57 protein-coding genes (2 of these 57 running past the window's edge) are annotated in these 57,671 nt (G+C 38.2%); 21 read left to right on the forward strand and 36 right to left on the reverse strand.

What is annotated here, in order from left to right; translation table 11 throughout:
- From E4F24_RS04445 to E4F24_RS04475, 7 genes are all read right to left on the reverse strand, one after another.
- Window positions 1-19 carry the 5' end (the start) of an acyl-CoA thioesterase gene (locus E4F24_RS04445; protein WP_140937463.1) on the reverse strand. It extends 395 nt beyond the left edge of the window, so 19 of the gene's 414 nt are visible here — the first part of the coding sequence; the start codon lies at window positions 17-19; its stop codon lies off the left edge, out of view.
- A gap of 76 nt (window positions 20-95) precedes the next feature.
- Complete coding sequence (lpdA, locus tag E4F24_RS04450; RefSeq protein WP_140937464.1) at window positions 96-1,502, reverse strand: dihydrolipoyl dehydrogenase; 1,407 nt, start codon at window positions 1,500-1,502, stop codon at window positions 96-98.
- Between the two features lie 97 nt (window positions 1,503-1,599).
- Window positions 1,600-2,130, reverse strand: coding sequence for a plastocyanin/azurin family copper-binding protein (locus E4F24_RS04455; protein ID WP_140937465.1), 531 nt, complete (start codon window positions 2,128-2,130; stop codon window positions 1,600-1,602).
- Between the two features lie 65 nt (window positions 2,131-2,195).
- Complete coding sequence (locus E4F24_RS04460; RefSeq protein ID WP_140937466.1) at window positions 2,196-3,818, reverse strand: response regulator; 1,623 nt, start codon at window positions 3,816-3,818, stop codon at window positions 2,196-2,198.
- 6 nt (window positions 3,819-3,824) lie between these two features.
- The gene (locus E4F24_RS04465; protein ID WP_140937467.1) at window positions 3,825-4,391 is read right to left on the reverse strand and encodes a chemotaxis protein CheB; all 567 of its coding nucleotides are present in this window, start codon (window positions 4,389-4,391) and stop codon (window positions 3,825-3,827) included.
- The gene (locus tag E4F24_RS04470; RefSeq protein WP_140937468.1) at window positions 4,391-5,224 is read right to left on the reverse strand and encodes a CheR family methyltransferase; all 834 of its coding nucleotides are present in this window, start codon (window positions 5,222-5,224) and stop codon (window positions 4,391-4,393) included. The genes E4F24_RS04465 and E4F24_RS04470 overlap by 1 nt, the downstream gene beginning before the upstream one ends.
- Window positions 5,212-8,619 carry a response regulator gene (locus E4F24_RS04475; protein WP_140937469.1) on the reverse strand — a complete coding sequence of 1,136 codons (3,408 nt, stop codon included), beginning with the start codon at window positions 8,617-8,619 and terminating at the stop codon, window positions 5,212-5,214. The genes E4F24_RS04470 and E4F24_RS04475 overlap by 13 nt, the downstream gene beginning before the upstream one ends.
- 471 nt (window positions 8,620-9,090) lie before the next feature.
- Here E4F24_RS04475 and E4F24_RS13730 point away from each other — a divergent pair, with 471 nt between their 5' ends.
- The 4 genes from E4F24_RS13730 to E4F24_RS04490 all read left to right on the forward strand — a co-directional run bounded on the left by E4F24_RS13730 (window position 9,091) and on the right by E4F24_RS04490 (window position 11,822).
- The gene (locus E4F24_RS13730) at window positions 9,091-9,240 is read left to right on the forward strand and encodes a hypothetical protein (RefSeq protein ID WP_216629126.1); all 150 of its coding nucleotides are present in this window, start codon (window positions 9,091-9,093) and stop codon (window positions 9,238-9,240) included.
- Between the two features lie 102 nt (window positions 9,241-9,342).
- Window positions 9,343-10,323: a flotillin-like protein FloA gene (floA, locus tag E4F24_RS04480; RefSeq protein WP_140937470.1), complete on the forward strand. Its 981-nt coding sequence runs from the start codon at window positions 9,343-9,345 to the stop codon at window positions 10,321-10,323.
- A 386-nt stretch (window positions 10,324-10,709) separates the two neighbouring features.
- Window positions 10,710-11,228: a KdsC family phosphatase gene (locus tag E4F24_RS04485; protein WP_140937471.1), complete on the forward strand. Its 519-nt coding sequence runs from the start codon at window positions 10,710-10,712 to the stop codon at window positions 11,226-11,228.
- Window positions 11,229-11,255: 27 nt separating this feature from the next.
- Window positions 11,256-11,822 carry a Maf family nucleotide pyrophosphatase gene (locus E4F24_RS04490; RefSeq protein WP_235891146.1) on the forward strand — a complete coding sequence of 189 codons (567 nt, stop codon included), beginning with the start codon at window positions 11,256-11,258 and terminating at the stop codon, window positions 11,820-11,822.
- 26 nt (window positions 11,823-11,848) lie between these two features.
- Here the strand turns inward: E4F24_RS04490 and E4F24_RS04495 are convergent, their stop codons facing one another.
- The 10 genes from E4F24_RS04495 to E4F24_RS04540 form a co-directional block, all read right to left on the reverse strand.
- A complete protein-coding gene (locus tag E4F24_RS04495) occupies window positions 11,849-14,467 on the reverse strand; it encodes a carboxypeptidase-like regulatory domain-containing protein (RefSeq protein WP_140937473.1) in 2,619 nt (872 codons plus the stop codon).
- A 72-nt stretch (window positions 14,468-14,539) separates the two neighbouring features.
- A complete protein-coding gene (locus E4F24_RS04500) occupies window positions 14,540-14,863 on the reverse strand; it encodes a hypothetical protein (protein ID WP_140937474.1) in 324 nt (107 codons plus the stop codon).
- A 357-nt stretch (window positions 14,864-15,220) separates the two neighbouring features.
- Window positions 15,221-15,976 carry a tryptophan synthase subunit alpha gene (trpA, locus tag E4F24_RS04505; protein ID WP_140937475.1) on the reverse strand — a complete coding sequence of 252 codons (756 nt, stop codon included), beginning with the start codon at window positions 15,974-15,976 and terminating at the stop codon, window positions 15,221-15,223.
- Between the two features lie 17 nt (window positions 15,977-15,993).
- Window positions 15,994-17,178 (reverse strand): tryptophan synthase subunit beta, encoded by a 1,185-nt coding sequence (gene trpB / locus E4F24_RS04510; RefSeq protein WP_140937476.1) that lies wholly within the window; start codon window positions 17,176-17,178, stop codon window positions 15,994-15,996.
- Entirely contained in the window at window positions 17,171-17,800 is a 630-nt protein-coding gene (locus E4F24_RS04515) for a phosphoribosylanthranilate isomerase (RefSeq protein ID WP_140937477.1), read from the reverse strand. The genes trpB and E4F24_RS04515 overlap by 8 nt, the downstream gene beginning before the upstream one ends.
- Entirely contained in the window at window positions 17,793-18,782 is a 990-nt protein-coding gene (gene trpD, locus E4F24_RS04520; RefSeq protein ID WP_140937478.1) for an anthranilate phosphoribosyltransferase, read from the reverse strand. Before trpD ends, E4F24_RS04515 begins: the two co-directional genes overlap by 8 nt.
- Before the next feature lie 320 nt (window positions 18,783-19,102).
- On the reverse strand, window positions 19,103-19,555 hold the full coding sequence (locus tag E4F24_RS04525) for a hypothetical protein (RefSeq protein ID WP_140937479.1): 453 nt from the start codon (window positions 19,553-19,555) through the stop codon (window positions 19,103-19,105).
- Window positions 19,556-19,816: 261 nt separating this feature from the next.
- Window positions 19,817-20,038 carry a DUF2795 domain-containing protein gene (locus tag E4F24_RS04530; protein WP_017258669.1) on the reverse strand — a complete coding sequence of 74 codons (222 nt, stop codon included), beginning with the start codon at window positions 20,036-20,038 and terminating at the stop codon, window positions 19,817-19,819.
- Window positions 20,039-20,184: 146 nt separating this feature from the next.
- Window positions 20,185-20,928, reverse strand: coding sequence for a lysophospholipid acyltransferase family protein (locus E4F24_RS04535; protein ID WP_140937480.1), 744 nt, complete (start codon window positions 20,926-20,928; stop codon window positions 20,185-20,187).
- A gap of 225 nt (window positions 20,929-21,153) precedes the next feature.
- On the reverse strand, window positions 21,154-22,524 hold the full coding sequence (locus E4F24_RS04540; protein ID WP_140937481.1) for a dipeptidase: 1,371 nt from the start codon (window positions 22,522-22,524) through the stop codon (window positions 21,154-21,156).
- A gap of 208 nt (window positions 22,525-22,732) precedes the next feature.
- On the opposite strand from E4F24_RS04540, the gene E4F24_RS04545 reads away from it, so the two are divergent.
- Window positions 22,733-25,495, forward strand: coding sequence for an outer membrane beta-barrel protein (locus E4F24_RS04545; RefSeq protein ID WP_140937482.1), 2,763 nt, complete (start codon window positions 22,733-22,735; stop codon window positions 25,493-25,495).
- Between the two features lie 23 nt (window positions 25,496-25,518).
- Window positions 25,519-26,286: a GLPGLI family protein gene (locus E4F24_RS04550; RefSeq protein WP_216629127.1), complete on the forward strand. Its 768-nt coding sequence runs from the start codon at window positions 25,519-25,521 to the stop codon at window positions 26,284-26,286.
- A gap of 72 nt (window positions 26,287-26,358) precedes the next feature.
- Here the strand turns inward: E4F24_RS04550 and E4F24_RS04555 are convergent, their stop codons facing one another.
- Both E4F24_RS04555 and E4F24_RS04560 read right to left on the reverse strand, forming a co-directional pair.
- Window positions 26,359-26,538: a histone H1 gene (locus E4F24_RS04555; RefSeq protein WP_140937484.1), complete on the reverse strand. Its 180-nt coding sequence runs from the start codon at window positions 26,536-26,538 to the stop codon at window positions 26,359-26,361.
- A 122-nt stretch (window positions 26,539-26,660) separates the two neighbouring features.
- The gene (locus E4F24_RS04560; RefSeq protein WP_140937485.1) at window positions 26,661-28,799 is read right to left on the reverse strand and encodes a S46 family peptidase; all 2,139 of its coding nucleotides are present in this window, start codon (window positions 28,797-28,799) and stop codon (window positions 26,661-26,663) included.
- A 214-nt stretch (window positions 28,800-29,013) separates the two neighbouring features.
- Between E4F24_RS04560 and E4F24_RS04565 the strand changes: the two genes are divergently transcribed.
- The 4 genes from E4F24_RS04565 (at window position 29,014) to E4F24_RS04580 (ending at window position 31,477) form a co-directional block, all read left to right on the forward strand.
- Complete coding sequence (locus E4F24_RS04565; protein ID WP_140937486.1) at window positions 29,014-30,363, forward strand: DEAD/DEAH box helicase; 1,350 nt, start codon at window positions 29,014-29,016, stop codon at window positions 30,361-30,363.
- Between the two features lie 5 nt (window positions 30,364-30,368).
- A complete protein-coding gene (locus tag E4F24_RS04570; RefSeq protein WP_140937487.1) occupies window positions 30,369-30,608 on the forward strand; it encodes a hypothetical protein in 240 nt (79 codons plus the stop codon).
- A 47-nt stretch (window positions 30,609-30,655) separates the two neighbouring features.
- The gene (gldC, locus tag E4F24_RS04575; RefSeq protein WP_140937488.1) at window positions 30,656-31,006 is read left to right on the forward strand and encodes a gliding motility protein GldC; all 351 of its coding nucleotides are present in this window, start codon (window positions 30,656-30,658) and stop codon (window positions 31,004-31,006) included.
- Between the two features lie 63 nt (window positions 31,007-31,069).
- Entirely contained in the window at window positions 31,070-31,477 is a 408-nt protein-coding gene (locus E4F24_RS04580; RefSeq protein WP_140937489.1) for an EVE domain-containing protein, read from the forward strand.
- Between the two features lie 25 nt (window positions 31,478-31,502).
- On the opposite strand, the gene E4F24_RS04585 is transcribed toward E4F24_RS04580, so the two are convergent.
- The 6 genes from E4F24_RS04585 to ileS all read right to left on the reverse strand — a co-directional run bounded on the left by E4F24_RS04585 (window position 31,503) and on the right by ileS (window position 38,494).
- A complete protein-coding gene (locus E4F24_RS04585) occupies window positions 31,503-32,030 on the reverse strand; it encodes an acyl-CoA thioesterase (protein WP_140937490.1) in 528 nt (175 codons plus the stop codon).
- 6 nt (window positions 32,031-32,036) lie between these two features.
- Window positions 32,037-32,963 (reverse strand): SDR family oxidoreductase, encoded by a 927-nt coding sequence (locus E4F24_RS04590; RefSeq protein ID WP_140937491.1) that lies wholly within the window; start codon window positions 32,961-32,963, stop codon window positions 32,037-32,039.
- Window positions 32,951-33,904 carry a M20/M25/M40 family metallo-hydrolase gene (locus E4F24_RS04595; protein WP_140937492.1) on the reverse strand — a complete coding sequence of 318 codons (954 nt, stop codon included), beginning with the start codon at window positions 33,902-33,904 and terminating at the stop codon, window positions 32,951-32,953. The genes E4F24_RS04590 and E4F24_RS04595 overlap by 13 nt, the downstream gene beginning before the upstream one ends.
- Before the next feature lie 81 nt (window positions 33,905-33,985).
- Window positions 33,986-34,636, reverse strand: a complete 651-nt coding sequence (locus tag E4F24_RS04600) for a lipoprotein signal peptidase (protein ID WP_140937493.1) — start codon at window positions 34,634-34,636, stop codon at window positions 33,986-33,988.
- A 57-nt stretch (window positions 34,637-34,693) separates the two neighbouring features.
- A complete protein-coding gene (locus E4F24_RS04605; RefSeq protein ID WP_136900885.1) occupies window positions 34,694-35,077 on the reverse strand; it encodes a TraR/DksA family transcriptional regulator in 384 nt (127 codons plus the stop codon).
- A gap of 3 nt (window positions 35,078-35,080) precedes the next feature.
- Window positions 35,081-38,494: an isoleucine--tRNA ligase gene (gene ileS, locus E4F24_RS04610; protein ID WP_140937494.1), complete on the reverse strand. Its 3,414-nt coding sequence runs from the start codon at window positions 38,492-38,494 to the stop codon at window positions 35,081-35,083.
- Window positions 38,495-38,615: 121 nt separating this feature from the next.
- On the opposite strand from ileS, the gene E4F24_RS04615 reads away from it, so the two are divergent.
- Window positions 38,616-40,043: a DUF4419 domain-containing protein gene (locus E4F24_RS04615; RefSeq protein ID WP_140937495.1), complete on the forward strand. Its 1,428-nt coding sequence runs from the start codon at window positions 38,616-38,618 to the stop codon at window positions 40,041-40,043.
- A gap of 100 nt (window positions 40,044-40,143) precedes the next feature.
- On the opposite strand, the gene E4F24_RS04620 is transcribed toward E4F24_RS04615, so the two are convergent.
- Window positions 40,144-40,497 (reverse strand): HesB/IscA family protein, encoded by a 354-nt coding sequence (locus E4F24_RS04620; RefSeq protein ID WP_140937620.1) that lies wholly within the window; start codon window positions 40,495-40,497, stop codon window positions 40,144-40,146.
- A 123-nt stretch (window positions 40,498-40,620) separates the two neighbouring features.
- Between E4F24_RS04620 and E4F24_RS04625 the strand changes: the two genes are divergently transcribed.
- From E4F24_RS04625 to purE, 9 genes are all read left to right on the forward strand, one after another.
- Window positions 40,621-41,148, forward strand: a complete 528-nt coding sequence (locus E4F24_RS04625) for a DUF7935 family protein (RefSeq protein WP_140937496.1) — start codon at window positions 40,621-40,623, stop codon at window positions 41,146-41,148.
- Between the two features lie 140 nt (window positions 41,149-41,288).
- Window positions 41,289-42,560 (forward strand): serine hydroxymethyltransferase, encoded by a 1,272-nt coding sequence (locus E4F24_RS04630; protein WP_140937497.1) that lies wholly within the window; start codon window positions 41,289-41,291, stop codon window positions 42,558-42,560.
- Between the two features lie 226 nt (window positions 42,561-42,786).
- Complete coding sequence (locus tag E4F24_RS04635) at window positions 42,787-43,377, forward strand: RNA polymerase sigma factor (protein WP_140937498.1); 591 nt, start codon at window positions 42,787-42,789, stop codon at window positions 43,375-43,377.
- A 280-nt stretch (window positions 43,378-43,657) separates the two neighbouring features.
- On the forward strand, window positions 43,658-44,344 hold the full coding sequence (locus tag E4F24_RS04640; protein WP_140937499.1) for a zinc metallopeptidase: 687 nt from the start codon (window positions 43,658-43,660) through the stop codon (window positions 44,342-44,344).
- A gap of 123 nt (window positions 44,345-44,467) precedes the next feature.
- A complete protein-coding gene (ffh, locus tag E4F24_RS04645) occupies window positions 44,468-45,811 on the forward strand; it encodes a signal recognition particle protein (protein WP_140937500.1) in 1,344 nt (447 codons plus the stop codon).
- Between the two features lie 88 nt (window positions 45,812-45,899).
- Entirely contained in the window at window positions 45,900-46,490 is a 591-nt protein-coding gene (locus E4F24_RS04650; protein WP_140937501.1) for an NADH-quinone oxidoreductase subunit A, read from the forward strand.
- Window positions 46,491-46,493: 3 nt separating this feature from the next.
- A complete protein-coding gene (locus tag E4F24_RS04655) occupies window positions 46,494-46,994 on the forward strand; it encodes an NADH-quinone oxidoreductase subunit B (protein WP_140937502.1) in 501 nt (166 codons plus the stop codon).
- Between the two features lie 11 nt (window positions 46,995-47,005).
- A complete protein-coding gene (locus tag E4F24_RS04660; RefSeq protein WP_140937503.1) occupies window positions 47,006-48,148 on the forward strand; it encodes a 5-(carboxyamino)imidazole ribonucleotide synthase in 1,143 nt (380 codons plus the stop codon).
- Between the two features lies 1 nt (window position 48,149).
- On the forward strand, window positions 48,150-48,653 hold the full coding sequence (gene purE, locus E4F24_RS04665; protein ID WP_140937504.1) for a 5-(carboxyamino)imidazole ribonucleotide mutase: 504 nt from the start codon (window positions 48,150-48,152) through the stop codon (window positions 48,651-48,653).
- A gap of 30 nt (window positions 48,654-48,683) precedes the next feature.
- Here purE and E4F24_RS04670 read toward each other — a convergent pair whose 3' ends face one another.
- The 4 genes from E4F24_RS04670 to bshA form a co-directional block, all read right to left on the reverse strand.
- A complete protein-coding gene (locus tag E4F24_RS04670) occupies window positions 48,684-49,667 on the reverse strand; it encodes a sugar phosphate isomerase/epimerase family protein (RefSeq protein ID WP_140937505.1) in 984 nt (327 codons plus the stop codon).
- Window positions 49,668-49,811: 144 nt separating this feature from the next.
- The gene (frr, locus tag E4F24_RS04675) at window positions 49,812-50,375 is read right to left on the reverse strand and encodes a ribosome recycling factor (RefSeq protein WP_136900902.1); all 564 of its coding nucleotides are present in this window, start codon (window positions 50,373-50,375) and stop codon (window positions 49,812-49,814) included.
- Between the two features lie 19 nt (window positions 50,376-50,394).
- A complete protein-coding gene (pyrH, locus tag E4F24_RS04680; protein ID WP_140937506.1) occupies window positions 50,395-51,099 on the reverse strand; it encodes a UMP kinase in 705 nt (234 codons plus the stop codon).
- A 72-nt stretch (window positions 51,100-51,171) separates the two neighbouring features.
- On the reverse strand, window positions 51,172-52,314 hold the full coding sequence (gene bshA / locus E4F24_RS04685) for an N-acetyl-alpha-D-glucosaminyl L-malate synthase BshA (protein WP_140937507.1): 1,143 nt from the start codon (window positions 52,312-52,314) through the stop codon (window positions 51,172-51,174).
- A 403-nt stretch (window positions 52,315-52,717) separates the two neighbouring features.
- Between bshA and arfB the strand changes: the two genes are divergently transcribed.
- Window positions 52,718-53,122, forward strand: coding sequence for an alternative ribosome rescue aminoacyl-tRNA hydrolase ArfB (arfB, locus tag E4F24_RS04690; protein WP_140937508.1), 405 nt, complete (start codon window positions 52,718-52,720; stop codon window positions 53,120-53,122).
- 177 nt (window positions 53,123-53,299) lie between these two features.
- Here the strand turns inward: arfB and E4F24_RS04695 are convergent, their stop codons facing one another.
- The 6 genes from E4F24_RS04695 to accC all read right to left on the reverse strand — a co-directional run.
- A complete protein-coding gene (locus E4F24_RS04695) occupies window positions 53,300-53,578 on the reverse strand; it encodes a chaperone modulator CbpM (protein WP_140937509.1) in 279 nt (92 codons plus the stop codon).
- A 4-nt stretch (window positions 53,579-53,582) separates the two neighbouring features.
- Window positions 53,583-54,494 carry a DnaJ C-terminal domain-containing protein gene (locus tag E4F24_RS04700; protein WP_140937510.1) on the reverse strand — a complete coding sequence of 304 codons (912 nt, stop codon included), beginning with the start codon at window positions 54,492-54,494 and terminating at the stop codon, window positions 53,583-53,585.
- A gap of 125 nt (window positions 54,495-54,619) precedes the next feature.
- Complete coding sequence (locus tag E4F24_RS04705; protein ID WP_235891147.1) at window positions 54,620-56,209, reverse strand: M28 family peptidase; 1,590 nt, start codon at window positions 56,207-56,209, stop codon at window positions 54,620-54,622.
- Window positions 56,209-56,640, reverse strand: a complete 432-nt coding sequence (gene rpiB, locus E4F24_RS04710) for a ribose 5-phosphate isomerase B (RefSeq protein WP_140937511.1) — start codon at window positions 56,638-56,640, stop codon at window positions 56,209-56,211. The genes E4F24_RS04705 and rpiB overlap by 1 nt, the downstream gene beginning before the upstream one ends.
- Before the next feature lie 13 nt (window positions 56,641-56,653).
- Window positions 56,654-57,523, reverse strand: coding sequence for a twin-arginine translocase subunit TatC (gene tatC, locus E4F24_RS04715; RefSeq protein ID WP_140937512.1), 870 nt, complete (start codon window positions 57,521-57,523; stop codon window positions 56,654-56,656).
- 81 nt (window positions 57,524-57,604) lie between these two features.
- Window positions 57,605-57,671, reverse strand: partial view of an acetyl-CoA carboxylase biotin carboxylase subunit gene (gene accC / locus E4F24_RS04720; RefSeq protein WP_140937513.1) — the 3' end only. 1,289 nt of this gene lie beyond the right edge of the window; only the last 67 of its 1,356 coding nucleotides appear in the window; its start codon lies off the right edge, out of view; it ends in the stop codon at window positions 57,605-57,607.

Here is a 57,671-nt window from a genome sequence, read left to right on the forward strand (position 1 = left end):
TTCGTGTGTGAAAATTCATGTTTTAAATATTTAGATATTAGATTAAGGACCAAAGATTAAAGACTGTCCTTGTTCCTTAATCTTTGGTCTTTTACTTAAGCATGAATTGCTCGGTTTGCAGTAGCGGCTAAGGCTGCTTCTTTTAATGCTTCCGTATAGGTTGGATGCGCATGACAGATACGTCCAATATCTTCTGCAGATGCACGGTATTCCATGGCAACTACCGCTTCGGCAATCATGTCTGCGGCTCTAGGTCCTATGATATGAACTCCCAGAACTTCGTCTGTTTCTGCATCAGCCAATACCTTAACAAATCCATCCGTGTCTCCGGATGCTTTCGCCCTGCCGGATGCTTTAAATGAAAATGAACCGGCTTTATATTTTTTACCTGCCTCTTTCAGTTGTTCTTCTGTTTGACCTACAGAAGCTACTTCTGGCCAGGTGTAAACTACTCCGGGAATTAAGTTGTAATCGATATGTGGTTTTTGACCAACAATATGTTCGGCTACATAAGTTCCTTCATCTTCTGCTTTATGTGCTAGCATGGCACCTTTTACGACATCTCCAATTGCATAAACCCCTGCTACGGTAGTTTCTAAATGGTCGTTTACCGGGATTTTATTGCTTCTCTCTTCCGGAGTAATACCAATATTTTCTAAGCCTAGGTCTTTAGTATAGGCGACTCGGCCTACTGAAACGATACAATAATCACCTTCAAAAGACACGCTTGCTCCTTTGGAATCTTCTGCCGTAACAGTTACATTCTTGCCTTTCACAGATGCACCTGTTACTTTGTGACCTAAGAAGAATTCCATGCCCAGTGATTTTTTCAAGACGCGTTGTAATTCTTTTCCAAGTCCGCCGTCCATGGTGCTAATAATTGATTTTGCGTATTCTATAACAGAAACTTTAGCACCCAAACGTGCATATACCGATCCTAATTCCAATCCGATTACTCCTCCACCGATTACGATAAGGTGTTTAGGAACTTCATTGAGGTTTAAAGCTTCCGTCGATGTAATGATGCGTTTTTTGTCAATAGGTAAGAATGGTAATGCCGTAGGTTTTGAACCCGTTGCAATAATTACATTTTTTCCTTTTATTTCTTCTGTTTTACCATCATTTTTAGTGATTTTGATGGTGTTTTTGTCTACAAAAGAACCGATACCTTCAAAAGAATCAATTTTATTTTTCTTAAATAAGAAGCTGATTCCGGCTGTATTTTGAGCAATGACATTGTTTTTACGCGCTATCATCTTTTTAATATCAATTTTCAAATTACTCACGTTGATTCCATGATCTGCGAAATTGTGAGCGGCATTATGATAATGTTCTGAAGTGTCTAAAAGTGCCTTTGACGGGATGCATCCTACATTAAGACAAGTGCCGCCGAAGGTACTGTATTTTTCGATAACTGCTGTTTTAAGGCCTAACTGGGCACATCGGATAGCGGCTACGTAACCACCTGGACCACTACCAATTACTATAACATCGTATTGCATGTGTGCGAATTTTATTTTTTGCTGCTAAGTTACTAATAATTGAAGACAAAAAAAGGCACAATGCTGTGCCTTTTTTTACAAAATCGTTTTGGAAAGCTTATTCAGCTACGATTTTACCTTTCATTACACCATAATGACCAGGGAAACTACAAATAAAATCGTAAACCCCTTTTTCGACAGTGAATGTAATCTTATCTTCTTCACCCGGGCCTAATAATTTAGTGTGTGCCACGATCGAAGAAAGTGAAGATTTGGGAATGTATTCTGAATCTGCAGCACCCGTAGCCTCCGCTCCAAAAGTAGGTAAATCTACACCGGCTCTTAGCACAACAAAATTATGTCCCATGGCTTCTTTCGGCATAGTGCCTACATTTTTTAATGTTATTTCTACTGGTTCACCCGCTTTTACACGGATTAATTCAGTGTCAAATTTCATTTGATCATTGCCTTCTACCGTCCATGTATTAGACAAATTAACATTTTCAATACCAGGTACTGTTTCGGTTACTGCATCTGTAGATTCTTCTGTTACTGTATTTTCAGCAGTAGATTTTGTGTCATTACCACTTCCACATGAAGATAGTGAAATTGCAAATACAACGGCTGGAATAATAAAAAATTTTTTCATATATTTTTTTGTTAAATCAGCGACTAATTTACTAAAAATTTTATTGAATTGATGCCTTTACTCACCTAAAAAGTAATATTGTTTTCATCTTTCAATGAGCAGGTTTGTGTAATCTTATTGTACAGATCTAGAGGGTTGAAGGGCTTGCCAATTACGTTATCAGCACCGACTTCGAAAGCGGCTTGTTGCTCATGTTCGAGTACTGATGCTGAGATCGTGATAATAGGAATATTTTGTTTATCCGGGTCATGGTGATTGCGGATTTCTTTGATCGCCTCAAATCCCGACATAATCGGCATGTGTGTATCCATTAAAATCAAATCATAGGTGTTATTTTCAAATTCCTCTAGTGCCAACATTCCATTTTTTACCACTTTTACGTTGCAGCTCCATGTTTGAAGCATATGAGACAGCATGAAGCTATTGAGTTCATTATCTTCTGCTACCAATACGTTAAGCTTATTTAATTTGGGAAGTTGCGTATATTGCAATCGAACCTTTTCTTTTTCATGGGTACTCTTTTCTACTTTTTGAATAGTCGTCACAAACGAGAATTCGGATCCTTGACCGTATGTACTTTTTGCACTGACATGTCCTCCTAGTAATTCGGAGAGTCTTTTTACAATAGCTAAGCCCAATCCTGTTCCGCCAAATTTTTTGGTTATGCCATCGTCACCTTGTTCAAAAGCTTGAAATATCTTTTCAACTGCTTCTGGCTTAATGCCAATACCTGTATCTCTTACTACAAAACTAATGGTATATTGATCGCCAATATTTTCTACATTTGTTACTATTAATGATATCTTCCCTTTTTCGGTAAACTTCAAGCTGTTTGAGATGAAATTGCCGATAATCTGTTGAAGTCGTAAGGAGTCGAACCTAATATATTGTGGCAATGTTTCATCCAGAATAACTTCAAAATCCAAATTTTTGTTGGTTGTCTTAAGCTTAAAGATTTTATCAACTTCTAAGATCAGGGCTTTTAAGTCAAAATCTTCAAATTCGATTTTCATCATGCCCGAATCTATTTTTGAAATGTCTAAGATATCATTGATAATCAAAAGCAAAGAATTAGAGGCATTATCTAAACGTTTTATCCAGTCTATTTGTTCTGGGGTCAAATTCGAACTTTTGAGCATGTGGACAATACCCATGATGCCATTTATGGGCGTGCGAATCTCATGACTCATATTAGCTAAAAAAAATTCCTTTGATCGGCGGGCTTGTTCTGCATCCTTATTGGCCTGAATTAATGCTTTTTTGGATTGTTCTAACTCTATATTCTTTTGGATGATTTCTTCTTGGATATGAATCTGTTTTATAAAGGAGGTTACCTTTGCGATAGTAATCTCCGGATTAAGAGGTTTATATAGGTAGTCGACCGCTCCACTCTCAAGACCGCGAATGAGATACTTGTCTTCTTTCGATATTGCTGTAACCATGATCGCCATGATATGGCTCGTTCTTGAATTAGACTTCAGTAACGAAACAAATTCGAACCCATTTATTTCGGGCATCTGTACATCGACTAAGGCAATAGATATATCTTTCATCCAACAGATTTTTAAGGCTTCATTCGGATCTGTCGAACTGATGATGTTGACGTCTCCAATATCTGAAAGCAGAGCCGATAGGCTTATGATATTTTCCTCTTTATCATCCAGAATGAGAAGATTGATGGTACTCATAGTAATTTACTTAATAGAACAAAAATAGTTAATTATTTCTTTGTTGTTGAGCACTTTTGCTTTTGATGATGTCGTGATAGCACTGCTCGGCATCGTATCCATAAGTGCATCAAGTGGATCCTGTATTATTGAAGTTCCACCAAAATGCTCTACTCTTTTGATACCATATGCTCCATCGTTATTTGCTCCAGAGAGCAACACAGCTGTACATCGATCCGTATATACTTCCGCTGCACTTTCAAAAAGGACATCAATAGAAGGTCGTGAAAAGTTGACTGGATCAGAGATGTCTAAAGAAAACGTATGGTCGGGTTCTACAAGTAGATGGTAGCCCGGAGGTGCAAAATAAATATTATTATTTTCTATTGTTACCTTATCTTCTGCCGGGAGAACAGCTCTTTTGAGTTTCAAAGAAAGACTTTTTTCAATCTGAGTTGGATATTTAGCATTCCGATGAATGACTACAGTTACTGCTGAAGAGATTTTGACGGGAATACTTTCCAATAGATTTATGATCAAGCTGTATGAGCCAGCTGAGCCTCCTATCAAAATTATATTTTCAGCTGCCGTCATTATTTTATTTTTTGATAAATGTTTAAACTTTTGTTAATGACTTTAAAATTTGCATTGATTTCCTGTTGATAAAGCGACTCTTTAGTGCCCAGACATAAAAATCCGAATAAACTTAGCGATTCATAGAATAGCTTCAGTACACGCCGTTGTAATTCTTTGTCAAAATAAATAAGCACATTGCGACAACAGATCAGTTGAAATTCGTTAAATACATTGTCGGATACTAAATTGTGATTAGAAAATAAAACGCGGTTCCGATATTCATTGTTGATGATAGCGGCATCATACATTGCGGTATAATGATCAGAGAATTTACTGTTCAATCCGATACGGTTATAGTTCTCTGTGTACGATTTTATTTTTTCCATAGTATAAACTCCTTTTTTTGCAGTATTAATGGTTTGTTGACTGATATCGGTTCCGTAGATAAAGGAGCGGTTCAATAAATCTTCTTCATGCAATAGTATAGATAACGAATAAGCTTCCTCGCCGGTAGCGCATCCAGCGCTCCAAATACGCAATTGTGGATAAGTTTGTAAGTAAGGAAAAACAACGTTGTTTAGCTCTTGATAGAAGAACGGATCACGAAACATTTCAGTTACGTTAACTGTAATCTCTTGAATAAAATAGCCAAAAAAGCCTTCTACATTCAGAATTGCATTTTTCAGGTCCACCAGATCCATACTTTCTATGCCCATAAGACGTTGCACCCTTCTTTTTAAGGATGATTTAGCGTAACCGGATAGATCATAGTCTGCCACATTTTTAAGTAAATAGACTATCTCGTCCAACTCTTCGAATGTGATATGAACGGGTTCTTTTAACTTAGCCATACTTGCATTAATGACGTTAATTTGTCGATATCGATAGGTTTGCTGATATAGTCATTGGCCCCGATCTGCAATGACATTTCCCTGTCGCCCTTCATCGCTTTCGCAGTTACGGCAAGAATAGGAAGTTTTTTTAATTTTAGTTCTTCACGAATAATTCGAATCGCTTCATGGCCATCCATTTCCGGCATCATGATATCCATCAATACAATGTCAATCTGATCACCGAGGTTTTTCATCAGTTGTACTGCCTCCTTGCCATTATTTGCAATCTCGATTTCCATGTCAAGGCTTTGCAATGTCGTGGTTAGTGCAAATACATTCCGCATGTCATCATCGGCAATCAATACTCTCTTGCCTGCTAAATTATTCGTTTGGATCGTAGGGCCTATTTTATGCGTATTCTTGACAGGCTGGTAGTGTTCATTGTTGATTTTGTTCAAAAATAAATTCACTTCATCAATTAGCCTATCGCTCGATTTAGCCGATTTTAATACAGTTGCTTTTGCATAAGATAGTATTTTTTCGGCCTGATCTTTAGGTAACTCAAATGCGGTATTGATAATAATTGGGATGTTTTCAAGTGATTGAGAGTCTTTTATCCGTTCTAAAAGCTCTATCCCGGTACCGTCTGGAAGTTGCATGTCGAGAATAATGCAATCTATATTTGATTCTTGATTCAGTTTTTCCCAAGCAGAATTCAGAGAAAATGCCTGAATCACGTTTATGCCATGCTCTGCGAATGAGTTTTTTATAAAATCACTTTGTAATTCTTGATCTTCAATTAGCAAGATCTTTTTTACCGATTGGCTTAAATTTAAGTTAATATTATCAAATGTTTTTTGGATAGCTTCTTCATTTACGGGCTTGTGCATGAAACCTATCGCACCTTTTTCCAGAAAATCTTTTTTGTTAAATGAAGCTGCAGACATCATGTGAATCGGGATGTGTTTGGTGTCTGCATTTTCTTTCAGTACGCGAAGTACTTCCCACCCATCTGAAATAGGAAGCATCACGTCTAGGATAATAGCATCTGGTATAATCTCCTGTGCCAACTTGATACCCATTGATCCATCGTGTGCCAGCGTAACTTTGAAGTTATAGTTTTCAGCGAAAACTTTAAGAATATCGGCAAAGTTTATATCGTCCTCAATGATCAATATACTTCTATTTTTATTTTTTGAATGTACTATGGTGTTCGCCTCTTTCACCGCAATTTGTTCGGGAGATTTCTTAACAGCTGGGCTGGATAATGCTTGTGGTGTTCTATTTGGAATGATAAGTGTAAATGTACTTCCTTTTCCAAGATCACTTTCCAGCGTTATCTTCCCCCCTAAAATGGAAGCGATTTCCCTGCTTATGGAAAGGCCAAGTCCGGTTCCACCATATTTCCTGCTGGTCGATCCGTCTTCTTGTTTAAACGCTTCGAAAATTAACTCTTGTTTCTCTTTAGAAATGCCTTTTCCTGTGTCAGATACTTTAAAATGCAGGTTGTTGTCCAAATAAGAAATGTTGAAATCAACCTTTCCGTTTTTGTCGGTAAATTTAAAGGCGTTTGATAAGAAATTTTTTAGCACTTGCTCTAATCTGTATTCGTCAGATGAGAATTTATCAGGAACATTATCGGAAGAAGAGATACTAAATACAATCTGTTTATCTTCTGCCAATTCTTTAAACAGCTCTTTGATATTGTCCTTAAACTCTTTGGTACTGATGGTTTCAATATGCAATTCTATATTGCCGGATTCTATTTTTGCTAAATCTAACAACTCGTTGATAAGTTGTAATAAATCGCTCCCTGCACTGTGAATGACATTCGCATATTTCACTTGGTCTCCGGTTAGATTTTTACCTTTGTTGTCGCGCAGAAGTTTTGCTAAGATCAGAATACTATTTAACGGTGTGCGAAGTTCATGACTCATATTCGCCATGAATTCAGATTTATATTTGCTCGCAAGTTCTACCTCTGCTATTTTCTGTTCAACGGTTACTTGCGCAATATTCAGGTCTTTATTCCGTTTTTCAAGTTCGGAAGCCTTCTCATTTAGCTCTTGGTTGGTTTGTGTTAGTTCCTCTTGCTGTACGCGTAGCTCTTCTTCTGAAGACTCCAATAAATTCGTCTTATATACTAATTCTTCGTTCGTGATACGGAGCTCTTCTTGCTGTGCTTCTAATTCTTCCGTTTGTCGTTGAGTCTCCTCAAGTAGTTGTTCTACGAGGTGATAACTTTGGCCGAATTTTATCCGTGTAGCGATATTTCTTGATATTCTGATAAGAAAATCAACATATTTGGATGATTGATTTTCTTCAATGTTTAGAACAATTTCTAGAAGACCAAGGCTGTGTCCTTCGTGGGTTAGCGGACAAATAAATACTGTTGCAGGAATATCATGCGCGATGCTACTTTTTATATTTAAATGATCGATATCTTTGATCGAAAGTGTTTTGATCACGTTATCCTCTACAACCTTACCCAATAGGCCTTCACCGCTAATAAACTCTTTCGGACAGAGGTTCTTGTCTACACCGCTACTATTACTTAAACGGAATTCGTACGAATCAATCTTTCGGATATATATCGTAGCTCCATAAAGAGGAGTTACTTCGTTTAAGATATCTAATGTTATTTTACTTATTTTATCCTCATCATTGATGCCGCTTATCTCCTCAATAAGCCTATTATTTGTTTCCAGTACCCAATTCGTGTTCTCAATTTTTTCGCTTGCGACCACAAACTGATTGTTGATTTCTTTAAGATCCTTACGGGATGTCCGTAAATATTCGAGCAGCTGGAATACTTTAAAAAATGTATAAAGAATAACTATTAGTGATATACAGATTAAGGCAAGGACTATTTTTTTCGACTCGTCGAATCTTTCTTTGTTTTTTAGTAAAGCTTCTGTACGCTCTCCGATAACAAAACGCGTATAGTCATTAAGTGCATTTTTTGTTTCTTCTTGTTCAGTAACTAGCTGTAGGGCTACTGCATTACGATCTTTGTTTTTTAACCGTTGCTCAAAATAGGCTAAATCAGCAATTCGTTCAACGACTTCTCTGAGTTTATGTTGTGCCTGTCCAATGGAGTGGAAATAGTTGCTGCCTGTTTCTAATTTGATAAGACCATTTAACGCTGCATCTTTATCTTCTCTTACCTGTAGTACATCTGGTTGTAAGTTGTTAGTAGTATAATGAGCTTTATATTGAATAATATGATAAAGGTTGGATTCAATAGCTGTAGATGTCGTAAAACGTTCCTCCGCTAGCTTTATTATTAACTCGTTTTCATTTGTGAATTTATTCAACTTATTGAAAAAATATATAGCAGAGAATATAATTACGATATACGCAAGTCCTATGCTTATTAAGAGCTGTAATTGTAGTGTGTTTCTTTGAGTCATAATTTATTTAATCGCTTTAAATAAATGTACATCCTGTTTCACAAAAATCTGTTCATTATATCTTTGTTTACCAGCAATGTTTGTGTCAGACATAGTGGCCTGGTAATTTATGTGTCGAAACGAACTTTTTGTTTACGTTTCCATTCTGTCTAAACTTGATTTAATGTTCTGATAAATTGTTTGGGATAGATGTAAATTCTTCGATTATATCCTCGTTGGATAATTTATAATATATATTGTTTTTTACCGTAAATTATGTTAGATAACTTTTTATACAAACTTAGATAAAATGCTTTGCATTCACGAACTGAATGTCAGGAGTTCATTCATGCCATTGAAAATAAATAGAAAATAAATAATATTCAATGTAAAAATTCATTTATATACCGTGTAGTCGTGTCTAATATCTCGGAGGATCCAGTTCGAACTTCAAATACAACAACATACGTAAAAAAACAAATTATTCATGTGATGAATGAACTCGTGCTGCGTGGTTATTGGGGTATTGTCAGTGGATTTGCTTGCCCCCTTGAGATGGACAAATTCGGTTTTTCGCTGCCATTGAAGATTGAAGTTGGTATCGGAAATATAATAGTGTACTTTTTTGAAAGTTGGTTATAGAAAGTAATTCTTTTGAAGAAATAAAGGCAAAGCATGTTAAATTCGTCTAATTTTAATATCTTTAGGGAGAAAGTTAACCTTATAACATATAACTATAAAAAAATGAATTCAGAAATAACATTAATATTGACCATTGTAGGGGGGATAATAGCCTTCTTTCTTTTGTTTTATCTGCTACCTGTAAACCTATGGTTTACGGCTCAGCTTTCGAATGTGCGTATTAGCCTTTTGAATTTGGTTTTGATGCGTCTGCGTAAAGTCTCTCCGGCATTAGTTACGAACGCAATGATTACCTCTACAAAAGCGGGATTACGGATCACAACGAATGAGATAGAAACACATTATTTGGCAGGAGGAAATGTAAATAAAGTTATCAGGGCATTGATTTCAGCGGATAAAGCAAATATTCCACTCAATTTCAAGTTGGCTACTGCTATTGATTTAGCCGGGCGCGATGTGTTTGATGCAGTACAGCTTTCTGTAAATCCTCAAGTAATAAATACGCCTCCTGTGGCTGCCGTAGCAAAGGATGGTATTCAATTAATTGCTAAGGCTCGCGTCACGGTACGTGCTAATATTAACCAACTGGTTGGTGGAGCTGGTGAAGAAACTATTTTGGCACGTGTGGGTGAAGGTATTGTTACAACGATCGGTTCCGCAGAAAGCCATAAGCAGGTATTAGAAAACCCAGATAGAATATCAAAAACCGTACTCGCTAAAGGGTTAGATTCGGGAACTGCTTTTGAAATCTTATCTATTGATATTGCAGACATCGATATTGGTGAAAATGTGGGTGCTAAATTACAAACGGATCAAGCCGAAGCTGATCTAAAAGTTGCGAATGCCAGAGCAGAAGAGCGACGGGCAATGGCTGTTGCCAATGAGCAAGAAATGCGTGCCAAAGCTCAAGAAGCAAAAGCGAAGGTCATTGAGGCCGAGTCGCAAATTCCATTAGCTATCGCTGAAGCGTTCAGAAGCGGGAATCTAGGTATAATGGATTACTACAAGATGCAAAATATTCAGGCCGATACAGATATGCGCTCTTCAATTTCTAATCCTAAAGGAAACGATAAAAGTAAATAGATTTAGTGTTTTACAAAAGCCAATTGATTGCGATCAGCTGGCTTTTTTTGATACAAACAAAACCCTGACGATGGGCGTCAGGGTTTGCTACTAACCAATTATAAACCTAAATTATGAAAAGACAATCTCATTAACAATCCCACTTATCGGGAATTGTTAATGCAAACTTACGGCAAGATTTTTCATTTATCAAACATTCCGACAAGGAAAGTTGTTATTACAACTACATTGTGACAATTGAATGAATCACTTGGGTTTTTGAAATAAAAAGATGGCTTAAATGAATAAAGCCCTATTTTCAGACGGGTATTAAAAGCTATATTTTCCCTCATAAAAAGTTTTCAAGGAGGGGAGATCGATAAAATTGTCTAAGTTTGAAATCAGATATGATATTAGAACGTTTAAAATATGTGAAAGCCATCTTTTTGGATGTGGATGGCGTACTTACAGATGGATCAATTTTTGTAAATGAAGCTGGTGAGCAACTACGGACTTTCAACGTGAAAGATGGGTATGCGATTCAGCTGGCTATTAAGAAGGAAATTCTGATATGTATTATAACAGGAGGGAAGTCGGAAGGGGTATTAAGAAGATTTGAAGGACTGGGAGTGAAAGAAATACATATTGGGATTTCAGATAAGCTTGCCGTCATGGATGCTATCTTAAAGAAATATCAACTTAACAAAGAAGAGGTTCTCTTTATCGGTGACGACATGCCTGATTTAGCATGTATGCAATCTGTGGGGATTGCAGCAGCTCCCCAGGATGCTGTAGAAGAGATCAAGGCGATAAGTCATTATATTTCTTCAAGGGAAGGTGGGAAAGGAGTTGTTCGGGATGTTGTGGAGAAAGTTATGAAATTACAGAACAAATGGAATGCGGATTTTTCCGTAAAAAGTGTTTGACACATGGTGCTTGATAAAATAAAAGGTGTGAAGGTTGTCTTGGGGTCTCAATCACCACGCCGCAGTGAATTATTATCTGCGTTGGATATTTCATTCGAAGTAATCGTGAGAGAGATTGATGAACGTTTTGATGCCGATATTCAGACGCAGCATATTGCGCTGGAAATAGCACGTAAAAAGAGTGCTGCTTTTTCGGAAGAGCATTTTTTTGACGCATTGGTTATTACTGCCGATACCCTAGTGATAGATATGGAAGGAAACCCTATAGGTAAACCTAAAGATGAAGCTGAAGCTGTTCATGTATTACGTCAGTTGTCCGGGCAACAGCATGTCGTTCATACAGCCGTAGTTATGCAGTATCGGGGGCGACAGCATTATTTTACCGAGGAAACGAAAGTGTGGTTTGCAGCATTGAGCGATGACGAAATACAGTATTATGTTCATTTGTACCAGCCGTATGATAAAGCAGGAGCGTATGGTATTCAGGAATGGATAGGCCGTACTGCTGTCACTAAAATAGAAGGTTCTTATGAAAATGTTGTTGGGCTACCTACCGCTCGGTTGTTTCAGGAGTTGAAAGAAATATTAAAATAGAAAGATGGAGCGTGAGCTCCATCTTTCTATTTTATGTGATAGCGTATTCCGGCATAGAACATTCTTCCTGTCAATGGTCCCCAAAGTAAGTTGGTGTCGAAATGGTTTCCGAAAGGATCTTCAAAAGCTAGTATTGGATTTTTCTGATAGTAATTCGATAGATTTTCACCACCCACATACATGTCGAAATTTTTAGCTTTACCTAATGTTTTACTGATTTGTGCATTCATTGTTACGTAAGCTTCAGAAAAAGTAGACAACTGATATTCCTGTGGATTCGCTACAGTAGAAGGTAATCTCTTTTGCCCCACTACATTTAATGTATAATCAAAGCTCCACCCGCTATGTGTATTATATGCCAGGTTCATAAAGCCTCTATGTTTGGCAGTTAGTGGTTTTTGCAAACGCCCTATTTCATAATCTGTTTGTACATCGAGTAATCTATAAGCAAGTCTTGCCTCAAAATGTTGTGCCGGCATAAACCTGAACTCTGCTTGCAGGCTGTTTGAAAAAGACTTTCCGTCCAGATTATAGAATGAGATTGCTCTGGGATTTTCATAGTCTATAATGACTTGATTCTGGAAATTATTGTGGAACAATTCGACTGATATTCCGGATTCTCTACCAAACAACTGGAAATCCTGATCAAATGTAAATCCGGTGTTCCACGATACTTCTGGTTTCAGATTGTACGCAAGCTCTCCGTTGTTTAAGGCTGCATAGTTGATCGCGCGGCTTGAAGCGAGAATACTTATGTTTTCTGCAAATATATTGGCCGTACGTTGACCTCTTCCTGAACTCAAACGTATTGTAGTACCAGTAACCGGAGCATACCGCAATACTGCACGAGGCGTCGTAAATCCACCATATATATTATTGTAATCCTGTCTAATGCCTAATACAGCATCGAATTTTTCAGATGGGCTGAATGTATATTCCGCAAATATTCCGGATACGACCTCTTTCCGGTCAAAGTTATAATTATTTACGTCTTCGGCATAATCATCATATATTAGGGATGTACCTACTTTATATTTGTGATTTACGGTGCCTATTACATCATGGTAGATTAAGTTTGCATATCCGCTGTTTTGCTCACTTAGGTAGGTGTTTAGACCGAAATAACTGTCCTGTTTGTAGTTGGAAGCTGACAATTGTAATCCTATACTACGTAATCTATTCTGCGGAAAAACATAACCTATTTTTGCAAATCCTTCAATTCGTTGGTTGTCAAATCCCAATCCATAGCGGTTGGTGGTTAATTTATCTGTTGCTTTATTGAAATCGATTTCACCACCTGTTCTATCGTCTTTTAAGAATTTAACCCCAAATTGGGCAATTAGACCTTTTCCATTTTCATAGTGCCATCTATTTACACCAGAAAACAGGTTGCCTACCGGGGCATCACGAAATCCATTGTCACTGAAATTCATGTTTTTATTGTACATAAAGTTATCATGGAGCAGTAAGCCAACGGACCAGTCTTCATTTATCTTATGTGACAGGTTTAAATTGACATCCGTACGTCCCATATTATTGGCGTAGGTATTGAAGAATAGTCTCTCTGAAGTGTGTGGTTTTTTAAGTTCAACGTTGATTTGTCCGGCCATATTTTCAAATCCATTTACCACAGAACCGATCCCTTTACTTATTTCGATGGATTCAATCCATGTACCAGCGATACTATTTAATCCTAAGGGAGTAGCAAAGCCGCGCGGTCCGGGAAGATTTTCAACCGTTAGTTGCGTGTAGATGCCACTTAAACCCAACATTTGGATCTGTTTGCTACCTGTTACGGCATCATTACTCACTACATCTACCGAAACATTTGTCTCGAAACTTTCACTTAAATCACAACAAGCTGCTTTGAACAGTTCTCGTGTGGTCAGTACTTCTACACGATTAGGTTCCATCGACTTGATGTAAGCCGACTTGCGTCGACGAGATACGACTACTTCCGATAACACATTGTCTTGGGCATGGATAACTAATACCTCGTGTAGATCTTTTACTTCGACGGTGTCCGGTTCCATACCAGCAAAAGAGAATATGAGGTTTTTTAAACCTTCTTCGTGTCGGATCTTAAAGACCCCGTTTTCATTCGTTACCGTACTAGCATTATTTTTTTCTAGCCATTTGACATTTACGCCTATAATCGGACTTAAATCTCCCTTCGCATTTTCTTTTACAACAACACCTGTAATTTCATGGTCATGATCATGATGGTTGTCATCTTTCTGAGATTTGGTTTCCTGATCATGCTGATGATTATCATGTGAGGGGGCGTGGCTATGTCCTCGTTCTTCCGCACCTAGCCTGTTGTAATGACAGCACTCATGAAGCTTCTTGTAAACTTCGTTTGGGGCTTTATGTAAGGGGGTGTCATGCCCAACGGTTGCTATAGCCAGCTGTATCTGATTCAATTTAGTTTGTTGTGAATTGTATTTTACAGTCAATTCACCTGTTTTAATATCCCAGATTGCGCTTTCTACACCTTTGATATTTGCAGCTTTTTCTATTCGGTTTTTACACATTCCGCAGTTCCCGGCCACTTCAAAATGGGCTGTACTGTCTGATTGCGCAAAGCTTTTGTGTCCTATTGATAGGATCAGTATTAATAATGATAATCTTAATATAAAATTCATTGTAATTACTTTTTTAGTATAAAATTCTATTTCGTTTAGTTAACTAAACGGTCGAGTGATAGAATTAGAATACTAAATCCTGAAATTACGATTGAGGAGGTAGGTTGGTGGGGATGAGTGGGGATAAGCTACTCTTTCTTTGAATACATATTTACTGTTAACCGCGAAATCAATAAAGAGATTAGGCTGCATCCAGTATAATGTGATTATGGCAGGGCCAAATCCGAAGAAACTTTCAGCATAGTCCTTCGAAAACAATTTGTCAGACAATTGATCCAATTTTACTTGTATGTCTTTACACGAATGACTTTCTTGACAATTGTTCTTTTTTTTAGCGGTATGATCGTGATCTTTCGAACACATGGGGCAATTTTCATGTGTGTTTGTACCTTCCATAAGGCTTATTATGGTAGTACCGCTACATTGATGCAGGTATATAGTCGCTCCACTGGATGTGAAGGAATATAATATGAATAATGTAAGCGCCAAAAACTGTCTCATCCTCACAAAGGTACACGGATTAAGACGAATAAAAAAGTAAAAAATTTGATACATTGAAATAACTTCACTAAATTAGACTTCAATATAATATATAATACCTAAATGAAGATGGAAAGTATTCTCAGCACGGCACTTGGAGTTTATGCGAGTATAACAGGTTTGATTATTTTGGCCTGTTTACTGATCAAATTTTATGTTAAAGTTATTTCAAAAGTAAGTTAATACGATGTTGTAAAATCCAGGAGGCACTTTTTATTTTTTTAAACTGTTAATGAAGTCGGGAATATGTTTTAACGGGTTTTCCTGAGCGAGTATTTTGACAAACGCTGTACCGACAATGGCGCCGTTTGCGTAGGTTGTTGCTTTTTCAAAAGTTTCTTTATTGGAGATTCCGAAACCTATTACAAATGGATTAACAAGATTCATCTCTTTTATTCTGTTAAAATATTCCTCCGATTGATTTTTAACCTCAAGCTGTTGTCCTGTAGTTGCATTAGAGGATAGTAAGTAGATAAAGTTGGTCGTTAGGCTGTCTATTTTGCGGATACGCTCTTCTGAAGTCTGAGGCGTCACTAAAAAGATATTACTTATTCCATTTTCTTCGAAAATAGCTTTATAAAGTTCTTCGTATTCATACATTGGAAGATCGGGTAAGATGGTTCCGTTTACCCCCACTTCTTTGCACGCTTTGCAAAAGTTCTCTACACCAAATTGCAGGACAGGATTGAAGTATCCCATTAAGTAAACCGGAATGCTGACATGCTTTCGTAAATCTTTTAATTGATCAAAAAGCAGTTTTAACGTCATCCCATTTTTTAGAGCCACCTCTGAGCTATGTTGTATAGTTGGGCCATCCGCAACCGGATCGGAATAAGGGAAGCCGATTTCTAAAAAATCTACCCCTGATTGCTCCAGTGCTTTAGCGATTTCTATAGTACTATCCAAGGTGGGATAACCGGCCGTAAAATATATGGATAGTAAGCCGTTTGAGTTTTTGTTGATTTGCATTTTAAAAAGTAAGTTTGTTATAAATTAAAGTACTTCATATAATTATCTAAATCCTTATCACCACGGCCAGATAAACATATAACTACCGTTTCGTCCCCCTTGAAATTCATTTTTTTGAGATGAGCGAGTGCGTGAGAACTTTCTATTGCCGGAATAATTCCTTCTAATTTTGTGAGTTCCAAGCCGGCCTGCATAGCTTCATCGTCCGTAGCACTTACATATTCTCCTCGGCCGCTTTTAAACAACCAAGCATGTTGCGGGCCTATCCCGGGGTAATCAAGTCCGGCCGAAATAGAGTAGGGCTCTACCACCTGTCCATCCGTTGTCTGCATTAATATCGAACGACTGCCATGCAATACCCCCTCTTTGCCTAAGGCGGTAGTGGCTGCAGATTCGCCCGAGTGTATCCCGTGGCCGGCTGCTTCTACAGCTATAAGTTTGACATGCTCATCATCTAAAAAGTGATAAAACATCCCCGCGGCATTAGACCCCCCTCCTACACAGGCCATCACTATGTCAGGAGTAGATTTGCCCGTTTTTTTTAACAATTGTATTTTCGTTTCTTCTGATATAATAGATTGAAAGCGAGCTACTAAATCAGGATATGGATGTGGGCCTACAACAGATCCGATAATGTAATGTGTATCTACGGGATTGTTGATCCAATCTCTTAACGCCTCGTTTGTAGCATCTTTAAGCGTTTTACTGCCCGATTGAGCCGCCACTACAGTAGCTCCCATCATTTTCATACGGGCAACGTTTGGAGCTTGTCGTTGAATATCAATTTCTCCCATGTACACTACGCATTCCAGACCTTTTAATGCACATACGGTAGCTGTAGCAACGCCATGTTGGCCAGCTCCGGTTTCGGCGATGATTCTTTTTTTACCCAGACGTTCGGCAAGTAGGATCTGACCAATGGTATTGTTTATTTTATGAGCTCCTGTATGATTTAAGTCTTCCCGTTTTAAGAAGATCTTTGCATTATACTTTTTAGACAATCGTTGTGCATGGTAGAGTGGAGAAGGACGACCAACGTAATCAGTTAGCAGGTGTTCAAACTCTTCTTTAAAAGAAGGTTCTTCCATAATCTGAAGGTAACGGTTCTGTAATTCTTCAACATTTGGATATAACATCTCGGGGATATATGCTCCTCCGAACGGGCCATAGTATCCTTTGTCATTCACTTGATATTTACTCATCTCTTAATAGTTTCAATGCTTGCGTTAATGTACTTATATTTTTTAATCCCGGTTCTATTTCAAATTTAGAATTCAAATCCAGACCAAATAATCTATCATCTTCAAAATTTCCGGCTTCCTGAATATTGTCAAGGGATAATCCGCCACTCAAAAAATAAGGTTTGTCATAAGGATAATCTGTCAGTTTTTGCCAATTGAAGCTTCGTCCGGTTCCACCATATTCTGTGCTTTTCGTGTCAAATAAAAACAAATCTACATTGTCGAGAAAGGGCTCGATACTTTTCCAATCGAAATCATCATCAATTCCAAATGCTTTGATGAGTTGAATGCCCGGTTGGGCAATCTGTCTACAGAAATCCACATCTTCATTCCCATGTAGCTGTATGGCATGTAAGGAAAATTCCGCTGTTTTGGTTTTTATATGCGTTATATGGTCGTTTACGAATACACCGGTACGTTTTAACTTCGTGGTTGATGATTCAGACGTAATATGATCTACAAAACGTCTAGACTGCGGGTAAAATATAAATCCCATATAGTCAATATTTAGGGATGCCACATCAATAATGTTCTTGGGATCCCGCATCCCACATACTTTAATTTTTAGATTTGGATTAGCCATTCGTTAGCGTTTTAAAACTATATAAGGCTCGCTTACCCAATAGAGATGCTTCCGCTTCATAATAGCAGTCTCCAAATGATTTTTTTGGGTCAAACGTCTTGATTGCAAAAGCCGCATTTGTCAATACCACATTGTTCTGCTGATGAGTGCCTTCTCCAGTGATGATCTTGTGGAAAATTGTCGCTGCTTCTTCTATAGTATCACCTCCGGTCAGATCCTCTGCCTTTAAAGTCTCCAGCCCAAGTTCACTCACTTCGTAGTAGTTTTCGCCGGTATTACTGATGATTTTGAAGTCGCCCGTTAACGAAATTTCATCGTATCCGTCTAACGCGTGAATAATACTGTATTGTTTTTCCGAATTTTGATAGAGATAGCCATACAGTCTCGCTAGTTCCAGACTAAATACACCAACAGACTGAAACTTAGGATTCGCTGGATTGGTCAGCGGACCCAGCATGTTAAAAAAAGTCTTTACGCCCAATGCTCTGCGGATAGGAGCTACGGTTTTCATCGCCGGATGAAACAATGGAGCATGGAGGAAGCAGATATTAGCCTCATCCAATTGCTTACTAAGAATGTCGCTGTCATTTGTAAACGTGTAGCCAAGATATTCCATTACATTGGAAGATCCGCAGCCCGATGACACACCGACATTGCCGTGTTTGGCAACGTGATAACCTGCTCCTGCAACAACAAATGAAGCTAATGTTGAAATGTTGAAGGTGTTTTTTCCATCGCCTCCGGTTCCACACATATCAATTAAGTCATATCCGTCGAAATCGAGTTTCAGACATAGGTCGTACATGGCATCCCTAAATCCCCCCAATTCTTCTACCCGAATACTTCTCATACCGTATGTCGTCATAAAGGCTGCTATTTGATGAGGGTCGTATTTGCCGGTAGCTATCTTTGTCAAGATATCATAAGCTTCTTTTCTTGAGAAAGACTTATATTCAAATAAATGTGCTAATATTTTTTTCATCTTTTTTTTATTGATGTATTTATTGTTTTCAATGAGCGAGCTCCGTTGAATGGTGAACGCTCGATTTTATCACAATAATCAAAAACAAAAAAAGGCTCACCCGAAAAGGCAAGCCCGCTATTTTTTGATATGTATCAATTTATGCAATAGGTGTCTGCCATAACATTAACTGTTATGCCACCACCACGCCATATATGATACGATTGATTTCATGTATGTTTTCTTTGAAAAGAAATATGAATATTTCATATTCTTCATTATTACTACAAATATCTTGTAATTTTTTTAAAAAAGCAAAATATATTTTAATAAAATTAAATTTAATACGTTGCAAAATGGGCTAAGTTATTTCCTTTAGATACTAACGTAAACGAAGCGATTTTGTCGTTTTCAATATAGACTGCAAGTACTTGTCTTTTTTTATATTGTAAGAAATACATCCTATTCATATCCAATTCCTCTAGATCGATATCTCGTACCTCTTTGCGTGGCATATTGGCATACGGAATGCAGGTAATATCAGCAATTTGTTTGTATAGCACATTTATACGCACTTCTTCTAAGCTTACTTCTAAATAATCGTACGTTTCATTTGAGGGGCGATCTACTTTTATATATTGGCTTAAAATAACATCTACTGCAATATTTTCATTACCGAGATCTGCAATAAAATTCTTTATTAGCTGGATGTCTTTCTGACGTGTTGAATCTTGATTTTGTGCAAAAGTAAAAGGAGATAACACCGTGAAAATCGATATCAGTAGAATTCTCATATTTTTAATTACTTCGTGAGCTAGCAAGCTCGGTCTAAAGGTAAGACATCTTTTGGAAGAAAAGGATTAGTCTTAAAAGTTGGACATCCTATTTTCTTGTAATTTTTGATGTCTATTTGGCGCAATCTTGCGTGTTTGGCGGAATACGTTCTGATGACGGTGAAATATTTCAACCCTAACCGAAGTTTGGTAAAGATATTTTAGAAGCTGGGCAGTAAAAAATAAAAATCGCACTAGCAATAGTGCGATTTTTATGATGGATTAATACTCGTCTTCATTGAAAAAGAAATCATCCTTGGTAGGATAATCTGGCCAAATTTCCTCAATATTCTCGTAGGGTTCACCGTCATCTTCCAAAGCTTGGAGATTCTCTATTACTTCTACAGGAGCGCCAGAACGAATTCCATAATCGATTAATTCATCTTTTGTTGCAGGCCATGGCGCATCTTCCAAATGCGATGCTAATTCTAGTGTCCAATACATAGTCTTACAATTTGAGTTTTATCTTTTTCGCAAAAATAGTATTTAATTTGACTATATCAACTTTTTTTCGCAAAAGTGTGATGGTTTGTGTCTAATTTTTTGATATACAGATGTATAAAATTTTATTTTTTGCTATTTGTGACGTTTTAATGATCGTTATATATGTTCCAATATGATTTCATTTTATGATATACGCTTGTTTGTAGATGATTGCTTGCCTCTATAGATAAATTTTGTATATCTATAGGTGCTAAAACAGTAATGTGAATGGAGCCGGGGCGTGATCCTTTTTTTAATCCATCATCCCATAGGATCTTCCAGGCATCTTGTATAACCACAGGAATAATCTGAACTTGATTTTCGACGGCAATGCGAAATGAGCCAGATTTAAATTCATGGAGCTGAGGAGGGTATTCCTCATCAATTTTTCCTTCTGGGAAAATGACAACGGTTTTTCCTTCTTGTACCAGCTGCTGTGCTCGTTTAAATGACCGGAAGGCAGATATGTTACTTTTGCGATCTACGGGAATATCAATGCTCTTAAAGAATATTCCGGTAACCGGATTTTTGAGTAATTCTATTTTTCCCATAAAAGAAAACGGCTGCTTGCAAACGTAGTTAATAGCTGTGATATCTAATATGGAAGTATGGTTGGGACAAATAATATATGGTTTCGTCCAGTCGATTGTTGTTTCAAAGGTTACTTTAAATCGAATACCGACAAGCCAACAGGCTAGTAAGCTGATCCATTTGCGCATGAATACAATTTGATTGTAGTATTTGGAAGGACGTAAAGTAACGTAACGTAAGAAAGGGTAGGCAAGTACAAAGAAAAATAGCAGGGCACCGTAATATAGGATAGTGTGCGTTTTTCTCAATAGTTTTACCATAGTGCAAAGATAAAAAAATGTTGGAACCCTTGTAAAACAATAAGAGGCCGTCTAAAAGTATTGAAAAACGTTCATTATGTTATCCTGGCGCTAGGAAGAATCTAAAAACTACACAGATTATTCATTCATGAACTCACTATGTCCGGTTTACAAGTATTTAGATACTTCGGCAAGCCTTACGATGACAAGATAAAAGCTTCAGTATGCTTTAGACAGCCGCTTACTTTACTTGCTTAATTCCGCATAATACTTGTGGAATAAAGGAATGGTTTCGATTCCCTTTAGGTAATTTTCAATACCATATTTTTCATTGGGAGAATGTAAATTATCACTGTCCAATCCAAAACCCAGTAACACGGTTTTGAGCCCCAATTCTTTTTCAAATAGTGCTACAATAGGGATAGATCCACCACCACGAGTTGGTATTGGTTTTTTGTTGAATGTTTCAGTTAATGCTTTTTCAGCCGCTTGGTAAGCAATACTGTCTGTAGGTGTCACTACAGGCTCACCCCCATGATGCGGTGTTACTTTAACTTTTATATAATCTGGAGCTATTCCTTCAAAATGATCTTTGAAAAGTTTGGTGATTTTTTCGGAATTTTGATTCGGGACCAACCGCATCGAAATCTTAGCAAATGCTTTGGAAGGTAATACTGTTTTTGCACCTTCTCCAATATAACCGCCCCATATACCGTTCACTTCAAGGGTAGGACGGATACCGGTTCGTTCGATTGTTGTGAAATCTTTCTCCCCCCAAATATTAGTGATACCCAAATCCGATTTGTATTCTTCAATATCAAAAGGAGCTTCATTCAATGCCTTTCGTTCTTCGGGGGTCAATTCCAAAACATCATCATAAAATCCTGGGATGGCAATATGATTATTTTCGTCATGTAAAGATGCGATAAGTTTAGCCAAAATTGTTGCAGGATTTGCTACAGCGCCACCATATACGCCCGAGTGTAGGTCGCGGTTAGGCCCTGTTACTTCCACCTCTACGTAAGAAAGGCCGCGTAAACCCGTTTCTAAAGAAGGATTTTCGAGACTGATCATAGAGGTGTCCGATATAACAATGACATCTGCTTTCAAACGTTCTTTATTTTCTTTTACAAAAGAACCTAGGTTTGCGGAGCCAACTTCTTCTTCTCCTTCAATCATGAATTTGATATTACAGGACAGTTGGTTGTTTTTTATCATGTATTCAAATGCCTTTACATGCATGTAAAACTGACCTTTATCGTCTGCTGCACCACGTGCATAGATTTTACCATCACGAATAGTTGGTTCGAAAGGAGGGGTGTCCCACAGTTCTATTGGATCTGCAGGCTGTACATCGTAGTGGCCATACACCAGCACTGTAGGTAAGGATGGGTCGAAAACTTTTTCACCATATACAATGGGATAGCCTGCTGTAGGGCAAATTTCCACTTTATCAGCTCCGGCTTCTTTCAGTTTTTGGGCTACGAATTCAGCGGTATTTAATACGCCTTCCTTGTACTGTGGATCAGCACTTACTGAAGGAAAACGCAATAATTCAAATAGTTCGTTTAGGAAGCGCTGTTTATTCGCTTCCACATAATCTTTGATATTTTGCATTATAAACGGGTTTTTACAAAGGTAAAGAAATAAATTAGGAAAGTAGATGTAACATTTTTTGCATTTGATCTACAAATTATATGGAATTTGAATTTCGACATATCTTATATAGATAGCAATAGGAATTTAAATAGAATGTTAATTATAGTTAATGTTATTGTATAGCATAAATTGTTAAATTATTTTCGATTCAGATTATATCCCTTGTATGAAAAAACTATTCTTCATTTTTCTATTGTCCATATTCAGCAGTTCCGCTTTTTCGCAAACTTTCATAAAGGGTGAAATCGTAGATGAAGCAGATAAGACAAAATTATCAAATGCTACAATTATGCTTATCCAAGCCCAGGATTCTATTTTGGTAGATTTTACCCGATCAGGAGAAAATGGAAAATTCCAATTGGAAAAACCCGATACGGGTTCTTACGTATTAATCGTCTCCTATCCAAAATTCGGCGATTATTATACACCGATAGACGGCGACAAACAAGATTCAGAAATTGGTCAGATTGGCTTAACCAGTGTGACAAACCTTTTGGAGGAAGTGCTCGTGACCGGTCAAATTCCAGTAGTCATTAGAGGTGATACGATAGAATACGACGCATCGAGTTTTACGGTAGAAAAAAATGCAAAAGTTGAAGATTTGCTCAAAGTGTTGCCCGGAATATCCGTTGATGCGAATGGTAAAATCACAGCACAAGGCAAGACCGTAGAGAAAGTTTTGGTAGACGGTGAGGAATTTTTTGGTGATGATCCCACTTTAGTAACGCGCAATATACGTTCGGATATGGTGGATAAGGTACAGGTATATGAAAAAAAATCCGAAGAAACGGAACGAACAGGCGTTGATGATGGTCAGCGCATCCAGACAATTGATGTTAAGCTAAAAGAAGATGCAAAGAAAGGGATGTTTGGAAAGGTAGAGGCCGCAGGTGGAAACGATAACTATTATCTAGGTAAATTGGCTCTTAATAAATTTAAAGGATCCCAAAAAATTGGTGCGTTTGTTTTGGGAGCAAATGACGGAACGATCAACTTGAACTGGGAGGAGGAAGAGAAATTCGGGACGTCAAGCATGAACGTGGAAATGTCTGACGATGGAGGGATGTATTTTTATAGGAATTGGGATGAATTTAGCAACTGGGACGGAAGAGGAAGACCAGGCGCCTTGAATACCGGAATAAGCTTTAATGATGGCTGGAAAGAAGGTAAGCATAAGTTGAACTTTAACTATAAGTACGGACAAATTTCAAATAATGTGGAAGAGCAGACAATCTCTCAAAATAATTTATCTGCTTCAGGCCAACTAAATAGTGAAAATATTTCTAATCGGGAATCTGATGTTAGAAAACATCGTTTTAATTCCAAGTACGATTGGAAGTTGGATTCTTTAACGACATTGACGGTAAAGCTCTCGGGCTCTAAAGGTAAATTGCAAGTCGATAATAATATAAATGCGAGCACCACAGATGAAAATTTTGTTAGTTTGAATGACAACGAACGCTTACAGCGTACAGACTCGGAAAATAGTAACTTTACTTATGATGGGTATTTAACCCGAAGATTTAAAAAAGTCGGGAGGTCGCTGTCTTTACGTATCGCCGGCAATGTATCTGATGACGATGAAGATGTATTCTTAAACGCTACGACTAATTTTTACAAAGATGGTTTGTTGGATAGTACAAGTCGTATAGACCAATATAAGGATATTCAAAGTATGTCAAATAACTTGAGAACTTCGGTAGCTTATACCGAACCCATTACGAAAAAACTCAATTCATGGATTAGTTATGAATACAATAATTCAAAATCACATTCTTTAAACAATTCCTATAATAAAGATGCTTCAGAGAATTATACTGTTTTTGATGAGGAGTTTAGTAACGATTTTGATTATAATACCGTTAGAAATGCTGTTAATTTATCATTCACATATAAAGCCGAGAAGTTTGAGGTCAACCTTACAAACAGCTTAAGGAATGATGATATGTTTCAGCGTAATAATTATGAGAATTTAGCGGTCAGACGTGATTTTTTAACCTATAATCCGAATGCGAGATTAAGATATAATATAACCAAAAACAAGAGTATAGGGGCCAATTATAACCACTCCAATTCCTTACCTTCTTTATCGCAGATTCAACCCTTGCGTCAGAATACAGATCCGCTAAATATTATCGTAGGTAACGAATCACTAACACCAGCGCTTAATGACAGCTATAGCATGTATTTTTATAGCTATAATATGATGAAAGGAACTGATTTATACGCAAACGGAAGCTTTAGTCAGACGAGAAATTCCATTCAGCAAAATGTGGAAATTGACGGAGCTGGCGTACGAACAGTTTTTTATGATAATTTGGAAGACTACGTTGCTAACAACGCGAATGCCTGGATTGGTGGCGGGTTTGATTTGATTAAAAAATATAAGATAAAAGCAAGAGTTGGTGGAAATGGTAGCTATAGTAACTATTATAACTATATTAATGCTGCACTAAATGAGAATACAAATTATAGCTATTCGCTCGATTTTGGCGTTACGAAGAATACGACAAAAAATATAGATTTTAACGTGAGCTTTGTTCCGGGATGGCGTACCATTAATACATCGCTGAATCCGGAGCGAAATAGTTCCGGATTTACCTATAATTCCACCGTATGGTACAAATGGAACTTACCCATGAAATTCAGTCTGTATGGAGATCTTTCTTATAATTATGAAGCTCCCACAAAAGCATTTGATGAAAAATTTGAACGCATATTGTTTAAACCCGGTATCTCCCGGAAATTCCTAAAAGATGAAAGTCTGGTAGTCGATTTTTATGTCAATGATATCTTTAATCAAAATGTTGGGTTCAGAAGATTTCAATCCGGTAACTCAATTACTCAAAATACATACAATACCATTTCCAGATATTTTATGCTCAAGTTATCATGGGATTTTACAACAATGAAAGGAGGGAAAGAATAATGAAAAGATACTTATATATATTAATGGTTACAATTTTATGTGCCGGAGTCCAAATGGCGCATGCACAATATGCTTATTTTCCTCAGGAAGGAACGATTATATATGATAAGACCGTGCACGTAAAAAATCTTTTAAAACGACATATATCCGCTCTTAAAGACGACGATTGGTCAAAAAAATACTATGAAGAAATTTTAGGACGAGTAAATGAGACCGCAGTCTTGAAAAAAAAGTTATCGTTTAGGGGCAACGAAATCAGCTTGGAACCTATAAAGGGAACCTATGATCCAATGGTCACTAATTTATTAAATTCGGGATTGTTGGACTATCAATCTACTTTATATCAAGATTTGTCAAAATCTGTATCGAAAATGTCATTCGATTTAGGGGGATCTTCCATTTTAATCCAAGATTCGTTGTTGAATGTGAAATGGAAAATAACCAATGAATATCGGAATATAGCGGGATACGACTGCCGAAGGGCAAATGGTGTGACATTAGATTCGGTGTATGTGGTAGCGTTTTTCACGGATCAAATTCCTACGTCAGCCGGACCGGGTACCGTACATGGATTGCCAGGTATGATTTTAGGCCTAGTAGTACCCCAGCAACATTTTAACATATATGCTACTAAGGTAGAATTTGATATCCCCACATTAAAGACAGATATCGGAAAGAAAAAAGATACACCTATGACACGTAAAGACACGCAAGAAAAGCTGAAAGATGTTTTAGCACGTTGGATGGGTGAGAAGCAATTGAATCTATTGTTCACTGCGATGTTTCTGTAAAAAAAAATCCTGAACAAAAAAACCTGACTTACACACGTAAGTCAGGTTTTTTATTTATGATAAACAATAAAATTATTTACCAGAATTTTTCTTCTCAGTTACTTCATTACGAATGTCTTGAGCTAAAGTTTTGATTTCTTGTAAACCTTTACGAACACGTGTACCTGCTGCTGAGTTACCGTTGTTGAAGAATTTGTCCGCATCAGCTTCGATTGAAGCTACTAGTTCTTTTAATTTAGTGTAGTTTTCCATTTTTATTAATATAATTTTAGTATTCTCTAATTAATTGCTAAGAAGTAATAAATATACAAATTCAACAAATAAAAAAATAATAAAATGTTGTTTTTTTGTATAAAAAGTCATTTTATTAGAATTTATTCTACAATAGTCAATTCATCAATTATATTTTGAGCTCCCGCGAATTTATCGATCACGAAAAGAACATAACGTATATCTACTGAAATTGTGCGTTGCAACTTAGGATCAAAAATAACATCACCAGCCATTGCTTCTATATTTCCATCAAATGCCAATCCGATTAGTTCACCGTTTCCGTTCAACACCGGAGAGCCAGAATTACCGCCGGTAATATCTTGATCGCTCAAGAAATTAACAGGCATATACCCTTTCTTATCAGCGTAACGTCCAAAATCTTTCTTTTCGTATAAATCAATCAATTTTTGAGGAAGATCGAATTCTTCGTCTTGAGGTTTGTACTTTGCTATCGTACCTTTTAAGGTTGTATAATTATTGACTGTAGCGTCATTGCGTAGATCTTTGGGCAAGGCTCTGATGGTACCGTACGTCAAGCGCAAGGTGCTATTTGCATCCGGATAATATTTGGTTTTGGGATTCATCTCCAAGAAGCCTGCTATGTATTTTCTATAAGCCGTTTGGTAATCACTTGCTAACTGATTGTGTTCAGGGGATTGTTCGCGATATTTTACCATCAAAGCTTGGGAAATAGCATATAAGGGGTCGGCATCAATCTGTTGTACAGAAGGGTTTTCTAAGAAAGTAAGTATATTTGTTTTTGAACCAAATATACTATTTGCAAAATATTGGGCAATTAATCCATTAAAATTACCATTATTTTGTTGTGCCAGTTTTGTAATATAAGTTGAGATGTCGCCACCTTTTGTGCTATACAGATTTAATTCGGCAGCTAGTACATCGATTTCTAGTGGGATATGAACTTTCTCATAAGTACTGTGTATAGTACTTTCCAATCTTGGACGTATTTCTCGGCGTTTTTCTACATTTGCATTAGCATATTGTTTTAATGCATTTCCTAAGCTCATCGGTAATGCTGTAAATGTCGATGAACGGAGCATACCGATCAAATAATTGTCATGACGCACTTTTTCATTTGTCGCAGCGTAATACGTATTTATTGCTGTGATGACATCACCATATTGTGCTTTATTTGCTGTTTTGCTTGCCCATTTTTGAAACTTCTTCTCGGCTTTACGTTTCGAGTCTGACGTTTTGTGCTTTGAAAGTGCGTCGATCATGCCTTGGCGGTTTTTCCAGTAATTGGCAATTCCTGAATATTGTGAAGAATAGTTGATTTTAACAGCTTGATCTTGATCCATGTGTTTTTTCATGGCATCCATCCCTACTTTGGAAGCTTCTACCCAAGCAGGGTATGCATAGTTCACGTTTTGGTCAATGCCTGCAGCGGGCATCCAGCGATTTGTGCGCCCAGGATACCCTAATATCATTGAGAAATCACCCTCTTTGATTCCTTTGATGCTTATAGGTAAATGATATTTTGGTTTTAATGGAATATTTTGCAGTGAGTATTCAGCCGGATTCCCATCTTGGTCTGCATAAACACGGAATACGGAGAAGTCTCCGGTGTGGCGAGGCCATTCCCAGTTGTCGGTATCTCCGCCAAATTTTCCAATACTATTGGGCGGAGTGCCTACTAAACGTACATCGTTGAAGTCTTGGTACACAAAATAGTAGTACTCATTACCATTGTAGAATGATTTTACCGATACGACATACTTTCCGTTTTCACTATTTTCTTTTTCAATTTTAGCAATTTCCTGATTAATGATTTTTTCTCTTTCTTTTTCTGACATGGTATCATTTACCAATCCTAAAATACGTTTAGAAACATCATCCATACGTACAAAAAAGCGTACATACAGGGATTTCGGCTTTAGTTCTTCAGCATGGTTTTTTGCCCAAAAGCCATTTGTTAGATAGTCGTGCTCCGGAGTGGATAGTTCAGCGATAGCCCCATATCCGCAGTGGTGATTGGTAAAGATCAATCCTGTTGCCGAAACTATTTCTGCTGTACATCCACCGTTGAATTGGACTATTGCATCTTTTAAGCTGGAATTATTAATGCTATAGATTTCTTCGGTTGTTAATTTCAAGCCTTTTTTTTGCATATCAGCTTCATTCAGACGCTTCAAATGCATTAAAAACCACATGCCTTCGTCGGCCATACTCGTTACGCTTATCACGCATAACACTACTAATGATAGTATTTTTTTCATTTGTATATAAGTTGTTTTATTAATAAGTGTTCAATGTAAATAATAATTGATCTATGCATCCGTATTATTTACATCCCGATTTTATTATCAATTCCTTTATTTGCAAGCAAAATTGGCTTAAATACACCGTAAAACAAAATTTTGACAAAGAAAGTTGCCGTTGCAGCCCCTTTTTAACAAAATTTAAATGCGCGGATTTACCTATCTTTGTAAGATGCAAGTATCGTTTGAGGATTTTAAGTTTAATAGGCAGCTATTAAATGCAATAACCGAAGCAGGTTATTCAGTACCTACGGAAATACAAGAGAAGGGCATTCCCCCGATTTTAGCGGGACAGGATGTGATGGGTATAGCACAGACAGGTACAGGTAAAACCGCTGCTTTTGTATTACCGCTCCTAATGAATCTTAAATATGCTCAGGGAAATGATCCACGTGCACTCATATTAAGCCCCACACGTGAGCTTGCTATGCAGATTGAAGAACATATCCAGCTCTTTTCCACGTACCTTGATCTGCGTACGATCGTATTATATGGGGGGCTAGGTCCGAAAACGCAAAAAGAGCTACTTGCTAAAGGTTGCGATATAGTTGTCGCCACACCGGGAAGGTTTTTAGATTTATATCTCGCTGGGGATATTAATACTAAATCACTGAAAGTATTGGTGATGGATGAAGCCGACAAAATGGTGGACATGGGGTTTATTAGTAAATTACACCGTATTTTGGAAGTAATACCCCGTAAGCGACAGAATTTGCTTTTTTCGGCTACGATGAGCGAATTAGTGCGGAAGATAGCAGGAGATTTTTTGGCATTTCCAACTATCATTGAGGTGACGGAGCAAGCTACACCTGCTCAAACGGTGACACAATCGCTATATCATGTTCCTAACCTTAAGACTAAGATTAATCTTCTTCAGCATTTGTTTACAGATGATGAAGCGTACCATCGGGTGATTGTCTTTTGCAAAACAAAACAAGTGGCTGATAGTGTGTTCGCTTTTTTAGAACGCAAATATGGAGCAAAAAATGTTCGTGTGATCCATGCCAACAAAGGACAAAATACACGTATCAATTCTATAAATGCCTTCAAGACCGGAGAAATTCGTTTTCTGGTCGCTACAGATGTTGCAGCAAGGGGACTAGATGTATCTAATGTAAGCCATGTTATTAATTTTGATGTGCCTATTGTCATCGAGGATTATGTACACCGAATCGGACGTACCGGAAGGGCTTTTAGTACAGGAGATGCTATCACTTTCTGTAATCCGGCAGAAGAATATTATGTAGCGAAAATAGAAAAGCTAATTCGTCAATCAATAGAAGTGATTGAATTACCAGAGGATGTTTTTATCGAGAAAACACCTTTCGACGAACGACAAGCTATTGCCCGTGAAGTTGATAGTCAGAAGAAGAAGGAAAATCCTGATTTCAAAGGTGCATTTCATGAGAAGAAGTTTGCGCTTAAGCAAGGCGGTAAAAAAAGATCTGCACCTTCCGGAGTAAAGGGGGGCGGTAAAGGAAGAGCTTCTGGCGGAAAATCGAAATCGTTTAAAAAGAAGTAACATTCATGAAACTGACGCCCCTGAATATTACTTTAGCCTGTATCTTGGTCTGGTTTATCTCTGAAATGAATGCGGATACGGAAATGCTGTTTTCCTGGGGATGGTTAGTTGCGTTAATTGCGGTGCTCTTGTTGGTAGATGTATTTTTCAGAATAGTCATAAGGGATTTACAGCGCATTTGGGTTCTACAGATCGGCTTTATATTGGTAGTAGGTATCGTAATGGTCATATTAAAAATTCAATAATGATAGTTGCATGCAGTAGGTATGGTGTCATTGAAAAAAATAAATAGATGAAAAAAGCAGAAATAAAATTAGAAGTAGAGTTAGACGATAACAATGTACCTGATACCATTCAATGGTCATCTACTGATGGACAAAGTACAGAATCACTGCCTACGAAAGCAATGTTCTTAGCATTGTGGGACGGACAGTATAAAAATTCGTTACGCATAGACCTTTGGACTAAAGATATGCCATATGATGAAATGAAACGTTTTTTTTATGAAACATTGCAAACTTTAGGCGATTCTTTCTTGCGTTCATCTGGGGGTGATCCGATGGCAGAAAAGATAATTGGCGATTTGAGAGACTACTGTGCACACTTTGCCGAGAAAATGGAAGTTTTAGAGCAACAGAATTAAATATTTGACAGGAGATAATTTGTTGATTTGTCAATTTCAACTTATCACTTTTTACTTTTCAAGATGAACTACTTTTTGGTTAAATCAGAACCGTTTAAATATAGCTGGGAGCAGTTTAATAAAGACGGTCAAACTTTTTGGGATGGTGTCCGCAATTATCAGGCCCGCAACAATTTGAAGGCAATGAAAGAAGAGGATCTCGTCTTATTCTATCATAGCAATGAAGGAAAGGAAGTTGTAGGGGTAGCGAAGGTAATTAAAGAGTTTTACCAAGATCCTACTACCGAAGATCCAAAATGGGTAGTTGTCGATTTAGCTCCGGTAGAAAGCTTTAAGAAGCCAGTTACACTGGAGACTATTAAAGCAGATGAGTTTCTTCAGGATGTTGCATTGGTACGTCAGGGACGACTCTCTGTTATGCCTTTGAAGCCAGAAGAATTTGATCGTATTATCGCATTGGGGAATTCATAACGTTCTCCAATGCGATGTCGACTCTTTAGCCTTTATGATCGAACAGGTTAACCAGATTTTTTAATTCTGTTGCGTGTCCAGGTTCCAGTTTTCCGGCCAGAATCAGACGCAATTCTCGGCGTTGTAAGGCTTCATTGTATAGTTTTAGTTCATTTTCAGTTTCTGGTTTCAATAACGGAATGGCCTTAGGTTTACCCTGCTCGTCTAAGGCGACAAAAGTATAATAGGCTTCATTGGATTTCTCGTTTGTGCCTTTGGGAAGATTCTGGGCAAAAACTTCTAAACGCACCTCCAAAGAAGTATTAAATGCTCGGGTCACTTGGGCTTTAATGGTAACCACATCACCGAGCTTTACGGGTCTTTTGAAAGAAACATTATCTACTGATGCTGTAACCACGACATTATTGCAATGTTTTTGAGCCGCCATTGCCGAACAAATATCCATCCAGTACAGCAAGCGTCCACCCATTAGGTTACCAAATGTATTGGTGTCATTGGGGAGAACAAGTTCATTCATCTCGGTATACGACCCTTTCGCAAATTTTTCCTGCATATTATTCTATAATAATTCTAACTGTTTATCTATTTCTATCAAGCTTTTTGCTAATGACGTAGGGCTAAATCCTAATTCTTTTTTTGCTTTGTCCAGCACAAAGCCAGTCATTCGGGGACGATTATCCGCTTGACCGATCTCTTTTGCGGTGACAGGTATAATCAAATCTCTGTTTAAAGACCAATGATCAGCTACTTTATAGACAATATCAAGTATAGCATACATCTCATCGCTGGATATATGGTAAATACCGACTGCATTTTTCTGTATCGCAAGAAGGCAAGCATGCGCCAGATCATCGACCCAGGTAGGCATGCGCCATTGGTCTTGTACAACAGATATAACCTCGTTGTTCTGTAACTTATTTTTAGCCCAAAGGATCAAATTAGAGCGACTCTTATCGGCAGTAACACCGTAAACCGATATTGTGCGCAGGATAGCGGCCTTACAGCCTGATCGTATTATCGCTTGTTCTGCTCCGACTTTACTTTTTCCATATACATTGCATGGGTTCGTCGGCGCAGTTTCCGGATAAGGGCCTTCTTTTCCATCGAACACGAAATCTGTAGATAAAAAAGTAAGGTGGATATTCTTTTTTTTACAAATTTCGGCTAAAACCTGAACAGTATCAATATTAAGCTGTTTGCATTCTTCCCAATTCTCTTCACACGTTTCAACGCTTGTGATAGCAGCGGTATGAATGATGTGCGTTGGGTTATAGGTTTCAATTAATGTCGCTAACTCCTGTTGGTTTAGAAGTGATAGCTGAATATACTCGTAGCCCTTTATATTCGGATTCCTATTTGCGGATTTTGAGGTACACAGTAATGAATAATCTGTTTTTTGTACAATCAAATCCGTAAGCTTTTGACCCAAAAAACCATTGGATCCTGTTAGCAGGATACGTTTTTCACTGTTTATCAGTTCGTCCATTGAAAGTCCATTTTGCCTTGCTTCATAGAATTGTTCAATACCTCTATTTCCAGTTTTAAAATGGATTCCAATGCTTTATAATTTATTTTTTCGGGATCATCACCTGGCTTGTGGTAGTCATCATGACCTCCTGTGTGAAAAAATAAAACAGGAATATTTTTTTTATAGAAGGAGGTTTGATCGGATCCACCGTTGCCATCCCTACTTAAGTTAAATTTAATATCGCTCGTGATTCCGTCAAATATGGAGGGGAATTTAGAACTGGTGCCATAGCCAATTATGGCCAAACCGTTATCTGGATTATATCGGCCGATCATATCCATGTTGAGCATCCATTGAATATTCTCCAATGGTATGGTTGGATTCTCTGTGAAGTGTCGTGACCCCACTAAACCCAGCTCTTCTGCACCAAAACCGATAAATAGCATGTTGTATGCTTCTTTCTCTTTGTTGGTAGCGAAGTGTCTCGCTAATTCAAGTAATCCGGCCACACCTGATGCATTATCGTCTGCACCGTTATGTATTTGTCCAACACCTAATGAGTCTCGCGAACTTCCTTGATGCCCTGTTCCTAAGTGATCATAATGGGCTCCTATTATAATGGTGTACGGCGCATTATTATCTAAAAATCCAATGATATTGTCGGCTTGACGGATGCTGTCGGGGACGACTACACGACGGACTTTTGCCGTAAACGTTTGACGGTAGTTTCTTTCTCCTTTCGGCGATAAACCATATTTTTTAAAATGCTTTTCAATATACTTGGCGGCTTTATTTACTTCCTTAGATCCCGTTCCACGGCCTTTCATTTTGTCTGAAGCTAGGTAATAAATATGCTTCTTCAGATTTTCCTGTTTGATCTGAGCAACTATACAGGTTGGTAAGGCTAGCAAAGCAGCTAGTAAACTGCAGATAAAGCCGATTTTTAAATTGATTTTCATCCACATAGATCTAGAACTTATTTTTTGTATTCGAGCTGTCTTCGGTGATTCAATTACAATGAAGTTTCTGTATTTTTTACCTTAATCCTCTAACATCTCACTATTCACATTTTCTTTTACCTTTTGCTCTTCTTTAAAGTACCTTTTTTGAAAGAGTAAAATTAACGCTACGCCAATCGATATCGCGGAATCGGCTACATTAAAAACCGGGCGAAAAAATAAGAAGTGTTCATCCCCCCATATCGGAAACCAGGTAGGGAAATTTCCTTCTATTAATGGGAAGTAAAGCATATCCACTACTTTTCCATGTAGGAATGGGGCATATCCACCCCCTTCAGGAAAAAGAACTGCTTTCGTGTAAAAATCACTTTCACTGAAGATCATGCCATAAAACACGCAATCAATAATATTGCCTAATGCACCGGCAAATATCATGGCTACAGTCAGCGTAAAGCCTCTGTGATATTTATTCTTGATCATATAATGAAGCCCATAGCCAATACCAATAACTGCAATGATACGGAAGATACTCAAAAAGAGCTTGCCGTATTCGCCTCCAAATTCCATTCCATAAGCCATACCTGGGTTTTCAATGAAATGAATAAGAAATTTATTGCCGAGGATGTTGAAATCCTGACCTATCGTCATGTTGAGTTTTACCCAAAATTTTGATATTTGATCAATTAATAGAATAAGAAGGATAAGAGTTATGGGTCGTGTGTAGCCTTTCATGATATAGAATAAAATGGTCTTTGCCCTTTTGAGCAAAGACCATTCAGGTTTCAATTCTTAATATTGTTTGTTTTTTGCTTCGATACTTAGTGTTGTATGAGGAACCGCTTTCAAACGTTCTTTTTGAATTAATTTTCCAGTCTCACGGCAGATGCCGTATGTTTTGTTCTCGATGCGTACCAATGCAGCTTCAAGATTGTCTATGAATTTTTTTTGACGAGCAGCCAACTGATTTACTTGTTCTTTTTCAAGAGTAGCGGAACCATCTTCTAAAGTTTTATAGGTTCCAGCTGTATCGTCTGTGCCGTTTGCGTTACTGTTGCTTAAAGTTCTCGTTAATGCTAATAACTCCTCTTTAGCAATACGCAGCTTCTCTAAGATAATCGATTTGAATTCTTGTAATTCCGAATCGCTATATCGTGTTTTCTCCGTGTTTGCCATAACCTAAATTTTTTCGATTAATACCTTTAGTTCTATACCATTTATCTCTATTGTATCTGAAGACGTTAATGCGTCTACAAAAACAAATGAATCAGCTAATATTTCCGTGCAAATATAAGACAAATTATTTTGTGTAGCCTTTTCTATCTCAACATTTTGACTCACTAAAACTTTGATTCTATCTGTAACTTCAAAATCTTTTTCTTTTCGAAGATTTTGAACTCGATTTACCAGTTCTCTAGCAATACCCTCTTTCTTCAATTCTTCTGTAATCTGTACATCCAACGCTACTGTCAGGTTCCCTAGATTTGCAACTTGCCAACCTGCGACATCTTCTGCAATAATCTCCACATCTTCTAATGAAATGATATATGCTGTTCCTTCTAACACATAATTTCCATTTCTTTCAAGTTGGGTGATTTGGTCTGCATTCAATGCTTGAATGGCTGTCGTTACCAACTTCATATCCTTACCAACTTTCGCGCCAAGAGCTTTGAAATTCGGTTTTATTTTTTTCTTGATAATGCCTGTTGTGTCGGTGATAAACGAAATGGATTTGATGTTCGTCTCAGAAAGAATAAGGTCTTTTACCTTCTCCACTTTCGCTTGGAATGCGCTGTCTAAAACAGGTAATAATATCTTGCTAAGTGGTTGACGTACATTTATTCCGGTTTTTTTGCGCAACGACAAAACTAAGGATGAAATATCTTGTGCCACGGCCATTCTTTCTTCCAAATCTTTGTCCATAAGAAGGGTGTTGTAAGCTGGAAAATCCGCCAAATGTACGGATTCAAAATTCTCCTTTTTGGTCACAGCATTTAAATCCAAATACAATTGATCGGAAAAAAATGGGGAAACTGGAGACATCAATTTGGCAATAGTGTCTAGACAAGTATACAGTGTCTGATAAGCAGAAATCTTATCTTCCGTATAATCACCCTTCCAAAAACGGCGGCGACACAGACGTACATACCAATTGCTCAAATGTTCATCGACAAATGTTTGGATAGCCCGGGTTGCTTTGGTCGGTTCGTAATCCGCATAATAATCGTCCACTTCTTTGCTCAAGCTATTCAATAATGACAATATCCAACGATCAATTTCCGGACGATTTTCATTTACTACATCAGGTTCTGTGTAGTTGAAATTGTCGATATTCGCATATAAGGCAAAGAAAGCATACGTGTTATATAATGTTCCGAAGAATTTGCGTCGTACTTCATCCAGTCCTTCCTCATTAAACTTTAAGTTGTCCCAAGGTGCTGCATTACTAATCATGTACCAACGCGTGGCATCGGCACTGTATTTTTCAATTGTAGCAAATGGATCTACTCCATTACCCAGTCGCTTAGACATTTTGTTGCCATTCTTGTCTAACACAAGTCCGTTAGATACGACATTTTTAAAAGCTACAGAACCTCTAATCATGGTAGAGATCGCATGCAAGGTAAAGAACCATCCTCTGGTTTGATCTACACCTTCGGCAATGAAATCAGCCGGAAAAGCGTGGTTGTACTCTTCTTTGAAAGGTAATTTGTCTCCATTAGCTAATTTGTCGTGATCCAAGCCCCATTGCGCATAAGGCATCGCACCGGAATCAAACCAAACATCGATTAGATCTGGCTCGCGAAACATTTTTTGTCCCCCGGCAGACACTAACACCAGATGGTCTACATACGGTCGGTGTAGGTCTAAGTTAGCGGTGTCAAATTTTTCTAAATATGTTGTATTGACCGCTTTTTCTTCTTCCGAAAGTACATCAGATGCAATAGATGCTTCCAGATATTTTTTTAATTCCGGCATGGAGCCAATACAGATTTCTTCGTTTTCGTCTTCCGAACGCCAGATGGGCAATGGAGTACCCCAGTAGCGCGAACGTGATAAATTCCAGTCTACCAGATTTTCGAGCCAGTTTCCAAATCTACCAGACCCTGTAGCTTCGGGTTTCCAGTTGATGGTTTTATTTAGGGCCACCATTTCTTCTTTCATAGCCGTTGTACGGATAAACCAGCTATCCAGGGGATAATACAATACCGGTTTGTCTGTACGCCAACAGTGTGGATAGGTGTGCTCGTATTTTTTTACATCGAAGGCTTTGTTGTCTTCTTTCAATTTGATGGCAATCAAAACATCCGTCGGACGGAAATCTTTTTCAGCGCGCTCGGCATCTGAATAATATTCTTCTTTTACAAAACGTCCGGCAAAATCCGTGATTTCTTTCACAAAACGGCCTGTACGGTCTACCGTCGGTACATCTTTTCCATTTTCATCCTTAACAAAGATACCCGGAACGTCATTTTCCTTTGCAACTCTAAAGTCATCTCCACCATAAGTAGGGGCAGCATGCACAATACCTGTACCATCCTCTGTAGTTACGAAGTCACCCGGTATTACCCGGAATGCTTTCTCTAATAACTCTTCGTTTGTTATATAGGGTAGTAATTGTTCGTAACGTAATCCAAGAAGCTCTTCACCTACAAATTCTGCCGCTATTTCCCAAGGAATGGTTTTGTCTCCAAGATTGTAGTCCTGAAAAGAAATTTGTTGACCTTCAGCCTTAAAATGCTTGCTGATTAGGTTTTTTGCTAAAATTACGGAAACCGGAGATCCGGTGTATTGATTGAATGTTTTGATTTTGACGTATTCGATTTTCTTCCCTACCACTAAAGCTGTGTTGCTTGGTAATGTCCAGGGTGTAGTCGTCCAAGCAATAAAAGCAACATCTTCTTCTTCGGTTTCTACCAAAGTTGAGATCAGCGGATGGATTTGATCTTTTACCACGCGAAACTCGGCAACAATTGTGGTGTCTTTTACATCTTTATATGTACCCGGTTGGTTCAACTCATGCGAACTTAACCCTGTCCCGGCAGCAGGGGAATAGGGTTGGATAGTATATCCCTTGTACAGAAGGCCTTTGTTGTACAATTCCTTCAACAAATACCATAATGTCTCAATATATTCATTTTGATAGGTGATATATGGATTTTCGAGATCTACCCAGTAGCCCATTTTTTCTGTTAGGTCGTTCCATACATCCGTGTATTTCATGACCTCTTTGCGACAGGCAGCGTTATATTCTTCAACAGATATTTTTTTACCAATATCTTCTTTCGTGATACCTAGTGTTTTTTCAACAGCCAATTCAATGGGAAGACCATGTGTATCCCATCCGCCTTTACGTTTTACCTGAAAGCCTTTCAACGTTTTGTAACGACAAAAAATATCTTTGATACTACGTGCCATTACGTGGTGAATTCCGGGCATACCATTTGCTGAAGGCGGACCTTCGTAAAAAGTATACGGTTTACTTGCGGGACGGTTTGAAACACTTTTTGCGAAAATGTCCTGAACTTCCCAACGCTTCAATACTTCTTTCCCGATTTCCGGTAAATTTAACTGCTTATATTCCTTGTACATTACGTAAATTTAATGTCTGTTTTTAAGGTTGCAAAGTTAGTGATTATTAAGGAAAGGAAAAAGATTACATTTATGGAATCGAAGCTTTTGCTGCATCATGTGACAATATAGTACTTGAGTTATGATAAAAATTAAAAATTTGGTTGGCCTGATGCTACTCTTGTTTACGATGTCTTGTGTAAATAGTGCTGTAAAGTCTGATAAACCCTCCCGACCCTTTTTTGAGAAACAATCCCGAACTTCGGACACGTTGCGGCTGCATGGGTCGGCAACAGCATACCTGATAGATGAATCGTTGGAACCGCCAAAAGAATTGTTGGAGCGTGTTGCATCTTCGGATCTTTTTCTGAAGCTCGGATCAGGTGAAGTCGAAAAATATGCACCTATGCCGGATAGTGTCGTTTATTTTGGTAATCAGCCCTTTTTATTGGGGATGCTTAAAGCGTATCAGGATCATAGGCCTATGGTGATTTCTCCGGATATAATTTGGTTATTGATTGAGCAGGGGTTTGCCCGGCATATTGCCTTTCATGCCGAAAAATTTAGAGACAGGCTTGTCGGTTTCGATGGTAAAAGGGAGCTAACTGTTGTGGTGGATACTACTCAGGTAAAACTGGGTGATAAGAACAGTAATTGGGAGCAGGTTTTTCCGCAGTTTGTCGATCAAATACAAACGTATACGGGCGAAGAGTATGTTCGGAATTTAAGAGCAGATTTTTCGACATCAAATGAAATAAGTAAAATTGCCTCCGAAATAGTACTGATGGAGTCGGTAAAGATTTATTTTGATTACAGGGTGATGATAATGGGGTGCGGTATATCATCTGTTACGATAGAAGGAACAGTAGCCGATTGGAAAAAAATTCTGGACAAGCTGGATTATATGGAAACATTTGATTTGGCGTGGTGGACAAAAGAACTGAGACCTGTTATTCAGGAGATCGTGAAAACGAAGGAAGGTAAGCTGGATAAAGAGTTTTGGAAAAATATGGTGCAATTACAGAATAAAGCTGTTTATTCACCCCATGAAACAATCGATGGGTGGATTACTAAATTTTATCCGTTCAATGACAAAGGAGAACGCCGGGATCTTAATCCAATAACTCAAGCGAGTGCTATCGCTGCTGAATATGTAAAAGTACCTTTTATATTAGAAGATCGTACCTCCGGAAAACAATATGCTATGGAATTTTGGTCTGGATTGTTTGGGATGGAGCAAGATGCCAGAAACTACAAGCTAAAGCCAGTTATAGGCTGGGCTATTGCGTACCATACGCAACGTCAGATAGCTACTCCTCCGAAGGATGCTTACGATGATGTGAGTTTAAAAAACATTACAGAAATACCGCGGCAGTTCTTTGCCCTCAAAAGTATAGACCGTTTGGTTATTGGTTTCGTTGGAAAAATAAATATTCCTGATGAAATACAAAGTATAAAAATAAAGAGAATGACATTAACAGGTGAGATCTCTGTTGAAGAGGAAAAACGTTTGAAAAAGCTATTGCCGAATACCTGGTTGTTTGTTAATGATCGTCAAATAAGGGAATAGGATGTTCTAGAAGGTTCTGAATAAAGTATATATGGAGGGGAGATTATGGAAAGGGCTGTCTCATGAATGTATGAAATAGCCCTTTAGTAGTTTTGCGTTTTTATGCCGAAAAACTGCTTCCGCAACCGCAAGTACTCGTTGCATTTGGGTTGTTAAAGGTAAATCCCCTGGCGTCAAGTCCATTTTTGAAATCGACTTCCATGCCAGCCAAATATAGCCCATGTGCTTTATTCATAAATACCCGGATCCCTTCAATTTCGTATTCCGAATCACCATCTTTCTTTTGGTCAAACCCTAAGATATAACTCATTCCCGAACAGCCTCCACCTTCTACACCTAAGCGTAATCCGAAATCAGACCCCAATTCTTGTTGATCGATTAATTTTTTTAGTTCTGAAACAGCGCCTGAGGTTAATGTTACCGGAGCAGTTGTGATTATATTATCTGTACTCATTTCTTCCCTTTCCTTATGAATAGTTGAACAAAAATACATATTTTTAGCCGTAATATTTGATGCAATAGATTTTTGACAATACGTAAACAATGCGGCTACGTTAAAAATCAAGAAATTATATTTATGAATTATACGGAGTTTTTTGCGCAGTTATTTATTCTGGCTTTTGGTGTATTTGCGGCATTGGTTTTAGCATTTAGGATTATTTGGCCTAAAATCGAGAACTACCTTTTAAAGATTAATGCTATAAATCAAAGTAAGCTTTTGACCAAAGAAAATCTCCAATTACGCTATTCGGCTTATGAACGTTTGATTTTATTGGTTCACCGTATTGCCCCCGAACAGATTATGTTACGTAATCATGACCCACAACTATCGATGAGGCAATTTAAGCAGATACTGATCGCGGAAGTGGAAAGTGAATTTAGCCATAATTTTACCCAACAGCTGTATGTGTCAGATGCCGCCTGGGTGGTGGTCAAAGATTTAAAGGCAAATACTATTTCTCTGTTACGGAATACAGCAAAGGCATTGCCAAAAGATGCGACCTTGGATCAGTTTGTGGGCCTTGTGCTGCAGCATGTAAAGGAATTGGATGTTAATCCGTATGATGCCACTCTGCAGATCTTAAAAAATGAGTTGACTGCTTAAATTCTTTCAATTGTTTGAAGTTTTTTCAAAAGATATTACAGTGATATACATTATTTTTTAGGAATGTCGTATATTTGCGGCTTATTAAGATAATTCTTCAAAATCCTATTTAATATAACTATATATTTAATACAATAATAATGGAAAGAGATCAGGCCATATTTAATCTTATAGCTGAAGAGCTAAAACGTCAAGAAGAAGGTATTGAATTAATCGCTTCTGAAAACTTTGTAAGCAAGCAAGTAATGGAAGCTGCCGGTTCGGTATTAACAAACAAGTACGCAGAAGGTCTTCCGGGAAAGCGTTACTATGGTGGATGTGAGGTAGTTGATGTAATTGAAACTATCGCTATTGATCGTGCAAAACAGCTTTTCGGAGCGGAGTGGGTGAATGTTCAACCTCACTCAGGAGCGCAGGCTAATGCTGCTGTATTCTTGGCTATTTTAAAACCTGGGGATAAGATTTTAGGTTTTGACCTTTCTCATGGCGGACACTTGACGCATGGTTCTCCGGCAAATTTTTCCGGAAAGCTATACCAACCTTTGTTTTACGGTGTAAAACAAGATACAGGTTTGATCGATTACGAACAATTGGAAGAAACAGCATTAACTGAAAAGCCAAAAGTAATCATCTGTGGGGCCTCTGCATATTCGCGGGATTGGGATTATGCCCGTATCCGTGCCGTTGCGGATAAAATAGGTGCTTTGGTTGTGGCTGATATTTCTCATCCCGCTGGTTTGATTGCTCGTGGATTATTGAATGATCCGATTCCACATTGTCATATCGTTACGACTACTACACATAAGACGCTACGTGGCCCACGTGGAGGTATGATTATGGTAGGAAAGGATTTTGAAAACCCGTGGGGAATTAAGACACCAAAAGGCGAACTACGTACAATTACACAATTGTTGGATTTGGCTGTGTTCCCAGGTACCCAAGGAGGTCCATTAGAACATACCATTGCTGCCAAAGCGATAGCTTATGGGGAAGCATTGTCTGATGAATATATGGAATATATTATTCAAGTTAAGAAAAATGCAGCTGCCTTGGCGCAGTTCTTTGTTGAGAAAGATTACAATATTATTTCAGGCGGTACAGATAACCACCTGATGTTGGTGGATCTTCGTAATAAGGATATTTCAGGTAAAGAAGCGGAAGCGGTATTAGGTTTAGCAGGAATTACAACCAACAAAAATATGGTTCCTTTTGATACACGTTCTCCTTTTGTTACATCGGGTGTTCGTTTCGGAACGGCCGCTATTACAAGTAGAGGGATTAAAGAAACCGAAATTATTCAAATTGGTGAATTGATTGATGAAGCATTGTCAAACCGTGGAAATGAAGCCCAATTGGCTACTATTCATGAGAAAGTGAAGGCAATGATGGCGCAATTCCCATTGTACAAATAAAATTAGAGAAATAGTTGACAAAAAAAGCTCCAAAATTAATTTTTGGAGCTTTTTTTGTTGCATAATATTCTAAGTGTGAATTAATGTTAAAAAGGGGGAAGATAGTTTGAAAGGTGGGATTTTTTCATTTGATTTGGGAAGTTAAACAAAAGAACAATTGCCTATTGATATAAAATTACTCTTTTTAAAATTAGTGTGACTCTAACTTAAATTTAGGGAAATTATTATGGAACTATTGAAAAATAAGAGTGATCAGGAGTTGATCCATGCGTATATTAGTGGCAATGAAGCTGGGTTAGAGGTTTTGATTGAGCGGTATAAAAGCAAAATTTATACATCAATATATATTCAGGTTAAAGACGAATATCTTGCAGAAGATATATTTCAGGAAACATTTATAAAAGTCATAAATGTATTAAAAGCTGGACGATATAACGATGAGGGAAAATTTTTGCCCTGGGTAATGCGTATCGCACACAATATGGTTATCGATCACTTTCGTCGCGAAAGGCGTGGTCTCAATGTCGTTAATGCCGATGGTTTTGACATATTTGAAGTTCTCGATTTTGCAGATGAGGATGTGGAAAGCAAAATTGTTCGCACGCAACGCGATGTTGATTTGAAAAAGATTATTCAACTTTTGCCGGATGATCAAAAAGAAGTCTTGATTATGCGTCATTTTTGTGATATGAGCTTTAAAGAAATAGCGGAGATCACGGATGTCAGTATTAATACCGCTTTAGGTAGAATGCGATATGCGTTGAGTAATCTTCGTAAGATTATTGAAGATCATAATATGCTATTGCAAATGGGATAATAAAAAAGCCAGATTTAGAATCTGGCTTTTTTATTGTCTATCGTTTTCCGTTCATTCATTATCCTGTAAGTGCAGCATGAAATCAAGCAGCTCTCCTGAAATCTACAATTTTATAGAAGCAAGTCATAATGTCACAAATCAGCTATTTGTTGCCGATTATTTGTCAGAGCCGAAGTAATTCGATATTTTTAATCCGTTATTTTAACAGGTTTGTTTAAATGGAATGCCATTTGATAATTCTTTGTAAAATCGAATAGTAAGAAAATACAATATTAAAGATATGGGAATTTGGGTTTTATTAATTGGTATTGGGATCATCAGTATGATCGTCCAGTCGAGGTTTAAGAATAAGTTTAAGAAATATTCGGAAATGCCGTTGACTTCAGGAATGTCGGGGGTGGATATCGCCAAAAAGATGCTAAATGATAATGGAATATATGACGTGAATGTTATTTCCGTTGAAGGACAGCTTACTGATCATTATAATCCATCGGACAGAACGGTAAACTTAAGCCCTGAAGTATATCATGGACGTAGTGTAGCTGCTGCTGCCGTAGCGGCTCACGAATGTGGCCACGCTGTGCAGCACGCGAGAGCGTATACCTGGTTGCAGTTTCGTTCTGCAATGGTTCCGATGGTAAATGTTGCTTCTAAGATTGTCTCGTTTACGCTGATGATTGGTGTAATGCTGGCAATTTTTTCAAACAACTTGTTGTTGTTGCAGATAGGAGTAGCTGCATTGGCTGTTACCACAGTTTTTAGTTTCGTTACTCTACCTGTGGAGTTTGATGCCTCTAATCGTGCTTTGGCCTGGTTGAATACGGCAAATGTCACACATAATTCGATGGAACACGACGGAGCAAAAGATGCGTTAAAATGGGCCGCCATGACGTATGTAGTTGCGGCTTTATCTGCTTTGGTTACGCTACTTTATTATGCTAGTATGCTGTTAGGTCGTAGGGATTAATCACGTTTAAAAATATATTAAGCGGTTGTATATTTATATGACCGCTTTTTTTGTGACCTGAATACATTGCTTTCAGGTCAATTTTGTAACTTTGCGTTTTAGTATTAAGAACTTCAATAGATTATGTTTTCAAATCTTCAGGATAAATTAGATAGGGCCTTTAAAGTATTAAAAGGTCAGGGGAATATTACCGAAATCAATGTCGCAGAGACGATGAAGGAAATTCGCAAGGCATTATTGGATGCCGATGTGAATTACAAGACTGCTAAAACATTTACAGACGATGTTAAGCAAAAGGCTTTAGGTCAAAATGTGTTGACGAGTATTTCGCCGGGTCAATTGTTGACCAAGATTATGAGTGACGAGCTGACCGAGTTGATGGGCGGTACAGTTACCGAACTGGATCTTTCGACAAACCCAACCGTTATTTTAATTGCAGGTCTGAATGGTGCCGGTAAAACTACGTTCACAGGTAAGTTAGCTAATTTCCTGAAAGAACAAAAAGGTAAAAAACCGTTGTTGGTGGCAGGTGATGTGTACCGCCCTGCCGCAATCGATCAGTTGCAGGTGTTGGGTAATCAGGTCGGTGTTCCTGTGTATGTGGATCGTGAATCTACCGACCCTATTGCAATCGCTAAAGCTGGGGTTGAAGAAGGTAAAAGAAACGGCAATAATGTCATCATTATAGATACTGCGGGTCGTCTAGCGATTGATGAAGCCTTAATGAACGAGATCACTGCCGTAAAAGAAGTTACGCAACCGAACGAAATTTTATTTGTTGTCGATTCGATGACAGGTCAGGATGCGGTAAATACGGCTAAAACATTTAATGATCGTCTTGACTTTACCGGTGTGGTGTTAACCAAGTTAGATGGTGATACCCGCGGTGGTGCGGCCCTTTCGATAAAATCTGTTGTCAATAAGCCGATCAAGTTTATTGGTACAGGCGAGAAAATGGAAGCGCTGGACGTTTTCCATCCGGATCGTATGGCTTCCCGCATTTTGGGTATGGGTGACGTAGTGTCGTTAGTAGAGCGTGCGCAGCAACAATTTGACGAAAAGGAGGCAGCGGCACTTCAAAAGAAAATCCGAAAAAATAAATTTGATTTTAACGATTTCAGATCCCAAATTCAGCAAATCAAGAAAATGGGTAACATGAAAGATCTTATTGGAATGATTCCGGGAGCAGGGAAGGCGTTAAAAGATGTTGAAATAGAAGATGATGCATTCAAACCAATCGAAGCCATCATAGACTCGATGACACCTTTCGAAAGGGAAAATCCGGATGCGATTGATCAGAAAAGAAGAAGTCGTATTGCTAAAGGATCCGGTACGAATATAGACGAAGTTAATAAATTGCTGAAGCAATTTATGGATATGCGTAAAGTTATGAAGCAAATGTCCAATCCGGCGATGGCAGCGAAAATGATGCGCAATATGCCGAAGATGCCTGGTAAGCCGTTCTAACAACTTTTAAATACAATATAATTTTAAGAAAGCCAAACGTTAGTGTTTGGCTTTTTTATTAAATTGTTTTTTGTTATTTTTGCATGATATGGACGATCATCCCGGGCAGTTATCTGAATATGGTTCTATTCTTCTCATGGGAATAATAGGAATCATATTGGTGTGTGCAACCATTGGGCTGGCAAAATTCATATCTCCTAAACATCCTAATCCTATTAAGCAAAGCACTTACGAATGTGGTGAAGAAACAGTAGGGACTTCATGGGTTCAATTTAATCCGCGTTTTTACGTTATAGCACTTATCTTCTTACTATTTGATGTTGAATTGATATTTGTATTTCCTTGGGCTACGGTCTTCGGAAATCGTGATCTCATAGCAGCAGATTCAAGGTGGGGTTGGTTTACATTGATTGAAATGGCTATTTTCTTAGGTATTTTAATCATTGGTTTGGTGTACGTGTGGCGCCGGGGCGATTTGAACTGGATTAAGCCTATTCATCAAAAGCCGACTATAGATGTAAAAATCCCGTTTTCAGTCTATGATACACTGAACAACCGGGAATATCAGATTAAAGACTATAGGGTGGCAGGGGTCGTAACAGAATCGACATCAGAACAGAAAACTACCGACACTCCGAAGACTTCAGTAGGATTTAAACCACGATTTAAAAAAACGTAAGCTATGGGTGCACAGCAAGAACAGAATAATGGTGTTGTCATTGCTAAGCTCGATGACTTATTAAATTGGGCCCGGCTTTCCTCGATGTGGCCTGTGAGTTTTGGTATTGCTTGTTGTGCGATAGAAATGATGGGAGCAATGGCTGCTACCTATGATTTGGATAGATTAGGAGTGTTTCCTCGCCCCTCACCAAGGCAGGCTGATGTCATGATCATAGCAGGAACGGTTACCTTTAAAATGGCCGAACGTATAAAGCGATTGTACGAACAGATGCCCGAGCCGCGTTACGTAATTTCTATGGGTTCTTGTTCAAATTGTGGAGGGCCTTATTGGCAGCATGGTTACCATGTGGTTAAGGGAGTGGATCGGATTATACCGGTTGATATCTATGTGCAAGGATGTCCACCTAGACCGGAAGCATTGATCGGTGCGTTTTTAGAATTACAAAAGAAAATAGAAACAGAACATATTCTTCAGGAAAAGTATTTCGAAGAAAAGGTTTAAGATAAAATAGTATGGCAAAAGATTTTTACGGAGAGTTGCAATTAGGTATCCTTGGAGGTGGGCAGTTGGGGCGTATGCTGATTCAGGAAGCTATTAATTACAATGTGAATGTACATGTGCTGGATCCAGATAAGAATGCTCCATGTCGTAAATTATGTAATCAATTTGAATGCGGGTCATTGAGCGATTACCAAACCGTTTACAAATTCGGAAAGGGATTGGATATGATCACTATCGAGATTGAAAAAGTCAATGTAGATGCATTGGAAAAATTGGAAGAGGAGGGGGTTCTCGTTTATCCGCAATCTCGTGTTATTCGCCTGATTCAGGATAAAGGGATGCAGAAACAGTTTTTCAAGCAAAATAATATTCCTACTTCGCCCTTTCAGTTGATTTCCAATAAAGAGGCGCTAGCAAATGCCCAACTTCAATTTCCTTATATTCAAAAATTAAGAAAAGACGGATATGATGGAAAAGGTGTAAAGAAAATACTATCCGTAGATGATCTTGATAATGCTTTCGAAGAACCTTCTATTATTGAAGAAATCGTAGATTTTGAGAAAGAGATTGCGGTGATTGTAGCCCGTAACGATAGAGGAGATATCAGTACATTTCCAATGGTCGAAATGGAATTTAATCCACAGGCCAATCTGGTTGAATTTTTGATTTCTCCATCGACTTATAGCTTCGAAATTCAACAGCAGGCCGAAGATATTGCAAAGAAAATAGCCAACGACTTGCAGATTGTAGGTTTGTTAGCTGTTGAGATGTTCTTGACAAAAACAGGAGAAATATTGGTGAATGAATTGGCTCCACGGCCCCATAATTCAGGGCATCAAACTATAGAAGGGAATTTTACCTCTCAGTTTGGTCAACATCTTCGGGCTATTTTCAATTTACCGTTAGGTAATACTGCAGCACGCACTAATGCTGTCATGATCAATTTACTTGGCGAAGATAATTATGAAGGCTTAGCTGTGTATGAAGGTGTAGAAGAAGTATTGGCGATGGATGGCGTATATGTACACCTGTATGGTAAAAAATACACCAAGCCATTTCGTAAAATGGGACACGTTTGTATTGTGAGTGATGACCGTGAAACGGCTATAGTAAATGCACGCAAGATTCAGGAAATATTAAAAGTAATCGCATAAGATGAGCGCAAATATACAAGTAGGAATTATCATGGGAAGCAAGTCTGATCTTCCTATTATGCAGGATGCTGTAAATGTATTAAAACAGCTTGGAGTAGGTTTTGAAGTGACAATTGTTTCGGCACACCGTACACCACAGCGGATGTTTGACTATGCTGAACAAGCTGCGGACAGAGGTTTAAAAGTGATCATTGCAGGAGCGGGAGGAGCGGCGCATTTACCCGGTATGGTGGCATCAATCACCCATTTACCTGTAATTGGCGTACCTGTCAAATCTTCTAATTCCATAGACGGTTGGGATTCTGTCTTGTCGATACTACAGATGCCAAACGGTATCCCTGTTGCAACGGTAGCACTTAACGCTGCAAAGAATGCAGGAATTCTAGCGGCTCAGATTATTGGAACAAATGATGATTCTATCGCTAAAAATATATTGGCTTTCAAAAAAGACTTAAAGGAGACTGTCGAAAAGACGGCATCTGAGGTCGAAAAAATGAAATTTTAAATAGAAAAGGAGCTTCTAAAAGCTCCTTTTCTATTTTGTTAAGAATTTTTGTACGTATTCGTAGCTCTTCTTTATACTTTCAAATTTATTGGGGATATAAATATCATCTTGTTCTACAAAGGCAAATTGTAATCCTGATTGGTTTGCACTCTGTACAATATTAGGATAGTCTATCGTTCCTGTTCCCACTTCGGTATAGCGTACATTCGATTGCATCAGGCTATCAAACGGTAGTTTGTCGAATGCGTCGCCAACAATATTCGTTGTGTAATTTTTATCCATATCTTTCACATGCCATAGGGAGAAACGTCCCGGATATTTCTCGAAATAGCTTTGCGCACTGATGCCAGCTTTTTCAATCCAAAAGATATCCAGTTCAAAGTCTACTAGTTCAGGTTCTGTAAAAGCAATCAAGATATCTAAACCTTTTGTGCCATTGGCAAAATTTCTGAATTCCCAAAAATGGTTGTGATATCCCATTTTGATACCAGCCTTTTTGGACATCTCACCAGCTTTATTTAATTGCTCGGCTGCATATTGATAGTCGGATACCGATAGATTATTTAGGTCATCCATCGGCGTTACCGGGGCAATGATATACTTTTGTCCTAACTCGTGTGCGATCTCAATATATCTTTCAATGCTCTCTTTGTCGCTGTGTTTTTTATCAAGGTATCTTGATAAATCGTAATGTCCACTATGAGATTTGAGATTGTTATCTTTCAAAATATTTTTTAGATCGGCAATAGGTAGCCCCCAAAAGCAATTTTCTGCAGTATCTACACCGTAAGTTTCGACATGTTTGTATCCTATCCTTGCAACAGTTTCTAATACAAGTTTGGGATCTTCGTTGATAAGATCTCGAAGTGTAAACAATTGTAATCCTATATCGTGGAAGGGAGAGTCTCCAGTGTTGCTGTTATTAGTACAGGCAGACAACAGCTGTGTACCTAAAAAAGCTGAAGTCAGTCCTATCCCTGTTTTTTTTATAAAATCTCTTCTTGATTTGTCCATATGTATATAATCTGGTTGCAGCAGCAGTGCCTTCCCACAGTAGATAAGAGGAAGGCAGGTTACAAAGACTAAATTTATAAAAAAAATGCCACAAAAAAAGGATTCCCGAAAGAATCCTTTTTTTATTGTTATAAAAGCATCGACTTAAACCGTCATGATATCTTTTTCTTTTAATTCAGCTAGTTGATCTACTTTTGCAATGTAGACATCGGTCAATTTTTGAACTTCACCTTCTCCTACTTTAATCTCATCTTCTGAAGCACCATCATTTTTTAGTTTTTTGATGGATTCGTTGGCATCTTTACGGATGTTACGTACAGCTACCCTACCTTTTTCAGCTTCTTCTTTTGCTTTTTTTACGAGGTCACGTCTTCTCTCTTCCGTCAACGGAGGTACGACCAAACGTATTACAGAACCATCGTTTTGCGGATTTAGACCAATGTTAGAATCAATGATGGCTTTTTCGATCGCACCCATGATCGTCTTTTCCCAAGGTTGAATCACTAATGTGCGAGCATCGGTCGTGTTAATATTTGCAACTTGAGAAAGAGGTGTGGGTGAACCGTAATAGTCTACACTAATACCGTCCAGCATAGAAGGTGTAGCTTTTCCTGCGCGGATTTTTGTAAGTTCTGATTCGGTATGGGTTACTGCTTTAAGCATGCTTTCTTTGCAGTCGTCCAATTCTAGTGATATCAGTTCGTTCATATCTTTGAGTATTTATTCGTTAGCTAACTATAGTTCCAATGTGTTCACCAGAAGCTAATTTTTTCAAATTGCCCGGTTTATTCATGTCAAATACAATAATAGGAAGATTGTTTTCCTGGCATAAAGTAAATGCAGTCATATCCATTACATTAAGCCCTTTTTCATACACTTCGGTAAATGAGATGGTATCAAAGCGTTTGGCATTCGGATCTTTCTCCGGATCTGCAGTATAGATGCCGTCTACACGTGTTCCTTTCAATACAGCATCGGCATTAATCTCAATGGCACGTAGAGAGGCTGCGGTATCTGTTGTGAAATAAGGGTTACCTGTGCCGGCACCGAATATCACCACTCTACCTTTTTCTAAATGTCTAACTGCTCTTCTACGGATGAATGGTTCACAAATTTGTTCCATTTTGATCGCCGTTAACAAGCGCGTCTTTAATCCTACTTTTTCTAAAGCATCCTGAAGCGCCATGCTATTGATAACCGTTGCAAGCATTCCCATGTAGTCTGCTTGTACACGATCCATGCCGGATTTTTCTGCGCTTAAACCGCGATAGATATTACCTCCGCCAATAACGATGGCTATCTCCAGTCCCTGATCGTGAATTTCTTTAATATCGCGAGCGTATTGTGCGACTCTGTTGATGTCAATGCCATAGCTTTGCTCCCCCATAAGAGCTTCACCGCTGAGTTTAAGTAGGATACGTTTATATTTCATGTATATTCTTTTTTGGAATCTTTCCAAAAGCCAAAGATATGATTTTTTTTTATCCGATAAGATAGCAGGGCGTTATTTGTTCCTGTTTTTTACGCTTTCAATGGTCTGTCGATAATAGTTTTCATAATCAGGAAGGATCTTGCTGATCTCAAAATCTTTAGCACGCTTGAATGCTGCAGCCTTAAATTCCGCTAATCGTCCACAGTCTTCAAGGATGTATATAGCGTTTTTAGCCATTTCATCTACATTGCGAACATCGCTCAAAAATCCGGTTACACCCTGCACATTCAGTTCGGGCAGTCCCCCGGCATTAGATGAGATGACAGGAACACTGCAAGCCATCGCTTCTAGCGCAGCAAGGCCGAAGCTTTCGGAACCGGATGGAATCAAGAACAGATCTGAAACGGATAGGATCTCTTCGATAGCGTCTTGTTTTCCTAAAAAACGCACACTGTTGGCAATACCCAATTGTCTGGATAGTTCTTCTGCATTGCTCCGTTCAGGACCATCTCCCACCATAAGTAATTTGCTGGGTATTTTTTGATTGACCAGATGGAATATGCGTATCACGTCATCGGTATTTTTAACCTGTCGAAAATTGGACGTATGTACTAATATACGTTCATCATCCGGGGCAATAGCTTTTTTAAAATGCTCCCGTTTTTTGTTGTAAAAGCGGTTAAGATCAATGAAGTTGGGTATGACCTGAATAGGTCTTGTGATGTCAAAAAAGGATAATGTCTCTTCTCTAAGGCTTTCCGAAACAGTTGTGACGCCATCAGACTCATTGATAGAGAAGGTAACTACGGGCTTAAAGCTTTTGTCTCTACCTACAAGGGTAATATCTGTTCCGTGTAAGGTCGTTACAACGGGGATATCAATGCCGTATGTTTTTAAAATTTGTTTCGCCAGATAGGCCGCGGAAGCGTGAGGAATGGCGTAATGGACATGTAAGATGTCTAATTTTTCAAAACGCACCACATCCACCAGTTTGCTTGCTAAAGCGGATTCATAGGGAGGGAAGTCGAACAACGGGTATTGGGAAACGGCTACTTCGTGGTAATATAAGTTTTCGGAAAAGAAATCCAACCGTGCCGGTTGGCTATACGTGATAAAGTGTATCTGATGTCCGTTGGATGCCAGTGCTTTGCCTAATTCGGTAGCGACTACACCACTACCACCAAAAGTTGGATAGCAAACTATGCCTATTCTCATCTATTTATTTTTAATGGTTGATGAAAACTAGATGTAAATAGCCTGTGTGTCATTCCATTTACATCTCATTTCATTCAAATACATATTTTTTAGTTTATAAACTAAAGACTTGTTTCTTATAGATTATAAATTTGCTACAAATAAAGGATTATTTATGCAACAGTATACCAAATAAATTGCCATAATTGTGCAAAATTTTAGAGTTTACCACGGCATATACCATTGACTCTTGGATATATCTTATATCCAAATTGTATTGATCAGATTGTTGGCGATATCCGAAGCAATCGTCCGCATCGGAGGATAAAGTGAGCTATTTAGTCTGCCGATTTGATTCGAGAAGGTGGCTGTTTTTTCGGTACTGAAACATGCCAAGACTAAATAGTTTTCATAATTTTGCATTATGATATATAAGGATGAGGTGGTTACAGAATTAACTTTCAAGACTTCCCGATCGAGTGGGCCGGGTGGGCAGAACGTGAATAAAGTCGAGTCTAAAGTTACTGCGATATGGCATGTGGAGGAATCTCAATTACTTTCTGATGTCGAAAAAAACACTATTAAACAACGATTGGTCCACCGGATAAATGCATTGGGTATGCTAATTGTAGATTCGTCCGAGACTAGAAGCCAGTTGGAAAATAAAGAACTCGCCGTAGAGAAATTGATGTATTTGATTAATAATGCACTCAGACCGGTGAAAAAACGTATACCGACCAAGATATCCAAGGCAAAAGTGTTAGAACGTCTGGACCGTAAAAAAAAGCAGGCAACTAAGAAGAAAGATAGAAAGTGGAGATTGGAGTAAAGGATTTACTGAGATACTATATTGAAATAGGGGGGTAAATCCGGTCAAAATTTCAATAGGGAAGCTTTTTTAGGTGAGCTTATACTCACCGTTAGGTATAACGAATCGTAAACCTATACTACACTTTAGGGAAAGCTTATCTGGAGTTCTGAGATAGCTGTAGGAGAGCCAGAGGGGTTATGTGATATGATTTTTCATACGACTAAGCTCCAATTGAAGTTGCGCAATACGATTTAACAAATGTTGGACAACGTCGATCCCCTGTAAATTTAATTCCAGATCGTAGTGCCACGTGGAATACTGTTCCAGTTGAGTAAGTTGTTCTTCATATATAAATTCTTCTTCTTCTACAGAAACAAGTTCTATCAGGCCATTTTCATGCAGATCCCGGACAAACGTGCTTTCTATCCTACAGGATCGACAGACATCTATTATTTTAACCAGTGTTCTTTCCATGATGTTATGTTCTTAAATCGCTCAATTGCCGGAATAGATTTTTCTCCTCCTCACTGAGGTTCTTCGGGTTTTTGATATTTATCTCTGCATATAAATCGCCAAATTTCCCCTCCTGTTTATACAGGGGGAAGCCTTTCTCTTTGAGCCGGATTTTGGTTCCATTTTGTGTTTCAGGTTTTATTTTCACATTGATCTGCCCATGTAGCGAATTTACTAGGGCATTACCACCCAATAAGGCGGTATATAAATCGAGTTCCAGCTTAGTGTATAGATCATCTCCTTTACGTTGGAATCTTGGATCTGCGGCAATGGTAAATGTGATGTAAAGATCTCCTTTGGGACCACCATTAACTCCGGCAGTTCCCTGACCTTTTAGACGTATTTTCTGTCCATTTTGGACACCTGCCGGAATAGTGATACGGATGTTTTTTCCGTTTACGGTGAAGGTACGCTGATGTGTAACCGAGGCCTCTTTCAACGTGAGGTTTACTTCGGCATTCAGATCCTGTCCACGGAAAGCACTTTTGCGTCCACCCCCAAAACGGGAACCAAACATCTGTTCAAAGAAATCAGAATATTCTCCAGTATCGTAATTGCCACTATAGTCAAAGTCGAATCCTGCGAACGGATTCTTCGTACCACCCCGTCCCTGATGCGAATACTGCTGCTGGGCTTTTTGGTATTCTTCTCCATGTTTCCAATGTTCACCATATTGGTCATATTTCTTCCGCTTCTCTAGATCCGTAAGTACTTCGTTTGCCTCGTTTATTTCCTGAAATTTTTTCTTGGCATCATCATCATTTGGATTCAGATCGGGATGGTATTTACGAGCCAGCTTTCGATAAGCCTTTTTGATATCATCCTGTGAAGCCGATTTGTCTAAGCCGAGTACCTTATAATAATCTAAGAATGCCATAGTTTATGTGTAGACTAATGTTTGAAAAACAATACAGATTACTTTTTGTTTGATTGTAGCCGGAAACGTATAAACGCCTCTGCAGACAAGCAGAGGCGTTTACGAAGTAAGAATCAACTTTTAATTTATTCTTTGTTGCTATCGACCGCTAATCGTTGTGAGCGGTTGGCAATTTCCCAGGTGATATGGAATACCAGTTTCTCTCGTTTTACCATCATCGGGAAATCAATTTTATCCACGGTGTCATTTGGTGTATGATAATCCGGATGTAATCCTGAAAAGAAAAAAGCGGAAGGGATTCCTTTTTGTGCAAAGTTGTAATGATCTGATCGGTAGTACAAGCGCATGGGATCTTTTGGATCATCATAAGTGAAATCAATCTCCATCTGTGTGTATTCTTTATTCGAGGCTTCGGTGATCTGTTTCAATTCCGAGCTTAGTTTATCAGTGCCTATTGCATGGATATAGTTGTGATTTCCGGCTAGGTGCTTGTCATCGATACGACCAATCATATCCAAGTTGAGGCAAGCTACTGTATTGGCTAGTGGCAATATAGGATTTTCTGTATAGTATTTCGATCCCAAAAGTCCTTTTTCTTCTGCCGCAAGTCCGATGAATAAGATACTCCTCCTTGGTCCGTTACCTTCTTTTTTAGCTTGGGAGAAAGCTCTTGCCAACTCCAGTACACCCACTGTTCCTGACCCATTGTCATCGGCTCCCGGAAAAATTGTACCATCAGGAAGAATTCCGTCGTGATCGTAATGCCCCGAAATAACGATAATTTCGTCTTTTAGATCTGAACCTTCTAATAATCCCAAAACGTTGGGATCACTTAATTTTTCGACCTTCACACCCATAGTAGCCAAGAAAGAGGTGTTAATCCGTACCGCGGAAGGGTTGAAGGATCTGTTAGCTTCTTCTTTGAATTTTTTGACAGAAGTATTTGCTTTTGCCAGCAATTTATCTGCTGTAGCTACTGAAATGTTTATAACGGGAACAGCTTGTGTGATATTTCTGTTTGTATTACTTCCATCGTCTAGCATAACACGTCCGCCAGTTAATCGACCTTTCATTTCCGCTAGCATTTCTGCTACTTGAGAACTTGTAGAAAATATGGCTGCCGGTTGTAGTTTTGTTAATTCCTGAATTCTTTTAAAACGGCTTGAAGACCATTCTGATTTATTATTTTCCTTGGTGATAAGGGATTTGCCCGTTTCGTCGGTTGGTTCGCTTTCGTTAATGAGCAAGACTATTTTTCCTTTTACATCTATTCCGCTAAGCTCGTTGTAATTTGCATGCTGGATACCATAACCGACAAAAATGATTTCGTTTGCGGAGAAATCTTGAATATCATGATCTGCCTGTACATAGAAATCTTTTCCGTTTATCCAGGTTTCGCCGTCAATGCTGAAATTTTCGACCTGATAAGCGATTTGTTGTAAGGCTACAGGTTGATAAAACGAACCATTGACGGGAGCTGCAAGCTCATAGGATTTGAATTCATTCGCGATATATTCAGCGGCTTTTCTTCCTCCTTCCTGTCCCGTACCACGGCCTTCAAATTCAACAGAACTCAAGGTAGTCAAGTGCTTTCTGGAGCTTTCTGCCGTAATTAGATCCGCATATTTTTGCTGTGTATTTTGTGCGATACTACAACTGTACAGTGCAGGAATGATGAATAAAAGAGAAAACAGTCTTTTCATATCTTTTGACATCAAGAACAAGAAATTTTATTCACCCGATTGGCATGTCTTCCACCTTCAAAATCTGTCGTAAGGAAAGCTTTTACAATTTCTTTTGCTAAATCAAGATCAATAAAACGAGCTGGAATACAAATGATATTAGCATCATTATGCAAGCGGGCCAAAACGGAAATTTCTTTTTGCCAAGCTATAGCTGCACGTACGCCTTGATGCTTATTGGCTGTGATAGCTACACCATTCGCACTGCCACAGATCAGAATGCCAAATTGACTTTTCCCATCTTCTACGCTGGATGATACGGGATGTGCAAAATCTGGATAATCCACAGAATCTGCCGTTGCGGGACCAAAATCTTCTACATCATGTCCTAATTCTTTCAATACATCAACAAGGGGTGCTTTGTAATCAAATCCTGCATGATCGCTTCCAATGGCTATTTTCATGATATTTATTGTGTTAATTGTTATAAAATTCTTTTTCTTTCAATTCCTTTTTTCGGAGTACATTCGCTGAAACCATGATACTTATTTCATATAGAATGAACATCGGCGCACTTACTGTTAATAGCGTGATCACATCTGCGGTAGGCGTAATGATAGCTGCTATTACTAAGATAATGACAATAGCATAACGTCTGCTCGCACGCATAAATTGCGGTGTCATCAATCCTAATTTGGATAGGATAAAAATCAAAATCGGCAACAAAAATACCACCCCACACCCCAAGGTCAATGTGGCGATAGTTGATAGATACGAATCGATTGTAATTTGGTTGGTTATTTCTGTACTTAAGGAAATATTAGCTAGAAAGTTGACCGAAAGAGGCACTACGATATAATAACCGAATAACGCTCCTATAACAAACAATAACGTTGCGTAGAAAACGAATCCGCTGGCTGATCTTCTTTCGATGTCGGTAAGGGCTGGTTTCACAAAAAGCCAAACTTCAAATAGTAGATAGGGAAACCCCAAAGCCACGGCCATTAATAAACAGGAATTGATTTGTAGCATAAATTGACCTGCGAGCTCGGTATTAATAATATTAAAAGGAATGTGTTCTACACAAAAGCCGTCTAAGTTTAGTAGAGCTCCTAATTTGCACATCATTCTGTATGTCCAAAAGTCAAGATTCTTGGGCCCCATAATGATGTCGTTGAAGACAAAATCGTAAAATGTGAACGCTAGAATTGCAAAAACGGTGATAGCGACCACGGATCGGATAATGTGCCAACGAAGTACCTCTATATGTTCAAAAAAGGACATCTCTGCTTCGATGTTTTTTCCTTTATCTTTTATTGCGTCTATTAATTTTTTACTACTTGACATGTTTACATTCTATGGATAACAAAAATACCATTCTTTGACATAAGAATGGTATTTTTTAATGGGAAAACAAAATTTTTACGCTTAATCTTCGTCGGGATAAGCTGTCAAATCGAACGTTTCCATGAATTTTGTTGTGAAATTACCCGCT

It is taken from the genome of Sphingobacterium lumbrici (genome assembly GCF_006476045.1).
GTDB lineage: Bacteria > Bacteroidota > Bacteroidia > Sphingobacteriales > Sphingobacteriaceae > Sphingobacterium > Sphingobacterium lumbrici.

Excerpts from the sequence above, each read along its gene's own strand:
- lpdA (WP_140937464.1), bottom strand. The coding sequence starts at position 1,502 with ATGCAATACGATGTTATAGTAATTGGTAGTGGTCCAGGTGGTTACGTA.
- E4F24_RS04455 (WP_140937465.1), bottom strand. The coding sequence starts at position 2,130 with ATGAAAAAATTTTTTATTATTCCAGCCGTTGTATTTGCAATTTCACTA.
- E4F24_RS04460 (WP_140937466.1), bottom strand. The coding sequence starts at position 3,818 with ATGAGTACCATCAATCTTCTCATTCTGGATGATAAAGAGGAAAATATC.
- E4F24_RS04465 (WP_140937467.1), bottom strand. The coding sequence starts at position 4,391 with ATGACGGCAGCTGAAAATATAATTTTGATAGGAGGCTCAGCTGGCTCA.
- E4F24_RS04470 (WP_140937468.1), bottom strand. The coding sequence starts at position 5,224 with ATGGCTAAGTTAAAAGAACCCGTTCATATCACATTCGAAGAGTTGGAC.
- E4F24_RS04475 (WP_140937469.1), bottom strand. The coding sequence starts at position 8,619 with ATGACTCAAAGAAACACACTACAATTACAGCTCTTAATAAGCATAGGA.
- E4F24_RS13730 (WP_216629126.1), top strand. The coding sequence starts at position 9,091 with ATGAATGAACTCGTGCTGCGTGGTTATTGGGGTATTGTCAGTGGATTT.
- floA (WP_140937470.1), top strand. The coding sequence starts at position 9,343 with ATGAATTCAGAAATAACATTAATATTGACCATTGTAGGGGGGATAATA.
- E4F24_RS04485 (WP_140937471.1), top strand. The coding sequence starts at position 10,710 with ATGATATTAGAACGTTTAAAATATGTGAAAGCCATCTTTTTGGATGTG.
- E4F24_RS04495 (WP_140937473.1), bottom strand. The coding sequence starts at position 14,467 with ATGAATTTTATATTAAGATTATCATTATTAATACTGATCCTATCAATA.
- E4F24_RS04500 (WP_140937474.1), bottom strand. The coding sequence starts at position 14,863 with ATGGAAGGTACAAACACACATGAAAATTGCCCCATGTGTTCGAAAGAT.
- trpA (WP_140937475.1), bottom strand. The coding sequence starts at position 15,976 with ATGCAAATCAACAAAAACTCAAACGGCTTACTATCCATATATTTTACG.
- trpB (WP_140937476.1), bottom strand. The coding sequence starts at position 17,178 with ATGAGTAAATATCAAGTGAATGACAAAGGATACTATGGCCCGTTCGGA.
- E4F24_RS04515 (WP_140937477.1), bottom strand. The coding sequence starts at position 17,800 with ATGGCTAATCCAAATCTAAAAATTAAAGTATGTGGGATGCGGGATCCC.
- trpD (WP_140937478.1), bottom strand. The coding sequence starts at position 18,782 with ATGAAAAAAATATTAGCACATTTATTTGAATATAAGTCTTTCTCAAGA.
- E4F24_RS04525 (WP_140937479.1), bottom strand. The coding sequence starts at position 19,555 with ATGAGAATTCTACTGATATCGATTTTCACGGTGTTATCTCCTTTTACT.
- E4F24_RS04530 (WP_017258669.1), bottom strand. The coding sequence starts at position 20,038 with ATGTATTGGACACTAGAATTAGCATCGCATTTGGAAGATGCGCCATGG.
- E4F24_RS04535 (WP_140937480.1), bottom strand. The coding sequence starts at position 20,928 with ATGGTAAAACTATTGAGAAAAACGCACACTATCCTATATTACGGTGCC.
- E4F24_RS04540 (WP_140937481.1), bottom strand. The coding sequence starts at position 22,524 with ATGCAAAATATCAAAGATTATGTGGAAGCGAATAAACAGCGCTTCCTA.
- E4F24_RS04545 (WP_140937482.1), top strand. The coding sequence starts at position 22,733 with ATGAAAAAACTATTCTTCATTTTTCTATTGTCCATATTCAGCAGTTCC.
- E4F24_RS04550 (WP_216629127.1), top strand. The coding sequence starts at position 25,519 with ATGGTTACAATTTTATGTGCCGGAGTCCAAATGGCGCATGCACAATAT.
- E4F24_RS04555 (WP_140937484.1), bottom strand. The coding sequence starts at position 26,538 with ATGGAAAACTACACTAAATTAAAAGAACTAGTAGCTTCAATCGAAGCT.
- E4F24_RS04560 (WP_140937485.1), bottom strand. The coding sequence starts at position 28,799 with ATGAAAAAAATACTATCATTAGTAGTGTTATGCGTGATAAGCGTAACG.
- E4F24_RS04565 (WP_140937486.1), top strand. The coding sequence starts at position 29,014 with ATGCAAGTATCGTTTGAGGATTTTAAGTTTAATAGGCAGCTATTAAAT.
- E4F24_RS04570 (WP_140937487.1), top strand. The coding sequence starts at position 30,369 with ATGAAACTGACGCCCCTGAATATTACTTTAGCCTGTATCTTGGTCTGG.
- gldC (WP_140937488.1), top strand. The coding sequence starts at position 30,656 with ATGAAAAAAGCAGAAATAAAATTAGAAGTAGAGTTAGACGATAACAAT.
- E4F24_RS04580 (WP_140937489.1), top strand. The coding sequence starts at position 31,070 with ATGAACTACTTTTTGGTTAAATCAGAACCGTTTAAATATAGCTGGGAG.
- E4F24_RS04585 (WP_140937490.1), bottom strand. The coding sequence starts at position 32,030 with ATGCAGGAAAAATTTGCGAAAGGGTCGTATACCGAGATGAATGAACTT.
- E4F24_RS04590 (WP_140937491.1), bottom strand. The coding sequence starts at position 32,963 with ATGGACGAACTGATAAACAGTGAAAAACGTATCCTGCTAACAGGATCC.
- E4F24_RS04595 (WP_140937492.1), bottom strand. The coding sequence starts at position 33,904 with ATGAAAATCAATTTAAAAATCGGCTTTATCTGCAGTTTACTAGCTGCT.
- E4F24_RS04600 (WP_140937493.1), bottom strand. The coding sequence starts at position 34,636 with ATGAAAGGCTACACACGACCCATAACTCTTATCCTTCTTATTCTATTA.
- E4F24_RS04605 (WP_136900885.1), bottom strand. The coding sequence starts at position 35,077 with ATGGCAAACACGGAGAAAACACGATATAGCGATTCGGAATTACAAGAA.
- ileS (WP_140937494.1), bottom strand. The coding sequence starts at position 38,494 with ATGTACAAGGAATATAAGCAGTTAAATTTACCGGAAATCGGGAAAGAA.
- E4F24_RS04615 (WP_140937495.1), top strand. The coding sequence starts at position 38,616 with ATGATAAAAATTAAAAATTTGGTTGGCCTGATGCTACTCTTGTTTACG.
- E4F24_RS04620 (WP_140937620.1), bottom strand. The coding sequence starts at position 40,497 with ATGAGTACAGATAATATAATCACAACTGCTCCGGTAACATTAACCTCA.
- E4F24_RS04625 (WP_140937496.1), top strand. The coding sequence starts at position 40,621 with ATGAATTATACGGAGTTTTTTGCGCAGTTATTTATTCTGGCTTTTGGT.
- E4F24_RS04630 (WP_140937497.1), top strand. The coding sequence starts at position 41,289 with ATGGAAAGAGATCAGGCCATATTTAATCTTATAGCTGAAGAGCTAAAA.
- E4F24_RS04635 (WP_140937498.1), top strand. The coding sequence starts at position 42,787 with ATGGAACTATTGAAAAATAAGAGTGATCAGGAGTTGATCCATGCGTAT.
- E4F24_RS04640 (WP_140937499.1), top strand. The coding sequence starts at position 43,658 with ATGGGAATTTGGGTTTTATTAATTGGTATTGGGATCATCAGTATGATC.
- ffh (WP_140937500.1), top strand. The coding sequence starts at position 44,468 with ATGTTTTCAAATCTTCAGGATAAATTAGATAGGGCCTTTAAAGTATTA.
- E4F24_RS04650 (WP_140937501.1), top strand. The coding sequence starts at position 45,900 with ATGGACGATCATCCCGGGCAGTTATCTGAATATGGTTCTATTCTTCTC.
- E4F24_RS04655 (WP_140937502.1), top strand. The coding sequence starts at position 46,494 with ATGGGTGCACAGCAAGAACAGAATAATGGTGTTGTCATTGCTAAGCTC.
- E4F24_RS04660 (WP_140937503.1), top strand. The coding sequence starts at position 47,006 with ATGGCAAAAGATTTTTACGGAGAGTTGCAATTAGGTATCCTTGGAGGT.
- purE (WP_140937504.1), top strand. The coding sequence starts at position 48,150 with ATGAGCGCAAATATACAAGTAGGAATTATCATGGGAAGCAAGTCTGAT.
- E4F24_RS04670 (WP_140937505.1), bottom strand. The coding sequence starts at position 49,667 with ATGGACAAATCAAGAAGAGATTTTATAAAAAAAACAGGGATAGGACTG.
- frr (WP_136900902.1), bottom strand. The coding sequence starts at position 50,375 with ATGAACGAACTGATATCACTAGAATTGGACGACTGCAAAGAAAGCATG.
- pyrH (WP_140937506.1), bottom strand. The coding sequence starts at position 51,099 with ATGAAATATAAACGTATCCTACTTAAACTCAGCGGTGAAGCTCTTATG.
- bshA (WP_140937507.1), bottom strand. The coding sequence starts at position 52,314 with ATGAGAATAGGCATAGTTTGCTATCCAACTTTTGGTGGTAGTGGTGTA.
- arfB (WP_140937508.1), top strand. The coding sequence starts at position 52,718 with ATGATATATAAGGATGAGGTGGTTACAGAATTAACTTTCAAGACTTCC.
- E4F24_RS04695 (WP_140937509.1), bottom strand. The coding sequence starts at position 53,578 with ATGGAAAGAACACTGGTTAAAATAATAGATGTCTGTCGATCCTGTAGG.
- E4F24_RS04700 (WP_140937510.1), bottom strand. The coding sequence starts at position 54,494 with ATGGCATTCTTAGATTATTATAAGGTACTCGGCTTAGACAAATCGGCT.
- E4F24_RS04705 (WP_235891147.1), bottom strand. The coding sequence starts at position 56,209 with ATGTCAAAAGATATGAAAAGACTGTTTTCTCTTTTATTCATCATTCCT.
- rpiB (WP_140937511.1), bottom strand. The coding sequence starts at position 56,640 with ATGAAAATAGCCATTGGAAGCGATCATGCAGGATTTGATTACAAAGCA.
- tatC (WP_140937512.1), bottom strand. The coding sequence starts at position 57,523 with ATGTCAAGTAGTAAAAAATTAATAGACGCAATAAAAGATAAAGGAAAA.